55 protein-coding genes (1 of these 55 running past the window's edge) are annotated in these 56,269 nt (G+C 70.5%); 35 read left to right on the top strand and 20 right to left on the bottom strand.

The genetic code is table 11. The annotated features are described in order from the left end of the window. From BMW88_RS26350 to BMW88_RS26330, 5 genes are all read left to right on the top strand, one after another. Window positions 1–1,482: the 3' portion of an HAL/PAL/TAL family ammonia-lyase gene (locus tag BMW88_RS26350; RefSeq protein WP_089955183.1), read on the top strand. It extends 30 nt beyond the left edge of the window; only the last 1,482 of its 1,512 coding nucleotides appear in the window; the start codon falls outside the window, past its left edge; its stop codon occupies window positions 1,480–1,482. 155 nt (window positions 1,483–1,637) lie between these two features. Further along, a complete protein-coding gene (locus BMW88_RS26345; RefSeq protein ID WP_143116249.1) occupies window positions 1,638–2,237 on the top strand; it encodes a hypothetical protein in 600 nt (199 codons plus the stop codon). Between the two features lie 13 nt (window positions 2,238–2,250). Continuing rightward, entirely contained in the window at window positions 2,251–2,907 is a 657-nt protein-coding gene (locus BMW88_RS26340) for an O-methyltransferase (RefSeq protein WP_245778059.1), read from the top strand. 77 nt (window positions 2,908–2,984) lie between these two features. Next, window positions 2,985–3,938, top strand: coding sequence for an LLM class F420-dependent oxidoreductase (locus BMW88_RS26335; RefSeq protein ID WP_089955179.1), 954 nt, complete (start codon window positions 2,985–2,987; stop codon window positions 3,936–3,938). 2 nt (window positions 3,939–3,940) lie between these two features. Then, window positions 3,941–4,510 (top strand): TetR/AcrR family transcriptional regulator, encoded by a 570-nt coding sequence (locus BMW88_RS26330; RefSeq protein WP_218148216.1) that lies wholly within the window; start codon window positions 3,941–3,943, stop codon window positions 4,508–4,510. Between the two features lie 31 nt (window positions 4,511–4,541). Here the strand turns inward: BMW88_RS26330 and BMW88_RS26325 are convergent, their stop codons facing one another. Next, the gene (locus tag BMW88_RS26325) at window positions 4,542–4,991 is read right to left on the bottom strand and encodes a peroxiredoxin (RefSeq protein ID WP_089955174.1); all 450 of its coding nucleotides are present in this window, start codon (window positions 4,989–4,991) and stop codon (window positions 4,542–4,544) included. Window positions 4,992–5,022: 31 nt separating this feature from the next. Between BMW88_RS26325 and BMW88_RS26320 the strand changes: the two genes are divergently transcribed. The 7 genes from BMW88_RS26320 to treZ all read left to right on the top strand — a co-directional run bounded on the left by BMW88_RS26320 (window position 5,023) and on the right by treZ (window position 14,832). After that, window positions 5,023–5,943 carry a LacI family DNA-binding transcriptional regulator gene (locus tag BMW88_RS26320; protein WP_089955329.1) on the top strand — a complete coding sequence of 307 codons (921 nt, stop codon included), beginning with the start codon at window positions 5,023–5,025 and terminating at the stop codon, window positions 5,941–5,943. Between the two features lie 40 nt (window positions 5,944–5,983). Beyond that, window positions 5,984–6,289 (top strand): RidA family protein, encoded by a 306-nt coding sequence (locus BMW88_RS26315; RefSeq protein ID WP_177221331.1) that lies wholly within the window; start codon window positions 5,984–5,986, stop codon window positions 6,287–6,289. A gap of 133 nt (window positions 6,290–6,422) precedes the next feature. Beyond that, a complete protein-coding gene (locus BMW88_RS26310) occupies window positions 6,423–8,234 on the top strand; it encodes a 4-alpha-glucanotransferase (protein WP_089955171.1) in 1,812 nt (603 codons plus the stop codon). A gap of 93 nt (window positions 8,235–8,327) precedes the next feature. Further along, window positions 8,328–8,630: a hypothetical protein gene (locus tag BMW88_RS26305; protein ID WP_089955327.1), complete on the top strand. Its 303-nt coding sequence runs from the start codon at window positions 8,328–8,330 to the stop codon at window positions 8,628–8,630. Window positions 8,631–8,936: 306 nt separating this feature from the next. Then, window positions 8,937–11,042 carry a glycogen debranching protein GlgX gene (gene glgX / locus BMW88_RS26300; RefSeq protein WP_089955168.1) on the top strand — a complete coding sequence of 702 codons (2,106 nt, stop codon included), beginning with the start codon at window positions 8,937–8,939 and terminating at the stop codon, window positions 11,040–11,042. Further along, window positions 11,042–13,138, top strand: coding sequence for a malto-oligosyltrehalose synthase (gene treY, locus BMW88_RS26295; RefSeq protein ID WP_089955165.1), 2,097 nt, complete (start codon window positions 11,042–11,044; stop codon window positions 13,136–13,138). The genes glgX and treY overlap by 1 nt, the downstream gene beginning before the upstream one ends. Next, a complete protein-coding gene (treZ, locus tag BMW88_RS26290) occupies window positions 13,135–14,832 on the top strand; it encodes a malto-oligosyltrehalose trehalohydrolase (protein ID WP_089955162.1) in 1,698 nt (565 codons plus the stop codon). Before treY ends, treZ begins: the two co-directional genes overlap by 4 nt. Here treZ and BMW88_RS26285 read toward each other — a convergent pair. After that, the gene (locus tag BMW88_RS26285; protein WP_089955159.1) at window positions 14,751–15,095 is read right to left on the bottom strand and encodes an ANTAR domain-containing protein; all 345 of its coding nucleotides are present in this window, start codon (window positions 15,093–15,095) and stop codon (window positions 14,751–14,753) included. The two genes, treZ and BMW88_RS26285, sit on opposite strands and share 82 nt — an antisense overlap. Window positions 15,096–15,312: 217 nt before the next feature. On the opposite strand from BMW88_RS26285, the gene BMW88_RS26280 reads away from it, so the two are divergent. The 4 genes from BMW88_RS26280 to BMW88_RS26265 all read left to right on the top strand — a co-directional run bounded on the left by BMW88_RS26280 (window position 15,313) and on the right by BMW88_RS26265 (window position 17,367). Beyond that, window positions 15,313–15,492 (top strand): CsbD family protein, encoded by a 180-nt coding sequence (locus BMW88_RS26280; protein WP_089955157.1) that lies wholly within the window; start codon window positions 15,313–15,315, stop codon window positions 15,490–15,492. Continuing rightward, window positions 15,470–16,093 (top strand): UdgX family uracil-DNA binding protein, encoded by a 624-nt coding sequence (locus tag BMW88_RS26275; RefSeq protein WP_089955154.1) that lies wholly within the window; start codon window positions 15,470–15,472, stop codon window positions 16,091–16,093. The genes BMW88_RS26280 and BMW88_RS26275 overlap by 23 nt, the downstream gene beginning before the upstream one ends. A 317-nt stretch (window positions 16,094–16,410) precedes the next feature. Continuing rightward, entirely contained in the window at window positions 16,411–16,668 is a 258-nt protein-coding gene (locus BMW88_RS26270; RefSeq protein ID WP_089955152.1) for a helix-turn-helix domain-containing protein, read from the top strand. Window positions 16,669–16,851: 183 nt separating this feature from the next. Next, the gene (locus BMW88_RS26265; protein ID WP_089955149.1) at window positions 16,852–17,367 is read left to right on the top strand and encodes an NlpC/P60 family protein; all 516 of its coding nucleotides are present in this window, start codon (window positions 16,852–16,854) and stop codon (window positions 17,365–17,367) included. Window positions 17,368–17,382: 15 nt separating this feature from the next. Here the strand turns inward: BMW88_RS26265 and BMW88_RS26260 are convergent, their stop codons facing one another. Further along, a complete protein-coding gene (locus BMW88_RS26260) occupies window positions 17,383–18,678 on the bottom strand; it encodes an amino acid permease (protein WP_245778058.1) in 1,296 nt (431 codons plus the stop codon). A gap of 183 nt (window positions 18,679–18,861) precedes the next feature. Here BMW88_RS26260 and BMW88_RS26255 point away from each other — a divergent pair, with 183 nt between their 5' ends. Next, on the top strand, window positions 18,862–19,326 hold the full coding sequence (locus BMW88_RS26255; protein WP_143116248.1) for a hypothetical protein: 465 nt from the start codon (window positions 18,862–18,864) through the stop codon (window positions 19,324–19,326). Window positions 19,327–19,812: 486 nt separating this feature from the next. On the opposite strand, the gene BMW88_RS26250 is transcribed toward BMW88_RS26255, so the two are convergent. Both BMW88_RS26250 and gabT read right to left on the bottom strand, forming a co-directional pair. Next, window positions 19,813–21,123 (bottom strand): aldehyde dehydrogenase family protein, encoded by a 1,311-nt coding sequence (locus BMW88_RS26250; protein ID WP_089955143.1) that lies wholly within the window; start codon window positions 21,121–21,123, stop codon window positions 19,813–19,815. Next, entirely contained in the window at window positions 21,120–22,421 is a 1,302-nt protein-coding gene (gene gabT, locus BMW88_RS26245) for a 4-aminobutyrate--2-oxoglutarate transaminase (RefSeq protein WP_089955141.1), read from the bottom strand. Before gabT ends, BMW88_RS26250 begins: the two co-directional genes overlap by 4 nt. An 81-nt stretch (window positions 22,422–22,502) precedes the next feature. On the opposite strand from gabT, the gene BMW88_RS26240 reads away from it, so the two are divergent. Beyond that, window positions 22,503–23,774: a PucR family transcriptional regulator gene (locus BMW88_RS26240; protein WP_089955139.1), complete on the top strand. Its 1,272-nt coding sequence runs from the start codon at window positions 22,503–22,505 to the stop codon at window positions 23,772–23,774. Here the strand turns inward: BMW88_RS26240 and BMW88_RS26235 are convergent. Both BMW88_RS26235 and BMW88_RS26230 read right to left on the bottom strand, forming a co-directional pair. Further along, window positions 23,748–24,554: a dioxygenase family protein gene (locus tag BMW88_RS26235; RefSeq protein ID WP_089955136.1), complete on the bottom strand. Its 807-nt coding sequence runs from the start codon at window positions 24,552–24,554 to the stop codon at window positions 23,748–23,750. The two genes, BMW88_RS26240 and BMW88_RS26235, sit on opposite strands and share 27 nt — an antisense overlap. Before the next feature lie 219 nt (window positions 24,555–24,773). Then, window positions 24,774–25,091, bottom strand: coding sequence for a helix-turn-helix domain-containing protein (locus tag BMW88_RS26230; RefSeq protein WP_089955133.1), 318 nt, complete (start codon window positions 25,089–25,091; stop codon window positions 24,774–24,776). 252 nt (window positions 25,092–25,343) lie between these two features. Here BMW88_RS26230 and BMW88_RS26225 point away from each other — a divergent pair, with 252 nt between their 5' ends. From BMW88_RS26225 to BMW88_RS26210, 4 genes are all read left to right on the top strand, one after another. Then, on the top strand, window positions 25,344–25,754 hold the full coding sequence (locus BMW88_RS26225) for a nuclear transport factor 2 family protein (RefSeq protein WP_143116247.1): 411 nt from the start codon (window positions 25,344–25,346) through the stop codon (window positions 25,752–25,754). Beyond that, window positions 25,751–26,368 carry a ScbR family autoregulator-binding transcription factor gene (locus BMW88_RS26220; protein ID WP_089955129.1) on the top strand — a complete coding sequence of 206 codons (618 nt, stop codon included), beginning with the start codon at window positions 25,751–25,753 and terminating at the stop codon, window positions 26,366–26,368. Before BMW88_RS26225 ends, BMW88_RS26220 begins: the two co-directional genes overlap by 4 nt. Before the next feature lie 94 nt (window positions 26,369–26,462). Beyond that, entirely contained in the window at window positions 26,463–27,680 is a 1,218-nt protein-coding gene (locus BMW88_RS26215) for an ATP-grasp domain-containing protein (RefSeq protein ID WP_177221329.1), read from the top strand. Between the two features lie 71 nt (window positions 27,681–27,751). Beyond that, entirely contained in the window at window positions 27,752–29,047 is a 1,296-nt protein-coding gene (locus BMW88_RS26210) for a serine/threonine-protein kinase (RefSeq protein WP_089955126.1), read from the top strand. A 49-nt stretch (window positions 29,048–29,096) separates the two neighbouring features. Here BMW88_RS26210 and BMW88_RS26205 read toward each other — a convergent pair whose 3' ends face one another. The 3 genes from BMW88_RS26205 to BMW88_RS26195 form a co-directional block, all read right to left on the bottom strand. After that, window positions 29,097–29,762, bottom strand: a complete 666-nt coding sequence (locus tag BMW88_RS26205) for an HAD family hydrolase (RefSeq protein WP_089955124.1) — start codon at window positions 29,760–29,762, stop codon at window positions 29,097–29,099. Between the two features lie 21 nt (window positions 29,763–29,783). Next, window positions 29,784–31,073 (bottom strand): wax ester/triacylglycerol synthase family O-acyltransferase, encoded by a 1,290-nt coding sequence (locus BMW88_RS26200; RefSeq protein WP_089955122.1) that lies wholly within the window; start codon window positions 31,071–31,073, stop codon window positions 29,784–29,786. A gap of 61 nt (window positions 31,074–31,134) precedes the next feature. Then, window positions 31,135–32,031 carry an anti-sigma factor RsbA family regulatory protein gene (locus BMW88_RS26195; protein WP_089955119.1) on the bottom strand — a complete coding sequence of 299 codons (897 nt, stop codon included), beginning with the start codon at window positions 32,029–32,031 and terminating at the stop codon, window positions 31,135–31,137. A gap of 223 nt (window positions 32,032–32,254) precedes the next feature. Here BMW88_RS26195 and BMW88_RS26190 point away from each other — a divergent pair, with 223 nt between their 5' ends. Next, complete coding sequence (locus BMW88_RS26190; RefSeq protein ID WP_089955118.1) at window positions 32,255–32,992, top strand: alpha/beta fold hydrolase; 738 nt, start codon at window positions 32,255–32,257, stop codon at window positions 32,990–32,992. Here BMW88_RS26190 and BMW88_RS26185 read toward each other — a convergent pair. Continuing rightward, window positions 32,989–33,528 carry an MOSC domain-containing protein gene (locus tag BMW88_RS26185; RefSeq protein WP_089955116.1) on the bottom strand — a complete coding sequence of 180 codons (540 nt, stop codon included), beginning with the start codon at window positions 33,526–33,528 and terminating at the stop codon, window positions 32,989–32,991. The two genes, BMW88_RS26190 and BMW88_RS26185, sit on opposite strands and share 4 nt — an antisense overlap. Window positions 33,529–33,801: 273 nt before the next feature. Here BMW88_RS26185 and BMW88_RS26180 point away from each other — a divergent pair, with 273 nt between their 5' ends. From BMW88_RS26180 to BMW88_RS26145, 9 genes are all read left to right on the top strand, one after another. Continuing rightward, window positions 33,802–34,797 carry a LacI family DNA-binding transcriptional regulator gene (locus BMW88_RS26180; protein WP_089955113.1) on the top strand — a complete coding sequence of 332 codons (996 nt, stop codon included), beginning with the start codon at window positions 33,802–33,804 and terminating at the stop codon, window positions 34,795–34,797. A gap of 104 nt (window positions 34,798–34,901) precedes the next feature. Beyond that, complete coding sequence (locus BMW88_RS42130; RefSeq protein WP_177221327.1) at window positions 34,902–36,545, top strand: ABC transporter substrate-binding protein; 1,644 nt, start codon at window positions 34,902–34,904, stop codon at window positions 36,543–36,545. Then, the gene (locus BMW88_RS44500; RefSeq protein WP_177221325.1) at window positions 36,546–37,448 is read left to right on the top strand and encodes an ABC transporter ATP-binding protein; all 903 of its coding nucleotides are present in this window, start codon (window positions 36,546–36,548) and stop codon (window positions 37,446–37,448) included. Next, entirely contained in the window at window positions 37,445–38,425 is a 981-nt protein-coding gene (locus BMW88_RS26170) for an ABC transporter permease (RefSeq protein ID WP_089955112.1), read from the top strand. Before BMW88_RS44500 ends, BMW88_RS26170 begins: the two co-directional genes overlap by 4 nt. A gap of 7 nt (window positions 38,426–38,432) precedes the next feature. Beyond that, complete coding sequence (locus tag BMW88_RS26165; RefSeq protein ID WP_218148215.1) at window positions 38,433–39,251, top strand: ABC transporter permease; 819 nt, start codon at window positions 38,433–38,435, stop codon at window positions 39,249–39,251. After that, on the top strand, window positions 39,248–40,204 hold the full coding sequence (locus BMW88_RS26160) for an ABC transporter ATP-binding protein (RefSeq protein WP_089955110.1): 957 nt from the start codon (window positions 39,248–39,250) through the stop codon (window positions 40,202–40,204). Before BMW88_RS26165 ends, BMW88_RS26160 begins: the two co-directional genes overlap by 4 nt. Further along, complete coding sequence (locus BMW88_RS26155; protein ID WP_089955107.1) at window positions 40,197–41,531, top strand: GH1 family beta-glucosidase; 1,335 nt, start codon at window positions 40,197–40,199, stop codon at window positions 41,529–41,531. Before BMW88_RS26160 ends, BMW88_RS26155 begins: the two co-directional genes overlap by 8 nt. A 386-nt stretch (window positions 41,532–41,917) precedes the next feature. Further along, complete coding sequence (locus BMW88_RS26150) at window positions 41,918–43,171, top strand: lysine N(6)-hydroxylase/L-ornithine N(5)-oxygenase family protein (protein WP_089955104.1); 1,254 nt, start codon at window positions 41,918–41,920, stop codon at window positions 43,169–43,171. A gap of 21 nt (window positions 43,172–43,192) precedes the next feature. Then, entirely contained in the window at window positions 43,193–43,387 is a 195-nt protein-coding gene (locus tag BMW88_RS26145; protein WP_089955102.1) for an MbtH family protein, read from the top strand. Between the two features lie 127 nt (window positions 43,388–43,514). Here the strand turns inward: BMW88_RS26145 and BMW88_RS26140 are convergent, their stop codons facing one another. Then, window positions 43,515–44,333 carry a DMT family protein gene (locus BMW88_RS26140; RefSeq protein ID WP_089955100.1) on the bottom strand — a complete coding sequence of 273 codons (819 nt, stop codon included), beginning with the start codon at window positions 44,331–44,333 and terminating at the stop codon, window positions 43,515–43,517. Between the two features lie 64 nt (window positions 44,334–44,397). Between BMW88_RS26140 and BMW88_RS26135 the strand changes: the two genes are divergently transcribed. After that, window positions 44,398–44,763 (top strand): GntR family transcriptional regulator, encoded by a 366-nt coding sequence (locus BMW88_RS26135; RefSeq protein WP_089955099.1) that lies wholly within the window; start codon window positions 44,398–44,400, stop codon window positions 44,761–44,763. 50 nt (window positions 44,764–44,813) lie between these two features. On the opposite strand, the gene BMW88_RS26130 is transcribed toward BMW88_RS26135, so the two are convergent. The 3 genes from BMW88_RS26130 to BMW88_RS26120 form a co-directional block, all read right to left on the bottom strand. Continuing rightward, entirely contained in the window at window positions 44,814–45,785 is a 972-nt protein-coding gene (locus tag BMW88_RS26130) for a LacI family DNA-binding transcriptional regulator (protein WP_245778057.1), read from the bottom strand. A gap of 5 nt (window positions 45,786–45,790) precedes the next feature. Then, entirely contained in the window at window positions 45,791–46,138 is a 348-nt protein-coding gene (locus tag BMW88_RS26125) for a hypothetical protein (RefSeq protein ID WP_089955093.1), read from the bottom strand. Between the two features lie 128 nt (window positions 46,139–46,266). Next, a complete protein-coding gene (locus BMW88_RS26120) occupies window positions 46,267–47,103 on the bottom strand; it encodes a DUF1996 domain-containing protein (RefSeq protein ID WP_089955092.1) in 837 nt (278 codons plus the stop codon). 213 nt (window positions 47,104–47,316) lie between these two features. Between BMW88_RS26120 and BMW88_RS26115 the strand changes: the two genes are divergently transcribed. Continuing rightward, window positions 47,317–49,020, top strand: a complete 1,704-nt coding sequence (locus BMW88_RS26115) for a discoidin domain-containing protein (protein WP_089955088.1) — start codon at window positions 47,317–47,319, stop codon at window positions 49,018–49,020. On the opposite strand, the gene BMW88_RS26110 is transcribed toward BMW88_RS26115, so the two are convergent. Next, window positions 49,004–50,926, bottom strand: coding sequence for an endo-beta-N-acetylglucosaminidase (locus tag BMW88_RS26110; RefSeq protein WP_177221323.1), 1,923 nt, complete (start codon window positions 50,924–50,926; stop codon window positions 49,004–49,006). The genes BMW88_RS26115 and BMW88_RS26110 overlap by 17 nt on opposite strands. 241 nt (window positions 50,927–51,167) lie before the next feature. Here BMW88_RS26110 and BMW88_RS26105 point away from each other — a divergent pair, with 241 nt between their 5' ends. Further along, window positions 51,168–52,007, top strand: coding sequence for a dienelactone hydrolase family protein (locus BMW88_RS26105; RefSeq protein ID WP_089955083.1), 840 nt, complete (start codon window positions 51,168–51,170; stop codon window positions 52,005–52,007). Between the two features lie 52 nt (window positions 52,008–52,059). Here BMW88_RS26105 and BMW88_RS41130 read toward each other — a convergent pair whose 3' ends face one another. The 4 genes from BMW88_RS41130 to BMW88_RS26090 form a co-directional block, all read right to left on the bottom strand. Next, the gene (locus BMW88_RS41130; protein WP_143116245.1) at window positions 52,060–52,254 is read right to left on the bottom strand and encodes a hypothetical protein; all 195 of its coding nucleotides are present in this window, start codon (window positions 52,252–52,254) and stop codon (window positions 52,060–52,062) included. Next, complete coding sequence (locus tag BMW88_RS26100; RefSeq protein WP_089955323.1) at window positions 52,251–54,770, bottom strand: ABC transporter permease; 2,520 nt, start codon at window positions 54,768–54,770, stop codon at window positions 52,251–52,253. Before BMW88_RS26100 ends, BMW88_RS41130 begins: the two co-directional genes overlap by 4 nt. After that, window positions 54,763–55,518 carry an ABC transporter ATP-binding protein gene (locus BMW88_RS26095; protein ID WP_089955080.1) on the bottom strand — a complete coding sequence of 252 codons (756 nt, stop codon included), beginning with the start codon at window positions 55,516–55,518 and terminating at the stop codon, window positions 54,763–54,765. The genes BMW88_RS26100 and BMW88_RS26095 overlap by 8 nt, the downstream gene beginning before the upstream one ends. Window positions 55,519–55,780: 262 nt before the next feature. Further along, on the bottom strand, window positions 55,781–56,227 hold the full coding sequence (locus BMW88_RS26090) for a hypothetical protein (RefSeq protein ID WP_089955078.1): 447 nt from the start codon (window positions 56,225–56,227) through the stop codon (window positions 55,781–55,783). Window positions 56,228–56,269: the final 42 nt, after the last annotated feature.

Below are 56,269 nucleotides of genomic sequence, written 5' to 3'. Positions count from 1 at the left end.
AACCTGGCCTCTGCTCTCGATCCCGCGGACCTCGAGCTGGCCAGAAGTCCACTCCGCGTGGAACTGCCGGACGACGTGCGGGAGCGGGTGGCGCGCTGCCGCCGGTTCGTGCTCGGCTTCAACGGCACCGGCCGCGCGATCTACGGCGTCACAACGGGTTTCGGCCCGATGGTCGAGTTCGCGGGCCGTGCGGACAGCGCTGCCCAGAACGACAACACGATCTTCCACCTCATCGTCGGGCACGGTGAGCTGCTGCCGCCCGCCGTCGCCCGCGCGGCCGTGCTGGCGCGGTTGTTCTCCTTGGCCCAGGGGCGTTCCGGTGTCTCGGAAGAGGTCGTGACGTCCCTGATCGCCATGCTGGGCACCGAGTTCGCGCCCGCGGTGCCCCGGCTGGGCTCGCTCGGTGCGAGCGGTGACCTCCAGCCGCTGGCCTACGTCGCGCACGCGTTGCGCGGCAACGGCGACGCGTTCTTCCGCGGGCAGCTCATGCCCGCGGGCGAGGCCCTGGACAAGGCGGGCCTGACGACGCTGCGGCTCGACGGGCGCGATGCGCTCGCGGTGGTCAACGGCACCTCGGTGACGTCCGCGGCGCTCGGACTCGCTGTCGCGCAGGCGATCCGGGCGCGCCACATCGCGGAGCTGCTGTCCGCTCTGCTGACCGACGTGCTCGGCTGCGGCCAGGAGTTCACGTCCGTCGGGCTGCTGGCCGCGTTCGGGCACCCGGACGTCGCGGACACCGGTGCCTCCCTGCGCACCTGGCTCGCGGGCAGCACGCCGTCCGGCGCGCGCCCGTTGCAGGAGTCCTACAGCATCCGGTGCACGCCACAGCTGATCGGCGCGGCCGGCACCAGCGTGCGGCACGCGGAGGAGGTCGTGCGCCGCGACCTCAACGGGGTGAGCGACAACCCGTTGTTCTTCCCGGAGACCGGGGAGGTCGTCCACGGCGGCAACTTCTTCGGCCAGCCCAGCGCCTTCGCGGCCGATCAGCTCAACGTCGCCCTGGTGCAGCTCGGCAACCTGGCCGAACGCCAGCTCGACCTGCTGGTCGACCCCCACCGCACCAACGGTCTGCCGCCGATGCTCAGCCCGCAGCCCGGCCAGCACCACGCGATCCAGGGCGTGCAGCTCGGCGCGACCGCGACGCTCGCCTCGATGCGCCGCGCCGCCACGCCCGCCTCGATGCAGAGCCTGCCGACGAACCTGCACAACCAGGACGTCGTCCCGCTGGGTACGCAGGCCGCGCTGACGGCGCTGGACCAGGCGCGGTTGCTGCGCTACCTGCACGCCGCGGTCGCGCTCGGCCTGCGCCAGGCCGTGCACGTCGGCGCGCGCCGCCCGCAGGCGCCGTTGCTCGCGGAGGTGTTCGACCGCATCGCCGCCGAGGTACCGCCGATCGTGGAGGACCGGCCGCTCGACACCGCGCTCGGCACGATCGCGGACCTCCTCGACGTCATCGGGTCCGAAGTGGAGGGTGCGCGGTGAGCGCTCCGGTCTGCCCGCCCGCGTGGGGGCACACCCGAGTCGGTCTGCCCGTTCTGCGCATGCCGTCACCCGGCGCGGACCTCATTCCGTGCGCGAACGGTTGTCATGACATCCCGATCGACATCAGCACCCCCGAGGACCCAGTGGAGCGCGCCGTGCACCGGTGGTTTCTCGGCCACCACGGCGCATTCCTGGTGTGGAGGTTCATCGCCTCTTCACTCGACCGGGTAATACGCGAGCGCAATTCGCAATCGACGCATCTCGCTGCGCTGGGATATGACGCGTACACGGTGATGCTCGCTTATTCGGGCAGTTGTTCGCGCGAGGTGTACGAGGACGTCATCAGGCCGATGATGGCGGCTTTCGACCCGGCGTTCAGCGGGCGGTGGGCACGTGACTACGAACCACTGCCCGACCTGCTGCGCCGGGCCCGCGCGGCGCTGGGGCCGGTGGCGGCCGCGCCGCTCACCGCCGCGAGCAAGGCGAACCTGGCCGCCCACGTGGAGGTCATGCGCCGGCTCGTGCCCGGCGGCGCCTCGCTGCTGCGCGAGTCGGGACGGGCCCGCGTGCCCACCACCGACGCCGAGCGCGCGCGGTTCGACGAGTTCTTCCTCGTCAGCCGGGAGAACGCGTGCGTCAGCCGCTATCGCGCCCACCGCGCCGCCGTTCTGTCCGCGATCGGTCATGACCTCGCGAAACACCCGCTGCGACCCGAGTACCGCGACACACTCAGGAGGTTGCTCACCCGACTATGAGAGAGGACCGCGCGTGAACGACTTCAAGACCGTGGTCATGACCCCGCAGATCTACCGCTACGTGCGCAGACAGGCGGGCAGACCCACCGCCGCGCAGGAGAAGCTGATCGCCCGCACCGCCGGGCTCGGCGCCTCGGCGGAGATGCAGATCCCGCACGAGCAGGCCGTGCTGCTGTCCCTGCTGGCCAAGCTGATCGGCGCGCGGACCGTGGTCGAGGTGGGCACCTACACCGGGTACTCCACGCTCGCGTTCGCGCTGGCGCTCCCGCCGCACGGCAAGGTCATCACCTGCGACGTCTCCGCCGAGTGGACGACGATCGCCGAGGAGGCGTGGCAGGCGGCCGGGGTGCGGGACCGGATCGACCTGCGCCTCGGCGCGGCCGCGCAGACGCTCGCGGACCTGCCGGAGGAACCGGTCGTCGACCTGGTCTTCATCGACGCGGACAAGGCCGGGTACGCCCGCTATTGGGACCTGCTCGTGCCGCGGGTCCGCCAAGGCGGCCTGCTGCTCGCCGACAACACCCTTTACGGCGGGGAAGCCGCAGCCGAGGAGCCGGAGGGCAACGCCGCCGCCATCGACGCGTTCAACACCTTCGTGCTGAACGACCCGCGGGTGGAGTCGGTGCTGGTGCCGATCGCGGACGGCATGACCGTGGCGCGGAAGAAGTAGGTCCGCCCAGGAGTGCGGTTGTGGGCATACCGACCGGTCGGTAGGGTGTCCTCCAAGTCGCTGACCTGGAGGCGTTCATGGCTCGATGGGGAATCACGCTGCCGCTGATCGGCGTGCCGGTGCTGGAGCACCGCGCGCTGGTGTCCGAGCTCGCCGGGCTCGGCTACACGGACGTGTGGTCGGCCGAGACGACCGGCACGGACGCGTTCACGCCGCTGGCGCTCGCCGCCCAGTGGTCCGGCGAACTGCGCTTCGGCCCGGCCATCGCGCCCGTCTACACGCGCGGGCCCGCCACGCTGGCGATGACCGCGGCGACGCTCGCCGAGGTGACCGGCGGCCGGTTCGTGCTGGGCATCGGCTCGTCCTCGCCCGCGATCGTCGAGCGCTGGAACGCGATCCCGTTCACCGAGCCGTTCAAGCGGACCCGCGACACGCTGCGCTTCCTGAAGGCCGCGCTGGCCGGCGAGAAGGTCAGCGCCGACTACGACACGTTCTCCGTCAAGGGCTTCAAGCTGGAGCGCCCGCCCGCCGCGAAGGTGCCGATCATGCTCGCGGCGCTGCGACCGAACATGCTGCGCCTGGCCGGTCGCGAGGCCGACGGAGCGATCACCAACTGGCTCGCCGCCTCCGACGTGCCGAAGGTGCGCGAGGAGCTCGGCGCGGAGTCCGAGCTGGCCGCGCGGATCTTCGTCTGCCCGACCGAGGACGCCGACGCGGCGCGGGCACTGGGGCGCATGCTCATCAGCACCTACCTGACCGTTCCCGCGTACGCGGCGTTCCACGACTGGCTGGGCCGCGGCGAGGCGCTGCGCCCGATGCACGAGGCGTGGGCGGCCGGCGACCGCAAGGCCGCGTCGAAGTCCATCCCGGACGAGGTCGTGGACGCGCTCGTCGTGCACGGACCGGTCGACGAGTGCCGTGCGCGCGTTGCCGAGTACCAGGCGCAGGGCGTGGACACGCCCATCATCGCCCTGCTTCCGACCGGCGGTGACCAGGTCGAGCAGGTGCGCGCGCTGGCGCCGAAGGGCTGACCGTGCCCGGCGCGACCGAGCAGAAGATCATCGACGCGGCCGTGCGCCTGTTCGCGGCGCAGGGCTACGACGCGACGTCGGTGCAGGAGATCGTCGCGGCCGCCGAGGTGACCAAGGGCGCGCTGTACCACTACTTCCGCTCGAAGGACGACCTGCTCTTCGAGATCTACCGGCTGCTCATCACCGCCCAGTCCGCCGACATGGACCGGATCATCGGCCTCGGCCTGCCCGTGGCCGAGACGGTGCGCGAGATCCTGGTGTCGCTCGTCGTCTCGACCGCCGAACGGGTCGACGAGACGGCCGTCTTCGTCCGCGAGCTGCACCGGCTCGGCGAGGAGCGGATGACCGACTTCCGCGCCGAGCGCCGCCGCTACCACGAGACGTTCCTCGCGGTGATCGAGAAGGGCCAGGCGGACGGTGACTTCAGCTCGGCCGTGCCCGCGGACACGGTCGTGCGGATCGCGTTCGGCGTCGTGAACCAGCTACCCATGTGGTACCGGCCCGACGGGGAGAAGACCCCTGCCCGGCTCGCGGGGGAGATCGCGGACTTCGTGCTGGCCGGCCTGCGGTAGCGGGGAGGACGGCCAGCCGGGGGTGCCGAGGTCACGGGCGCCGCAGCGCCGCCAGGGCCTTGTCCGCGTGCGCGGTCATGGAGAACTCGCTCTTGATCACCTCGATGACCTCGCGGCCGGTGCCGATCACGAACGTGTGCCGCTTGAGCGGGGTCGGCCCGAACCGCCGCCGCACGCCGTACCGCTGCGCGACCTCGCCCCCGGCGTCGGAGAGCAGCGGGTAGTCGAAGCCGTTCACCTCGGCGAACTGCTTCTGCTTCGCCACGTCGTCCATCGAGATGCCGACCCGCTGCGCCCCCGCCTGCGCGAACTCGGCGGCGAGGTCGCGGAAGTGGCAGCTCTCGGCCGTGCAGCCGGACGTCATCGCGCCGGGGTAGAAGAACAGCACGACCGGTCCGCTCTCGAGCAGCGTGGAGAGTGTGCGGTCGGTGCCGTCCTGGTCGGGCAGCGTGAAGTCGGGGGCGAGGTCGCCTGGCTTCATGGATCTCCAATACGCTCGGGCCGTGACCAGCATGTCCGATGTGGCGAAGGCCGCGGGGGTGTCCGCCGCGACCGTATCGCGTGCCCTGCGCGGCGAACCGGGCGTGTCCGAGGCCACCAGGCAGCACGTCAGCGAGGTCGCGCGGCGGATGAAGTACGCCATCGCGCGCGACGCCTCCTCTTTGGCCGGTGGCCGCCGGTACGCGATCGCGGTGCTGACGTCCGAGGTCAGCCCGGTGCTGGCCGGCGCGGAGGGCGCGCTGCGGCAGGCGGGCTACGACGTGCTGCTCTACGTCCTCGCCGAGCCCGGCGCACGCGCGAAGTTCTTCGACGAGCTGCCGCTGGGCCGCCGCGTCGACGGCGTGCTGCTGCTGTCGATGTCCCTCAGCGGCGCTGAGCAGGCGGCGCTCGAGTCGCTGGAGGTCCCGCACATCGCGGTCGACGACACCGACCTGCGGCGTGCGCTGCGGACCGCCGTCGCGCACCTGCTGGAGCTGGGGCACCGCGACGTGGCGCTGGTGCTGTCCGACGGGGTGGACGAGTCCTACGACGAGATCCTGGCCTCGGCCGGGCTGGACGTGCGTCCCGAGTGGACGGTGTGGTGCTCGCCCACCGTCGACGGCGGCGAGCAGGTGGTCGACGTGCTGCTCGACGGCGAACGGCTGCCCACCGCCGTGATCAGCTCGAACGGCGCCGCCGCGCTGGGCATCTACCTGCGCGTGCAGCGCGACGGGCGCGCGGTGCCCGACGAGGTGTCGATCGTGTCGCTCGACGGGCAGGAGCTCACCCGCGTGGTCGGGCTGACCGCGGTCGAGGGAGCGGCCAAGGAACAGGGGGAGCGGGCGGTCGCCGACCTGCTGACGCTGATCAGGGGCGGGCAGATCGAGCCGGTCGAGCACCCGCTGCGGCTGGTCGTGAGGAACTCGAGCGGACCGGTCCGCACAGCGGGGTGACCGCGTGCTCACCTGAAAGCGCCTGACCGAGCCGTCCGCGGTGGCGGTCACCGGGCAGGTGGCCGCCACCGCCGGATGCGTTGTCGGCGTGGACGATTCGGCCGCGCAGACGCGGCACGTGATGAGCAAGATTCATCACGTCATCCGGAGGTTTGGCGCGAACTGGTCGGATGTCGTGGAGTTCACCTGGTTCGTGCTCGACGCCTCGAAGGTGCGAACCATTCGGGATGTGCGGGACGAGGTCCAGCGCCCCGCACTCGGCGAACTGCACAACCCCGTCGCGCACTCGTTCAGGTCGCGGCGTTGTTCGGGCCCGGCTTGCTGGTCGAGCTCGAAGCGGTGGTGACCATTCCCGGCTAGGCATCGGATGTTTGATGGAATGCATCCGGTTTTCGTGTCCCAACTGGCCTGCACCCTTCGGGTGACCAGGGACCATTTGCTCTGGTAATGCCGCCCGAGCTGTGACATAGCTTGTAGTCGTGGAGCAATTGGCGAGGTTGGCGGACGCCTGGGGTGTCGCCACTCGGTACGAGAACGCGGACCAGCAGGAAGTCGTCGTCGACACCGAGGTCGTCGTCAAGGTGCTCGCCCAGTTCGGCGTCGACGCGTCCACAGAGGACTCCGTCGCCCGCGCGCTCGCCGAGGTCGAGCAGCGCCGTGCCGCCAGGACGCTGCCGCCCACGATCGTCGTCCGCGAGTACGAGACGTACGACCTGCGCGGCCCCGCCACGATCGAGCTGGAAGACGGCACGAGCGTCGAGACCGAACGGCACCTGCCGGACTCGCTGCCGCTCGGCTGGCACCGGATCGTGACGGCGGACCAGACCGTCACCCTGGCCGTCGCGCCCAGGACGCTGCCGGACGTCCCGCGGACCTGGGGCTGGATGCTGCAGCTCTACGCCGCGCGCTCGAAGGAGTCGTGGGGGATGGGCGACTTCGCCGACCTCGCGACGATCGCCCGGCGCAGCAGCCTCGAGCTCGACGCCGGCGTGGTTCTGGTCAACCCGGTGCAGGCGCCCAGCCTGACCCACCCGGTCGAGCGCTCGCCCTACTCGCCGACGAGCCGGCGCTTCGCGAACCCCCTCTACCTGCGGATCACCGACACGGCCGAGTTCCTGCAGGCCTGCCCGCGCACCCGGCAGATCATCCGCGACCTGCGCCCGCAGAACCAGGACCTGATCGACTACGACGCCGTCTGGGACGCCAAGAAGCAGGCGCTGGAGCTGCTCTTCCCCGGCGGCGACGTCGAGATGGACGCCGAGCTGGAGAGGTTCGCCACCTACTGCGCGCTGGCGGAGGTCCACGGCGCGGACTGGCGGGAGTGGCCGGCCGAGCGCGCGGAGCCGCCGCGGGAGCGGGTCGCGTTCCACGCCTGGCTTCAGCACCTGTGCACCCGCCAGTTGCAGGACGTCCGGCTCGCCGCGCACGAGGCGGGCATGGCCGTCGGCGTCATCCACGACCTGCCGGTCGGCGTCGCGCCTGGTGGTGCGGACACGTTCGCCGACCCCGAGGCGTTCGCCATCGACGTCACCGTCGGCGCACCGCCGGACGCGTTCAGCGCGGACGGCCAGGACTGGGGCCTGCCGCCGTGGCGCCCTGACACGCTCGCCGAGACCGGCTACCGGCCGTTCCGGCAGGTGCTGCGCAGCGTGCTCCAGCACGCCGACGGCATCCGGATCGATCACGTCGCCGGCCTGTGGCGGCTGTGGTGGATCCCGCCGGGCGAGCCGCCGTCGCGCGGCACCTACGTCTACTACGACGCCGACGCCATGCTGGGCGTGCTGGCGCTGGAGGCCTACCGGGCCGGCGCGGTCGTCGTTGGCGAGGACCTCGGCACGGTCGAGCCCGTCGTCACGAAGACGTTGCAGGAGAACGGCATGCTGACCAGTGCCGTGCTGTACTTCCAGCGCGACTACTACGCCGAGGGCCACCCGCTCATCCCGCCCGCGCAGTGGAACCCGAAGGCGATGGCCAGCATCTCCACGCACGACCTGCCCACCGCGGCCACGTTCTTCGCGGGCCCCGACGGCCCCGACTTCGACGAGCTGATGCGCCAGGAGGGCATCGACGCCGCCGACCGGGTCGCGGGCGCCCACGAACTGCTCGCGCAGGCACCCTGCGCGTTGGTCCTGACTTCACCCCAGGACGCTCTGCTGGACACCCGGCAGCCCAACGTGCCGGGCACGATCGACGAGCACCCGAACTGGCGGATCCCCCTGCCCGTGGCGCTGGACGACTTCTTCCCCCGGGTCCGGGACATCACGCGGCCGCTGCGCGCCCGCGGAAGATGAAACTTTTGCGCAACAGCAGGTCACGCGCGTGCGGAGTACTGTAAGGCCGGTCACCCGGCGGCGGACGACGAACCCTTGGAGGTGGCGTACCAGATGAGCTCAGCCGTGAGCACGCGGACACCAACCGACGTACTCGAACTGGCCGTCGAGCAGGCCCTCGCCTCGGTGAGACCGGCAGCGCTCGGCGACCCGGTGGCCGGGGCACGGCGCGCGGAGGAGGCGCTGCGCGACGCGCTGCGGGACGCAGGTCCCGCGGAGGACAACACCGCCCTCCAGCACGCGCTGGCGTGCGCGGAGGCCGCGTGCGAACACCTGAAGTACTGCGAGATCCAGGAAGCCCGCACGCTGCTCATGGCCGCGCGCGGACAGCTGGTGCTGGCGCACGAAGGAGTGTGACTGCAGGCGGTAGCTACCGGTCCGTGACGATCACACGTTCGATCTAAGCCGCTCCCACTCTCGTGAGAACCTCGCTGTAGCGGGCCCGGTTCTGTCGGTGTCCGCTCGTAGGGTTTCGGGTGTGATCGTCCACCAGACCACCGGTTTTCCGGGCACGACCTGGGTTCGGCGTTTGCCGGCGTACAAAACGCGGCGGCGGGGTAGTAATCAGATCGTGGCCCCGTCCCCCTGGTCCGCCGGTCCGATGCCGCACCGGTGCCAGTCGGATACGGTCATGTCGGTAGCTGCCAGCTTGTGAGGAGCATCGTGCGACCCTGGCCTGGAAGGCCCTATCCGCTGGGCGCTGGTTATGACGGCGTAGGCACGAATTTCGCCCTGTTCTCCGAAGTCGCCGAGTACGTGGAGCTCTGCCTCTTCGACGACGACGGCACCGAGACCCGCGTGCGGCTGCCCGAGGTGGACGGCTTCGTCCACCACGGTTACCTGCTGGGGGTGGGACCGGGCCAGCTGTACGGATATCGCGTGCACGGCCCGCACGACCCCTCGCGAGGGCTCAGGTGCAACCCCAACAAGCTGCTCATCGACCCGTACGCGAAGGCCATCTCGAACGGCCTGTCGTGGGACGAGGCGTTGTACGGGTACAAGTTCGGCTCGCCGGACGAGCGCAACGACGCCGACTCGGCGCCGTACGTGCCCAAGTCCGTCGTGGTCAACCCGTTCTTCGACTGGACGAACGACAGGTACCCGAGGACGCCGTACAACGAGACGGTGATCTACGAGGCCCACGTGCGCGGCCTCACGATCGACCACCCGGAGATCCCGCCGAAGCTGCGGGGCACCTACGCGGGCCTCGCGCACCCGGTGATGATCGACCACCTGACCAAGCTCGGCGTCACGGCGGTCGAGCTGATGCCGGTGCACCAGTTCGTCAGCGACCACACGCTGGCCGAGCGCAGGCTCAGCAACTACTGGGGCTACAACACGATCGGGTTCTTCGCCCCGCACGACGGCTACGCGGCGATGCCGCTGAACCAGGTGCAGGAGTTCAAGGGCATGGTCAGGGCCCTGCACCAGGCGGGCATCGAGGTCATCCTCGACGTCGTCTACAACCACACGGCGGAGGGCAACCACCTCGGCCCGACGCTGTCGATGCGCGGTATCGACAACGAGGCGTACTACCGCCTGGTCGAGGACGACCCGAAGTTCTACATGGACTACACGGGCACCGGCAACTCGCTGAACGTGCGCACGCCGCACACGCTGCAGCTCATCATGGACTCGTTGCGCTACTGGGTCACCGAGATGCGCGTCGACGGCTTCCGGTTCGACCTCGCGGCCACGCTGGCGCGCGAGTTCTACGACGTCGACAGGCTGTCGACCTTCTTCGAGGTCGTGCAGCAGGACCCGGTGGTGTCGCAGGTCAAGCTGATCGCGGAGCCGTGGGACGTCGGTCCCGGTGGCTACCAGGTCGGCAACTTCCCTCCGCTGTGGACGGAGTGGAACGGCAAGTTCCGCGACACGGTCCGCGACTTCTGGCGCGGTGAACCGGCGACGATGGGCGAGTTCGCCTCGCGCATCACCGGCTCGTCCGACCTCTACCAGGACGACGGGCGCCGGCCGTACGCGTCGATCAACTTCGTGACGGCGCACGACGGCTTCACGCTCAACGACCTGGTGTCGTACAACGAGAAGCACAACGAGGCCAACGGCGAGGACAACCAGGACGGCGAGAGCCACAACCGCTCCTGGAACTGCGGCGTCGAGGGGCCGACGGACGACGAGGAAGTGCTCGCGCTGCGGGCGCGGCAGCGGCGCAACCTGATGGCGACGTTGCTGTTGTCGCAGGGCGTGCCGATGATCCTGCACGGCGACGAGTTCGGCCGCACGCAGAACGGCAACAACAACGTCTACTGCCAGGACAACGAGGTCTCCTGGGTCGACTGGTCGCTGGTCGAGGCCAACGCCGAGCTCGTCGAGTTCACCTCCGCGCTGACGGCGTTCCGCAAGGCGCACCCGGTGTTCCGGCGCCGGCGGTTCTTCGCGGGCCGGCCGATCCGCAAGGGCGAGGAGCTGCGCGACATCGCCTGGTTCACCCCGTCCGGCGAGGAGATGACCGAGCAGAACTGGGAAGACGACTTCGGCAAGTGCATCGTCATCTTCCTCAACGGCGAGGGCATGCCCGACCTCGACTCGCGGGGCATGCGGGTGGTCGACGACTCGTTCCTGATGGCGTTCAACGCGCACCACGAGGACATCCAGGTGACTCTGCCCGACTCCGAGTACGGTCCCGAGTGGACCGTGGTGGTCGACACGGCGACCGGTGAGGTCGGCACCGGCTCGAAGCCGATCGCCGCGTCCGGGCAGCTCAACCTCACCGCGCGGTCGCTCGTCGTGCTGCAGAGGATGGGCTGATGGGCGCGCCGTCCTCGACCTACCGCGTGCAGTTCACCCCGTCCTTCACCTTCGCCGACGCGGCCGCCGTCGCCGACTACCTGGCGCGGCTGGGCGTCGGCGCGCTCTACGCCTCGCCGATGCTCGACGCGCGGGAGGGCTCGACGCACGGCTACGACGTCGTCGACCCGACCAGGGCGCGGCCCGAGCTGGGCGGCGACGAGGGCCGGGTCGCGCTGCAGGAACGGCTGACCGCGCTCGGCCTCGGCCTGGTCGTCGACATCGTGCCGAACCACATGGTCGTGCCCAACCCGTGGTGGGAGGACGTCCTCGAACGAGGCCGGGACTCGCCGTACGCCCGGTACTTCGACATCGACTGGTCGTCGGGCAAGGTGCTGCTGCCCGTGCTCGCCGAGGACGCCGATCCCGAGGTCCACGAGCACTACCAGCGGGTGAACTGGCGGCGCGGCAACACCGAGCTGAACTACCGGCGGTTCTTCGACATCACCGAGCTCGCGGCGGTGCGGGTCGAGGATCCGGAGGTGTTCGAGGCGACCCACCGCGAGGTGCTCTCCTGGGGCGTCACGGGGTTGCGCATCGACCACCCGGACGGCCTGGCCGACCCCGGCGGCTACTTCCGGCGGCTGCGCGAGCACTTCGACGGCTGGCTGGTCGTGGAGAAGATCCTCGGCCCGGACGAGTCGCTGCCGCAGAGCTGGCCGGTCGACGGCACGACGGGCTACGACGCGCTGCGCGAGATCTGCGGCGTCTTCATCGCGCCCACCGACGCGTTCACCGCGAGGACCGGCACGGAGAGCTTCCACGAGGTCGAGCAGGCGTCGCGCCGGCAGGTGGCCGACTCGATCCTGGTGGCCGAGGTGCGCCGGATCGCCCGGCTCGTACAGGGGGTGGACTTCGAGGACGCGTGCGCCGCCGTCGCCGAGGTCATGGTCAACTTCCCGGTGTACCGCTCGTACCTGCCGGAAGGCATGGCGCACTGGGAGGCCGCGGTCCGGCTGAGCAAGTCGCCCGCCGTGCGCGCGCTGGACGAGCAGGTCCGCGCCGACCCGCACGGCGAACTGGCGACGAGGATCCAGCAGACCTCCGGCATGGTCGTCGCGAAGGGCACCGAGGACACGGCGTTCTACCGGTACACGAACTTCGTGGCGCTCAACGAGGTCGGAGGCTCCCCGGACCGGTTCGGCCTTCCGGTCGAGGAGTTCCACCAGCGTGCGGCGGCCCGCGAGTCGGGCGAACCGGCCGCGATGACCGCGTTGTCGACGCACGACACCAAGCGCTCGGAGGACGTGCGCGCACGCCTCGCCGTGCTGGCGGAGATCCCGGACGAGTACCTGGCGTTCGAGTCCGCGATGAGCGAGCAGCACGGCATCTCCGAGCCGACGCTGAACCGGCTGGCGTGGCAGTCGCTGGTCGGAGCGTGGCCCATCACCGAGGACCGGCTCGGCCAGTACCTCGAGAAGGCGTCGCGCGAGGCCAAGATCAGGACGTCGTGGGTCGACCGCGACGAGGAGTTCGACGCCGAGGTGGCCGCGTGGCCAGCGAAGGCGCTGAACGCCCCGGAGGTCGCCGCGTTCGCCGAGCGGATCAAGGCCCCCGGCTGGTCGAACGCGCTGGGGCAGAAGCTGGTCCAGCTCACCGCGCCGGGCGTGCCGGACGTGTACCAGGGCACCGAGCTGTGGGACTTCTCGCTGGTCGACCCGGACAACCGCCGGCCGGTCGACTACGAGGTGCGCCGCGAGCTGCTGGCGCGCATCGAGTCCGGCTGGCTGCCGGAGGTCGACGACTCGGGCGCGGCGAAGCTGCTCGTCGTGCACAAGGCCCTGCACGTCCGCAAGCGCGGGCTGCACGGCTACCGGCCGTTGCGCGCCGAGGGCCCGGCCGCCGGGCACGTGCTCGCGTTCGAGCGGTCCGGCGTGATCACGGTGGCGACGAGGCTGCCGGTCGGGCTGGCGCGCAAGGGCTGGCAGGACACGGTTCTGCCGCTGCCGGCGGGTCCGGGGTGGACGGACGTGCTCACCGGGCGGCCGGCGGCCGAGGACCTGTCGTCGTTGCTCGACCGCTATCCGGTGGCACTGCTCGTGCGGGGGGACCAGTGATCTTTTCGGTGTGGGCGCCGACGCCCGAGTCGGTGCACGTGCGCGTCGACGGCGCCGACCACGAGATGAAGCGCGACGGCGACTGGTGGTACTCCGCCGAGATCGACCCGGCCGCCGGCTCGCCGGAGGGAACGGACTACGCCTTCGTCATCGAGGGTGAGGCGTACCCGGACCCGCGGTCGCTGTGGCAGCCGAACGGGGTGCACGAGGCGTCCCGCGTCTACCGGCACTCGTTCGAGTGGACCGACGGCGGGTGGACCGGGCGGGCGCTGCCGGGTGGCGTGATCTACGAGCTGCACATCGGCACGTTCACGCCGGAGGGCACGTTCGACGCGGCCATCGGCAAGCTCGACCACCTCGTCGACCTCGGCGTCACGTTCGTCGAGGTCATGCCGGTCAACAGCTTCGACGGCGTGGAGGGCTGGGGTTACGACGGAGTCCTGTGGGGCGCCGTGCACGAGCCCTACGGCGGGCCGGACGGGTTCAAGCGGTTCGTCGACGCCTGCCACGCGCGCGGTCTCGCCGTGCTGCTGGACGTCGTCTACAACCACCTCGGACCGTCCGGCGCGTACCTCGACAAGTTCGGGCCGTACTTCGCCGGTCGCAACGAGTGGGGTCCCGGCCTCAACCTCGACGGGCCGGGCTCCGACGAGGTGCGCCGGTACGTGATCGACAACGCGCTGCAGTGGCTGCGGGACTTCCACGTCGACGGGCTGCGGCTCGACGCCGTGCACGCGCTCGCGGACCAGCGCGCGGTGCACGTGCTCGAGGAGCTGGCGATCGAGGTGGACGCGCTGTCCGCGAGCGCGGGCCGCCCGCTCACGCTGATCGCCGAGTCCGACCTGAACGACGCCAGGCTGGTGACCGCGCGCGAAGGCGGCGGTTACGGCCTGCACGCCCAGTGGGCCGACGACCTGCACCACTGCCTGCACGTGGCGCTGACGGGCGAGACGTTCGGCTATTACGAGGACTTCGCGGCACCGGGCGCGGTGAAGAACACGCTGGAGAAGGTGTTCTTCCACGCGGGCACGTGGTCGTCGTTCCGGGAGAAGCACCACGGCAAGCCGGTCGACACGGCGCTGATCCCGGGCTACCGGTTCCTGGCCTACACGCAGAACCACGACCAGATCGGCAACCGCGCGGCCGGCGACCGGCTGACGGCGACGGTGTCGACGGGGAGGTTGCTGTGCGGGGCGGCGATCGTGCTCTGCTCGCCGTACACCCCCATGATCTTCATGGGGGAGGAGTGGGCGGCGAGCACGCCGTGGCAGTTCTTCGCGTCCTTCCCGGACCAGGGGCTGGCCGAGGCCGTGCGGACCGGCAGGCGGCGGGAGTTCGCGAAGCACGGCTGGGGGGAGTCGGAGGTTCCTGACCCGATGTCGCCGCAGACGGTGGAGAACTCGCGGTTGCGCTGGGACGAGGTGACCGAGGCCGGGCACGCGGAGGTGCTGGAGACCTACCGCGCGCTGATCGCGTTGCGGCGCTCCCGCCCTGAGCTGGCCGACCCGCGGCTGGACAGGTTCGTCGTGGAGCAGGACGGGGAGTGCTTCGTGCTGCACCGCGGGACTACCCGCGTGGTGGTGAACCTCGGCACGACCCCCGTCCCGCTGCCTCAGGGAGACGTGCTGCTGACCTCCTCTGCGAATCCGTCATCGCTCTCACCGGAGTCGTTCGCGGTCGTTGCGTCGACGTGATCCCACAGCATCTGGTCGGCCAGGTCGACGGGTCGACCCAGGTGCGCGTGCACGAACGCGGTGACCAGGCGGTCGGCCGCGACGTGCAGCTTGATGTTGTGGTGCTGGGAGATGTGCACCAGCAGCTGGAACGCCTGCTGGGGTGTGCAGGGTTTGCGTGCGGCGATCAGGCCAGAGGCCTGCCCGATGACAGTCCGGGATACCAGAGCTTTGCGCAGCCCTGCCACCTCGGCTTCGAGGGCGGTGATTCTCGCGGACGACACCGCCGGCTCCTTTCACGTCGTCATGTCACAGCGGCATGCCGGTGTGACGACGGTGCTCTGGAGCTGCATTGCGAAGGGCGGGCACACCCAGGGCAAGCCGTCACATCGGCTTGCGGCTGGGTTCTCAACCGCGAGTGATCACCTTATCAACTGTTTCAGGCGGTGCTCGCCGGGTAACCGATCCCTGTAGCTGACCACTAGTGAAGGAGCCTGATCCATGGGTGCCGACGACAAGTTCAGCAACAAGGCCGAGGAGCTCAAGGGCCGCGCGAAGGAAGCAGTCGGCGACGCCACGGACAACGAGCAGTGGCAGGCCGAGGGCCGCGCCGAGCGCGCCAAGGGTTCTTTGAAGCAGGCCGGCGAGAAGGTCAAGGATGCCTTCCGCTCGGACAAGTAAGAGTGCTTCCGCCGCCCAGTTCGTCCCTTCGGGGGAGGACTGGGCGGCGTTGCGTTCGGCGGCGGCCGGCTGTCGCGGCTGCGACCTCTTCCGCGACGCGACGCAGACCGTGTTCGGCGAGGGGCCGGTGCCCGCGCGGCTGATGCTGGTCGGGGAGTGCCCCGGCGACCGCGAGGACACCGAGGGGCACGTGTTCGTCGGCCCGGCCGGCCGGTTGCTGGACAAGGCGCTGGCGGAAGCCGGGATCGACCGGGACAAGACCTACCTGACCAACGCGGTGAAGCACTTCCGGTTCACCGAGCGCGGCAAGCGCAGGATCCACCAGCAGCCCCGGCGGTCCGAGGTCGTGGCGTGCTTCCCGTGGCTGCGGGAGGAGATCCGCCTCGTCAAGCCGCGGCTGGTCGTCTGCCTGGGGGCTGTGGCGGCCAAGGCGGTGCTGGGGCCGTCGTTCAAGCTCACCGGGCACCGCGGCGAGGTGCTGGAGCACGACGGGCTGCGCGTCGGGGTGACGGTGCACCCGTCGTCGGTGGTGCGGGCGGAGAACTACCGCGAGGCGTTCGCCGGGTTCGTGGCGGACCTCAAGGCCGTCCAGAAGGCCTGACGAGGCAGAAGGCCTGACGAGGCAGAAGGCCCGACGAGGCGGAAGTCCGGAAAAGGGACAACCCCCGGACGACTCCCGCGTGAACGGGCCGAGCGGGACCAGCGCTCGAAGTCCGGGGGTCGGGTGGCTGCCTGGGTTTGCGCTAGGCGTCACCGAGGGCTGGTCCTAGCGGACAGCCACCTCACGAGTCCCGTAGCTATACAACTTCGGACCACCTCCTCTCTTGTGTACTTCGAACCTATGTCGGGATCGGCCGGCGTCGCAACGGACTTTTCTCACGTCACCAGGGCCGCCTGGTTCGCGTAGAATCCGCAGGCATGGTGCGCATCCCTCTGACGTCCCTGGAACGGGAGCGCGGCAGGCGGCTCGGTCAGCTCCTGCGGGACGCCCGCGGTGACGAGAGCATGGTCGAGATCGCGGCCCGTGCCGGGTTGTCGGCGGAGACCGTGCGCAAGATCGAGACGGGACGCGCTCCCACGCCGTCGTTCTTCACCATCGCCGCGCTCGCGGGCGCGCTCGGCATCTCGCTCGACACCATCAACGAGGTGCTGGCCCCGCAGAGCCGGTCGGCCTAGGACATCGCGCTCGCCGAGGAGCGAAACCGCGCATTCCGCGGTGTCACCCGGCTGAGCGAAAAATGAGTCGATCTACCCCGCAGCGTGCCGGGTAAACCGTTGACTCCTCCTTCCGGCTCGTGTTCCGTCATATGCACGGGATTCGCTCTTCTCGGAACGGGGAAAATGATGAAAGTCATTTCGGTGGTGTTCTCGGCATTCCTCGCACTGGTGCTCGCCGGCGCGGCACCGGTGTCCGCGGCACCGGCAACAGAGCAGGTCAGCAGGGCGGAGCTGCTGCAGCGCGCGGAGACGTGGCTGACCGCGAACAACGGCACCCAGGTCCCGTACAGCATGGAGCTGTACTGGCACGACGGGTATCGCCAGGATTGCTCGGGTTTCGTCTCGATGGCCGCGAAACTGGAGAAGGAGAATCCGCTGGGAGGGCCGAACACCGAGGCCCTGGTGACGGAGGAGTACACGATTCCGCTGGCGATCGCCGACCTGCGGCCCGGTGACCTCCTCATCGACTCGGTGGACGAGCCCGGCGCGGACTTCCGGCACGTCGTGATCTTCGAGCGGTGGACCAAGGACGACCGCTCGGAGTACATGGCCTACGAGCAGCGCGGCGGCCACGGCACCGACCACCGCCCGCTCACGTACGGCCTGGAGCCGGACAGCAAGTACCGGGCCTACCGGCTCAAGAACGTCGTCGGTTGACCGCCGGTGAGGGCGTCAGGGGCGTTCGGGCACGCGTCGCCGGCGCAGGGCGGACCTCGCGAGTCCCAGCGCCGCGATTACGGCGACGAGCACGCCCGTGGACACGATCTGGGCGCGGGCCTGCTCGTCGCTGAGCATCAGCACCACGATTGCCGCGATCGCCGCCAGCGCCAGCCACGAGAGGTACGGGAAGCCCCACATCGGCACCGCCGGGGCGGGAGTGGTGCGGCGCAGCCTGATCTGGGAGACGGCGATGAACGCCCAGACGACGAGCAGCGCGGAGCCGACCGCGTTGAGCAGCAGCAGGAAGACCGTCTCCGGCCACAGGTAGTTGAGCAGCACGGAGAAGAACCCGAACGCCGTCGAGGCCAGCACGGCGTTGCGCGGAACCCCGTTGTTCTTCCTCAGCAGGGACTTCGGGGCTTCACCGCGTTCGGCGAGCGAGCTGAGCATGCGGGCGGCGCCGTAGAGGGTGGCGTTGATGGCGCTGAGCAGCGCCACGAAGATCACGACGTTCATGATCTGCCCGGCCGCGGGGATCCCGAGCCGGTTCAGCACCGCGACGTACGGGCTGGCGCCGACCTCGGAGTCGTTCCACGGCAACAGGGTCACGACCACGGCCAGCGAGCCGAGGTAGAACACGAGCAGCCGCGTCATCGAGGTGCGGACGGCGTTCTTGACGGCCTGCGCCGGGTTCTCGGCGTCGGCGGCGGCGATCGTGACGACCTCCAGTCCGCCGAACGCGAAGACCACCGCCATGAACCCGGCGACGACGCCGCCCCAGCCGTGGGGGAGGAAGTCGCGGAGGTGGGTGAGGCCGGGGGAGGCGACGCCCGGCAGGACGCCGAGGACCGCGGCCGCGCCGAGGAGCAGGAAGAGGACGATGGCCGCGATCTTGAGACCGGCGAACCAGAACTCGAACTCGCCGAAGTTGCGGACGTTCGCGAGGTTCACTGCGGTGAGCACCGCCATGAAGAGCAGGACCCAGGCCCACTGCGGCACGCCGGGGAGCCATCCCGCGGCGATCTTCGCGGCGCCGGTCGCCTCGACGGCCAGCACCACGCCCACGGTGCACCAGTACGTCCAGCCGACCGTGAAACCCGCCCACGGCCCGATCGCCTTTTCGGCGTGCACCGAGAAAGCGCCGCCACTGGGGTGTTCCGCGGTCATTTCACCGAGCATGCGCATGACGAGCAGCGCCAGTGTCCCGGCGAGGCCGAAGGAGATGAGCACCGCCGGGCCGGCCAGCGCGATGCCCGCGCCGGTCCCGACGAACAGACCCGCTCCGATCACGCCTCCCAGCGCGATCATGGTGACATGCCGTTCCCGCAGGTGAGTCACTCTCTCCAGCCCCGTTCGAGTGTGCCGATGGCGGCCCGATAGTGAGTTCATGGCGACGGAGAGTCAAATCGTGTGATCGGAGTTACACCGCTCGGAAAACAAGTGAGGGTGAGATCGATGAACTCGCCTAAGGGAGCTTCACCCCGGGGAGTTTTGCCTTCCGGGACATTGCCGCGGCTCGACACGTTCTCGAATGCGCTCGAGCGCTACTCGGACTGGGGGTGGCTGGTCCTCCGCTCGGAGAACCGGCTGCTGCTGACCACTGATCACCACGTCTCCGCCGTGGAGATGGCCGCGGGGATCGGCGGGGAGGTGCAGCACTACCTGTCCGTCCGGATGCTCGGCGGTCCGGTGGTGGTGCTGCCGGGGCCCTCGCGGCGGTGGCTCATCCTCACGGAGTCCGCGGACGAAGCCTCCCAGGTGAACCTGATCCGGTTGCGGGCCAGGGGAGCGCTCACGCACCGGCTGGGGACGCTGGTGCCGCTGCCGCCGTCGCGCATCGACCGCGGCCCGGTGGCGTGGCTGGGAGCGGCGCCCGCGGAGCGGCCGTTCCTGCCGCCGTTCTCGGCTGTCGTGGCCGCGCTGCGCGCCGTGACGGAGACCGCCGGACTGCGGTGAACACCCCTCACGGGAACGATTTCCGCTGCTTCGCGGCGTGCGCTGGGGTACCCCCTACGACCCCCTTGGGTTAGCGGCGAGTACCCCGGTTGCGCTGCAAATTCACTCCACAGGACGCCGGGAAGCCTCTACGTTTGTGACGTCAGCCACTACGGAAGGGAGCTTGACATGGACCGCTACGAGATTCTCGCCGACGAGGACGGCCACGTTCGCGGTTACGACTAGAGCACTCATCGGCCGCATGGGGGAGCCGTCAGAAGAGGCTCCCTCGCGGCTGGAGTGTCGTTTCCGAACGTGGTCAGTCAATCTGGGGTGAAGTTCTTCTCATCGGGTTTCCGGCGTGTCGTCGAGGTCCGTCCTACCTGAGCGCTCGGCGGGCAGGATCTCCGGCACGCCGGGTCGGGTACACCGGAGCTCGTCCGCGCGGTGGACGGGTCGGAGTTCCGAGCCGGCCAGAGTTCCAGGCCGGTCGGAGTTCCAGGCCGCTCAGAGTTCCAGGCCGGTCAGGACCAGCACGCGCGGCTCGGTGAGGTCTTCCATCGCCGCGCGCAGGCCCTCGCGGCCGACACCGGACTCCTTCACACCGCCGTAGGGCATCTGGTCCGCGCGGTAGCTCGGCACGTCGCCGACGATCACGCCGCCCACCTGGAGCCGTTGCGCGGCACGGAAAGCCAGTCGCACGTCGGTGGTGAACAAGCCCGCCTGCAGGCCGTAGCGCGAGGCGTTGACGCGGTCGAACGCCTCTTCCACGCCCGCCACCCTGGTCAGCGTCACGACGGGGCCGAACACCTCCTCGGTGCTGACCTTCGCGTCCTCCGGCACGTCGGCCAGCACGGTGGGCGCGTAGACCAGGCCGTCGCGGGTGCCACCGGTGAGCACGGTCGCGGACGCCTCGCCGACCCACGCCTCCACGCGCTCGGCGGCGGCCTCGTTGATCAACGGGCCGACGTCGCCGGCCACGTCGAGCTCCCGCACGTGCCGCACCACGGCTTCCGCGAGCGCGTCGTAGACGTCGGTGTGCACGTAGAGGCGTTGCACCGAGATGCACGACTGGCCGGCCTGGTACATCGCGAACGTGGCGATGCGCTGCGCCGCGAACTCGAGGTCCGGCCAGTCGGGAGCGACGATCGCCGCCGCGTTGCCGCCGAGCTCGAGGGTGACGTGCTTGCGCGGCACGCGGTCCTTGATGCCCCAGCCGACCGGGCCGGAGCCGGTGAACGAGACCACCGGCAGGCGCGGGTCCTCGACCAGGCGCGCGGTGTCCTCGTTGGACAGGTGCAGCACGGACCACGCGCCGTCCGGCAGGTCGGTCTCCGCCAGCAGGTCGCCGAGCAGGAACGCGGCCTTCGGGGTGGCGGGAGCGGGCTTCAGCACGATCGGCGCGCCGACCGCGAGAGCCGGCGCCACCTTGTGCGCCACCAGGTTCAGCGGGAAGTTGAACGGCGCGATGCCCAGCACCGGGCCGCGGGGCACCCGGCGCAGCAGGGCGAGGCGGCCCTCCGCGGAGGGGTCGGTGTCGAGGCGCTGCAGCTCGCCGGAGAACCGGCGGGCCTCCTCGGCCGCCCAGCGGAACGTGGAGATCGCGCGGGTCACCTCGGCCCGCGCCCACTTGAGCGGCTTGCCGGAGTCGTCGTTGATGGCCTGCGCGAACTCCTCGGCGCGCTCGGCCAGGCGCCGCGACACGTGGTCCAAGGCGCTGGCACGGCGGTGCGCGGGCAGCGCGGCCAGATCGGGGGCGACCGCGGCCGCCTTGGCGACGGCGTTCTCGACGTCTTCCGGGGTGTGGAACGCGATCATGCGAGCAGGGCTCCTTCGAGCACGTCGAGGCCTTCGGCGAGCAGGCCGGCGGGGATGACCAACGGGGGAAGCAGACGGATCACGTTGCCGTAAGTGCCGCACGTCAGCACGACGACACCCTGTTCGTGGCACGCTTTCGCGACGCGAGACGCCACATCGGGCGTGCGTTCGGTGAACTCGATCGCCAGCATCGCGCCACGGCCGCGGATCTCGGCGATGAGGCCGGTCCTCCCGGCCACGGCCTTGAGCCGGCCGAGCACGGTCTCCTCGATGCGACGCGCGGCGGCGTTGAGGTCGCGCTCGCGCATGGTGCGGATGGCGCCGAGGGCTGCCGCACACGCCACGGGGTTGCCGCCATAAGTGCCGCCGAGCCCGCCGGTGTGCACGGCGTCCATGATCTCCGCGCGGCCCGTGACGGCGCCCAGCGGCAGTCCGCCCGCGATGCCCTTGGCCGTGGCGACCAGGTCCGGCACCACGGCCTCGTGGTCGGCGGCGAACCACGCGCCCGTGCGGCAGAAGCCGGTCTGGATCTCGTCGGCGACGAACAGCACACCGCGCTCGCGGCACCAGCCGGCCAGCGCGGGCAGGAAGCCCCCGGCCGGCACGACGAACCCGCCCTCGCCCTGGATCGGCTCGACCACGACCGCGGCGGTGTTGTCCGCGCCGACCTGCTTCTCGATCGCCTCGACGGCGCGCCGCGCGGCTTCGGCGCCGGTGAGGCCGTCGTGCAGCGGGTAGGAGCCGGGCACCCGGTAGACCTCGGGCGCGAACGGCCCGAACCTGTGCTTGTACGGCATGTTCTTGGCGGTCAGCGCCATCGTGAGGTTCGTGCGGCCGTGGTAGCCGTGGTCGAACACCACGACGGCCTGCCTGCCCGTGACGTGCCGGGCGATCTTGACCGCGTTCTCCACGGCCTCGGCGCCGGAGTTGACGAGGACCGACCGCTTCTCGTGCGGGCCGGGGGTGAGCCGGTTGAGCTCCTCGCAGACCTCCACGTAGCTCTCGTACGGCGTGACCATGAAGCAGGTGTGGCTGAACCTGTCGATCTGGGCGTGCACCGCCTCGGCCACCGCGGGCGCGGGGTTGCCGACGCCCGTGACGGCGATGCCGGAGCCGAGGTCGATGAGCTGGTTGCCGTCGACGTCGACGAGCAGGCCGTCGGCCGCGGAGTCGACGTGGACGGGCAGGACCGAGCCGACTCCCGCGGCGACGGCAGCCGTGCGCCGCGCCTGGAGCTCCAGTGATCTCGGGCCGGGGATCGCGGTCACCAGCCGGTTTCCGGGCAGCGGTCGGGTCATGTCCCCAGCATGGCCCTCATCGCGATCATGCGCAGTGGGCGAAGTGGCGATCCCGGAGCTGGAGGTTGTACAAACTGGCGGATGCCCATCACGCTGCACGACCTCGCCCGCTCGCTGGGACTGCCGGTGCTGGCCGGGGACGTGTCGAAGCCGGTCGCCTGGGTGCACGGCACGGAGCTGGCCGACCCCACCCCGTTCCTGGAGGGCGGCGAGCTGCTGCTCACGACCGGACTGGCCGGCACGGGGCCCGGCTACGTGCGGCGGCTCGTGCGGGCGGGGGTGGTCGGGCTCGGGTTCGGCACCGGGCTGGGGCACGACGTCGTGCCCGCGCGGCTGGTGGCGGCCGCCGCCGAGGCGGGGCTGGGGCTCGTCGAGGTGCCGCGCGAGGTGCCGTTCATCGCGATCAGCAAGGCGGTGTCGAAGGCGCTCGCCGCCGACGAGTACGCCGCGCTGACCAGGACCAGCGAGGCCCAGCGGGCGCTCACCGGCGCCGCGGTCCGCGCCGGTACCGCGGGCGTGGTCCGCCGGCTGGGCCGGTGGGTCGGCGGGTGGGTCGTCCTGCTCGACGCGGCGGGCGAGCCGGTGCACGCGCACAACCCCCGCCTCGTGCCGGACCTCACCGCCGGGGTGGCCAGGCTGCGGACGGCGGGCGGGCTCGCCAGCGCGGCGTTCGAGGCCGGGGGCGACCACGTGTTCCTGCAGGTGCTCGGCAGCCGGGCCAGGGGAGTGCTGGCGGTCGGCACGTCCACGCCCCTGGACGCCGCGGACGTCGGCATCGTCAACACCGCGGCCTCGCTGCTCACCCTCGCGCTCGCCCGCAACGACGCCGTCGACGCCGCCCGGCGCGAGCTGCGGTCGGGCCAGTTCCGCCTGCTGCTGGCCGGGCTCGGTGTCGACGGCCTGCCGGAGCGGTTCCGGGTGTTCCTCGCCGAGGAACCGCCCGCCACCGGCTTCTGGGCCGAGCACGACGGCCGGATCGTCGTGCTGGCGCAGGAGTCCGACGGGTTCGCTTCGTCCGAAGTGGACGCTTCGGAGGTGGCGCGCGGCTATCGCGAGGCCCGGCAGGCGCAGCAGGCCGGCGTCCGGCGGTTCGAGGACCTGGCCGGGAACGTGCGGCTCCCGGACGGGTTCGCCGAGGCCCTGCTCCGGCCGCTCGACGCGGAGACGCGCGAGACGGTGCGGGTCTGGCTCGCGCACCACGGCGCGTGGGACCCGGCGGCGGCCCGGCTCGGCGTGCACCGGCACACGGTGCGCAACCGGGTGCGCAAGGCCGAGGAGGCACTGGGCCGGTCGCTCGACTCGCCCGGCCTGCGCGCGGAGCTGTGGCTAGCCCTGCACCGCGAAGGTCAGTGAGGCGGTGTAGCCGGAGGCGGCGTCGCCCGACACGGTCGCCATCTGCCGGTCGACGCCGTCGCGGAACACCGCGTCCTGCTTGAGGGACGTCCGCGACATGTTCTGCACGCTGCGCGTGTAGCCGGCCGTGCCGTAGACCTCCTTGCACGTCGTCTCCGGCAGCGCGAGCTGCGAGGTCGTGATCTTGCTGCCCGCGGCGGTGGCCTCGGCGAGGCTCGGGTAGACCTCGAAGTGGACGTGCGGCCAGCGCCCCGCGTAGGCGCCGGGGAAGACGCTGACGAACCTCAGCTCCCCGGCCGGACCGGCCTCCTGCACGCCGCGCAGGAAGTTCTCGTCCTTCACGCGGTCGGAGTACATCGAGTAGTCGCCGTTGATGTCGCAGTGCCACAGGTACACGGCGGCTCCTGCGTAAGGCTTGCCGTCGAAGTGCTGGACCGTCAGCTCGATGGTCAGCGCCACGCCTTCGGCCGTGCGGGTCGAGGAGCCGAAGCTCGACCGGATGTCCGAGCGCACGATCCCGCTCTGCGTGAGCGCGTTCGGGCCGTTGGAGCCGTCACCGGGATAGGGGCCGGCGGTCTCCTCGGGAATCGCGTCCAGCGGTGCGCCGCCGGCCGGGCTCGTCGTGCCGGCCGGGTTTGTCGTGCTGTTCGGGCTCGTCGTGGTCGACGGGGCGCACGCCACGAGGGTGAGGCCCGCGCCGCCGATCAGCGACAACGCCCGCCTGCGGCCGATGAGCGTGGCGAGGTCGTACTGGAGGCCGCGGTCGTGGTTGTCCGTCATGGCAACCAGACTGCGGTCGTTCCCTGTGAGCAGCCTGTGCGGCAGCTGTCACCGCGGTAGCGGCACCGCGGTGCTCCCGCGACCGCGCGTTCCGGGCGGAAGCGCCCCGGCCGGTGAGGGGGTTCGGCCGGGACGCTTCCTGGCTGGTGATCGGCCCGCGAATTCCGGGACTCGTTTTCGCCGGGAGGCGGAATTGTTCCCCGAACACGCCGGTGGCTATCACGGAGTATTCACGGAGTGGTCCTCGCCACGTGTCCTGCGCGACTCGCGTTCGACTACGGCCGCCCGGTCGATCTCGGCGTGCGGCACATCGAGCGCGGCACTGATCCAGGCGCGCCAGTAGGGGCCGGGAATGCGTTTTCCGCGTTCCCACCTCGACACTTCTTCACGGGTGACGCTGTCGTTTTGTGAGATCTCGCACAACAGGTCCGCGAGGTCGCGCTGGGTGAGGCCCTGCTCTCGCCGTGCCTGGGGAATCAAGGTTGTGATCGGCGGGGTGTCCTGGTGCTCGTGGGCTTGGGGGGCTGCCTTGAGCACGGTTCTGCTCCGTTTCGGTGAGATGGCTGGTGTGCCTTCCACCTTGCCGCAGAACCGCGTGGTTCGGTCCGTGCATTGCGGTGATACCGGCGGTCGTTGAAACTTCGCGTACTACCGGAATCGGCCGATCGGATGTTCGGGTGAAACGCAACTGGGCCAATGGGGTGTGCGCACTCGCAATGGGTGCGGCTGGTTAGTGTGAGCAAGACCTGATCTTGCGAAGGCAATGACCGGGATGTGAAGGTGGAGGAAATGCTCTCGACGGTCGAAGTGGTGCAGGTGTTCCTGGCGAGGTTGGCGGCCCAGGACGCATCGGGCATCGCGCGGTTGTGCGCACCGACCGTGGAATGGGAGGCGCCCGACCCGAACGGCGTCCGCTGGTCGTCCGGCCCGCGCACCCGGCGCGAGGTCGAGTCGCAGTTCCTGACCCTGTTCGCGACGTTCGGGCTGGAGCGGCTCTCGGTGCGGCAGGTCATCGTCGACGGGGCGGACGCGGCGGTGGTCGGCGCGGCCCGCTGGCGGGTCCTCGCCACGGACGCGCAGGTGGAGATGCGCTTCGCCGGGGTGTTCTCGGTGCACCTGGGGGAGATCGAGCAGTACTGGCAGATGCCGGACACGCTGGCCGCGGCCGTCGCGACCGGCGCGGCGCGGACCGGGGCATGAGCGTCCAACGCGAGAGGGCGACGCACACGCGGGCCAGGCTCCTGCGGGCGGCCGCCGAGGTGTTCGACCGCGACGGGTTCGCCGGCTCCAGCCTCACCGCCGTGTGTGCGCGGGCCGATGTGTCGAAAGGAGCGCTGTACTGCCACTTCCGCTCGAAGGAGGCGCTCGGGGTCGCGATCATCGAGGAGCAGTCGCTGCTGTGGCACCGGTTGCGCGACGAACAGCTCGCCGTCGAGACGTCACCGATCCAGGCGTTGATCGCGATGTCGTTCGAGTTCGTCAGCAGGCTCGAGACCGACCTCACCGTGCGGGTGAGCGCGAAGCTGTTGCGCGAGGCCGTGTTCTTCGACGTCGCGGCGGCGGCGCAGGTGATCGGCTGGGTCGCGGTGGTGCGCGACCTGCTGTCGCTGGCGCGCGAGCGCGGTGAGCTGAGGCCCGAGGTGAACGTGCGGCACACGGCCGAGCAGTTCGTGGCGGAGCTGCTCGGGTTGCAGTTCGTGGCGCAGGCCCTGAGCGGCGGCACCGACCTGCGCACCCGGCTCTCGCGGGTGTGGCGGGCGTCGGCCGGCTGCCTGGTGACCGCGCCCGTCTACGCCAGGCTGCGCTTCGAGTGACGGTCGTCTCGACCCAATCGAGACAGGAATGACCGGTCGCACCCGCGCGGTTGTGCCCCTCGTCCGGCAGGGACCTGCATCTTCGGGAGCGGTTGTGGAACGCAGCATCGTCGTCGTGGACCCGTACGCGGCGGGCAGGGGCATCGCGCCCGCGTTCGCCCGGCGTGGTGTCGAGGCGATCGCGGTGCTGACCAGCCCGCAGCCACCCGCGGGGCCGTCGAGGACGTGGAACCCGGCCGGCTACCGCGAGGTCCACGTCCTGACCGACCTCGACGAGCTCGCCGGGAAGCTGGCTGCGCACGACCCGATCGCCGTCGTGCCGGGCACCGAGACCGGCGTCGAGGCCGCGGAGACGTTGTCGGAGCTGATCGTGCCGGGCCGGTCGAACGTCCTGGCGCTGTCGTCCGCGCGCCGCGACAAGTGGCAGACGGCCGTGGCCCTGCGCACCGCCGGCGTGCCGCACCTGCGCCGGATCAGCTCGGACTCGGCCGACGAGGTGGCGGCCTGGCTGCGCCGCGAGGGGCTGGAGGGCACGCCGATCGCGCTGGAACCGCGGGCGGGCGGCACCGGCGACGTGGTCGTGGTGCAGCCGGGCGGCGACTGGCGGGCCGAGTTCCTCCGGTCTCTCAGGCGCGTCCGGGGGTCGAGGAACCGCAAGGTGCTCGTCCGGGAGATCGCGGTGGGCACCGGGTACGAGGTCGACACCTACTCGGTGGACGGCCGGCACGGCCTGGCCGCGGTCTGGCGCCGCGCCAAGGGAGGCCAGACCGACGTCCACCTGTCGAACACGCTCGTCAGCGCGGACGACCGGGTCGTCGACGTGCTCCTCGCCTTCGTGCGCCAGGTGCTCGACGCGACCGGCGTGCGCAACGGTCCCGCGCACGCCGAGGTCGTGATCACCGCCGACGGGCCGCTCTTGGTCGAGGTCAGCGCCGGGCTGGCGGGCGCGGAGCGGCAGGAGCTGGCGTTGCTCGGCACGCGGGAGAGCCAGATCACCCGGATGGTGCGTCACCGCGTGGACGGTGACACCTCCGTGGGCCGCTACTCGCGGCACCTGCACGTGAAGACCGTGTACCTCTCATCACCCGCCGCCGGCGAGCTGTGCAACGCGATCCGCTTCGACGAGCTGGCCTCGCTCCTGCCGACCTGGCACCGCGCCGTGCTGCCGTACCGCGAGGGGTCGACGGTTCCGCGCACCCAGGACCTGCGGACCTCGCTGGGCCGCGTGGTGCTCGCGACGACCGACGCCGAGCAGCTCGAGCGGGACGAGGCGGTGCTCCGGAAGATCGAAGCCGAGCTCATCGTGGTGTGATACCGGGGGTGTCCTGGGTAGCCGGGATTCCACGCGAACAGTTAGGTTTGCCGCGCTACGAGTGGAGGCCCATGAGCGCACCTTGGGACGGCGACCTGACCGGGGCGGTGGTCGACGACCGCTACGTGATCGGCTCGCTGCTCGGATCCGGTGGCATGTCCGAGGTCTACCGCGCCTACGACCGCTCCACGACGTCCTCGGTGGCGATCAAGATCTTCACCGGCCCCGGCCTGCCCGACGACGAACTGCGCCTGCAGCGCGAGGCCTCGATGCTGACGGCGCTGGACTGCCCCGGCATCATCCCGGTGTACGCGACCGGGTCGCTGTCGCGCCGCCCGTACTTCGTGATGCGTGAGATCACCGGCGGCACGCTGCGCCAGCGCATGCGCGAGCCGCTGCCGCCCCGGTTCGTCGCGCGGATCGGCGGCCAGATCGCCTCGGTGCTCGACCACGTGCACGGCCTGGGCGTCGTGCACCGCGACATCAAGCCGTCGAACATCCTCCTCGACGACGAGGAGAAGCAAGCCTACCTGGCCGACTTCGGCCTCGCGCTGGTGGCCGACGTGACGCGGGTGACCACGTCCGGCATCCTGGTCGGCACCGCCGGCTACCTGTCACCGGAACAGGTGCGCGGCACGGACGTCGGCCCGGCGGCGGACATCTACTCGCTCGGCCTGGTGCTGCTCGAGTGCCTGACCGGCCGGACCGAGTACCCCGGCGGCGACGCCGAGGCCGCCCTGGCCCGCCTCGCCCGCCCGCCGCGGATGCCGGTCGGCCTGCCGCAGGCCTGGCTCTCGCTGCTGGCCGCGATGACGGACATGGACCCGGCTCGCCGCCCGACGGCCGCGCAGTGCGCCCGGTCGCTGATCGCGGCCCACGAGGCGAGCCGCGGGCTGCCCGCGTTGCTGCCCGACGCGGCCGCGGCGCCGGAAGCGGAGGTGCCGCGCCCGCGACGCGGCAAGCGCCTGGCGATCACGGCGGCGGCCGCGGTGGCCGTGACGGCGCTGGCGGCGGCGGTGGCGAACCTCGGCCGGGACGAGGCTCCCGCCGCGGACCAGCCGGTGACGCCGGACGCGCGGACGCAGGTGGTCACGGTGACGCCGTCGACGGTGACCGTGGTCCACACGCCGGGTGCCCCGGACGTGTCCTCGGCACCGGACGCACCGGTGCCGGACGGTCAGGTGCCCCAGGGGCAGGCGCCGGACGCGCCGGGGGCGCCGCAGCCGGGGGCAGACCTCTCCGGCTCGGCGGCGACCGCCCCGTCCGCTGACGGTGGCACGCCGCCTGCCGCCACGGCTCGGCCCGGCAAGGAGGACAAGGGGAAGGCCTCGGAGGCGCCGGGCCAGACGCGGGTTCCCAAGCCGTAGGCGCGCACCGTCCGGGGAAGGGCCGTCACGCGGTACGGGCCGGGAGCCCTCAGGCGCCGGACTCGGTCACGTCGGCGAACGGCAGGTCCGACAGCTCCGCCCGCAGCGAGTCCAGGTCCGGGTACACCGCGGACGCCCCGCGGTCGATCAGCTCGTCCTCGCTCACCCCGCCGGTCAGCAGTCCGATCGACGGCAGCCCGGCCCGTCCGGCGGCCTCGCAGTCCCACACCGAGTCGCCCACCACGACCGCGCGCGTGCTGTCGACCTGGCTCAGCGCCACCTGGATGAGGTCCGGCGCCGGCTTGCTGGACTCGACGTCGTCGGAGGAGGTCCAGGCGACGTCGCCGGGGTCGATGAGCTTCAGGTAGTGCTCGATGTGCTTGCGCTTGCCCGAGCTCGCGAGCACCACGGTGAGACCGAGGCCGGTCGCGGCGCGGACCAGGCGGTGGGCGCCCTCGAAGGGCTGGATCTCGTCCAGCACCTCGTCGAAGTGGCGCTCCCACGCGGCGCGCAGCTCGTCGCCGTGGTCCTGCTCGACCTTGTCGCCCGCCACCGCGGCCACCAGCCTGTCGCCGCCCATGCCGATGGCGCGGTGCACGCGCCAGGCGGGCACGGTGACGTCGATGCCGCGGAAGGCGCGCAGCCACGCGACCGTGTGGTGGTAGTTGGTGTCGACCAGGGTGCCGTCCACGTCGAGGACCAGGGTGTTGCTCATGGAGCAGGTTTGCCCGCGCCCCTACCTCGGCAAACCCACCAGCTCGCGAGTGTCCTGGAGGGACGCCACCTCGCGTCGCAGCACGCCGTCGAGCCAGTGCGCGTCCGACATCCACGTCTGGTTGGTGTTCAGGCAGACGTGCACGGACGAGCGGTAGACCGACAGCGCGATGCCCACGGCGTGTCCTGGGGCGACGGGAGCCACCGGGTACATCTCGCACAGCGCGGCGCCGTCGAGGGACAGCGGCACGGACGGCAGCGGCACCGACGTCACCAGCGTGTCGAACAGCAGCGGGGCGCAGCGGCCCATCACCGGCGCGGCCAGGCGGTGCACGAGCGGTGGCACCTTGTCGGCGAGCAGGGGCAGCGCGCCGGCACCGCGGTCGGGACCCGCGGCCTTCGCCGCCTCCATCTGCGCGCGGATCTTCCGCAGCCGGTCGGCCGGGTCCGCCGAGCCGACCGGCAGCGAGACCAGGAAACCGGAGATCTGGTTGCCCCGTGCCGCGTCGCCGGAGCGCGAGCGCTGGTTGACCGGGATCAGGGCGCGCACGACCGAGGAGGAGCCCGCGCTGTCGTGCGCGGAGAGCCAGTGCCGCAACGCACCCGTCACCAGGGCGAGCAGCACGTCGTTCACCGTGCCGCCGTGGGTGCGCCGGATCCGGTGCACGTCCGCGAGGTCCAGCCGCGACATCACCACGCGGCGCGGCCGGGTGGACGCCGTCAGCACCGGCGAGTGCAACGTCGGCGGACGGGTGTTCAGCAGCACCGACGAGGCGATGCCGATCGTGTCCCTGATCCCGCGCAGGGACGGGACCACGGACCTCTGCACCGGCTTCGGCGAGTCCGGAATGGACAGTCGTGAGTCGTCGAAGAGCCGCAGCCCCAACGCGACCGCCTTCATGCCGTCGCACAACGAGTGGTGCAGCTTCGCCACGACCGCGAACCGTCCACCCGCGAGCCCCGTGACCACGTGCAGCTCCCACGGCGGCCGCGCGAGGTCCAGCGGCTGCGCCATGAGGTGGGACACCAGGGTGGTGAACCGCTCCCTGCCGCGCACGTGGTGCGTGAAGACGTGGTCCTCCGGTGCGAAGCCGGGATCCTCCACCCAGCGCGCGCCGCCCAGCAACGAGGTGCGCGCCCGCTGGCGCAGGCGCGGGATCTCCTGCGCCCGTTCGCACAGCACGGAGGCGATGCGAGCCGGGTGCACCGCGGTGGCGGGCGCGAAGGTCGCGACGGCGCCGAGGTGCAACGGGTTCGCGTTGCCCTCCATGGCGAGGAAGGCGATGTCGAGGGGGGAGAGGTGGTCTGTCATAGGGGTGCCAGGCAACCAGGTCCGCGTGTCGCCCGCATTGCGGTGAGATGGCGGCGACTCCCTACCGCCCCAAGTACACTCGAACGGTGGTACCGGTGTGACTCGTGTGAGTGCGAACCAGGTCACACAGCAGGTTCACCATCACGATCCCGAAGCCGGACAGGCCGGTGAACGAGGGCGGGAAGCCCTTGCCGGAGTCGCTCACCTCGGCCACGACGGTGTTCCCCTCGCGCCACAACCGCAGCACCCCGCGGCCCGACGCGTGCAGGATGCTGTTCGTCGCCAGCTCGTTCACCGCGAGCACGAGGTCCTCGACCTGTTCGCGGCGCAGCCAGTGCGCGTACGCCGCCACGACCCTGCGCATGTGCGCGAGCGTGCTGACGGAGAACGAGTGCTCCTCCGCGGTGGCGGGCGGGGGCGGTAGCGGGACGTTGTAGATGTGCGCGAGGCCGGACGGGTCGGTGTAGCGCTCGCTCGGCAACCGCCGGCCGCCCTCGATCACGACCGGGTGGGTGCGCCGCGCGTTCTCCAGCACGTGACCGGGCAAGGTCCCCGCGTCGTACGGGCAGAGGACGACGCCCCGCCGTCCCTCGAACGCCGTGTTGATCAGCGCCTCGTGCTGGACGCACGCCGGGTACTCGAGCTCGGTGCGGCCGGGCCACACCGGCTCGCCGACCACGCGGAACCGGTGCTCGGTGCTCGCGCTGAACGCCATCAGCACGCCGGGGATGATCCGGCCGGGGTTGCGGCCCGCCTCGGTCATGTCGATGAAGTGCACCTGGTCGGCGTGCGCGCCCAGGCGTGCGCGGAGCAGGCCGATGCTCCTCTCCCTGACCGCCACCAGCACGGGCTCGCCGTTCTGCACGCCCTCCGCGACGAACTCGGCCGTACCGGTGAGGAACTCGTCCTCGTCCCGGTAGAACAGGGCTTCGTGTGCGAACGGCGCGGCGGAGTTCATCGGCTTCCCGGTGGGTCGGTGGCTCAGGGCAACTCCTCATTCTGCTCCTGGCAACAGTGTTTCAGCGGGGGCCAGCCCGGTGGTTCCGAGCTCCTCCAGGCCGGTGCGCCGTCACCCGACCGGGTGAGCCCGTCGGAGTGCGCCCCGCCGCGGCCCCGGCGTGCGGGCGGGGGAAACCCCGGGCAGACTCGCCGTTGTCGGGGCAGAGCGAGGAGGTGACGCCGTGATCGGCCACTACACGCTGACCGGGCCGCAGGACGCGCCGGTGCTGGTGCTCGGCAACGCGCTCGGCACGACCACCGAGCTGTGGCGCGAGTTCTCGCTGCCCTTCCGCCTGCTGCGCTTCGACCACCGCGGGCACGGCGCCAGCGCGCCCGTTCCCGGCCCCTTCGCCATCGAGGACCTGGCGGCCGATGTCCTGGAGTTGTTGGACCACTTGGAATTGCGGCACGTGTACTACTGCGGCGTGTCCCTCGGCGGCATGGTCGGCATGTGGCTCGCCGCGCACACCGACCGGATCTCACGCCTCGCGCTGATGTGCACGACCGCGTGGTACCCGGACAAGTCGCTCTGGGACGAGCGGATCGAGGTGCTGAGCACGCGCGGGATGGAACCCCTCGCGGACTCGATCGTCTCGCGCTGGTTCACCCCGGCGTTCTCCCCGGCCGTGGCCGCGCGCTTCCGCGCCCGGCTGCTGGAGGTCGACGTGCCGTCCTACATCGGGTGCGCCGGGGCGATCCGGGACATGGACCTGCGGCCGGACCTCGCGAAGATCGAAGCGCCCACCGTGGTGATCGCGGCGGCGCAGGACCAGGCGGCACCGCCGGAGTTCGCCCGGCAGCTCGCGGACGAGCTGCCGTCCTCTGAGCTCTACGTCGTCGGCGACGCGGCGCACCTGGCGGTCGTCGAGGCGCCCCGCACGATCTCGGTCATCCTCGACGACCACTTCGGCAACGGTTAGACGGGAGCCAGGGGCCGGTGCGGTCCGGCCGGCGGCTCGACCCGGATCTCGTCGCCGGGACGCACGACGCCACCGGTGAGCACGATCGACATGATCCCCGCGCGCCGGACGAGCTCGCCGCCGGGACCCCGGCCGGCGACCTCCTTCAACAGACCTCGGGAGAACCGGTTGATCTGCACGCACGGGTTGCGCAGCCCGGTCACCTCGACGACGGCGTCGGGACCCAGGTGCAACAACGTTCCCGTGGGCAGGCCGAGCAGGTCGACGCCCCGCGTGGTGATGTTCTCGCCGATGGCGCCCGGCTCGACGTCGTGACCTTTGCCGCGCAGCTCGTCGAGGAGCTCGGCGTGGATCAGGTGCACCTGGCGCAGGTTCGGCGCTGTCGGGTCCTTCGCGACGCGCGACCGGTGCTTCACGGTGACGCCCTGGTGGACGTCGCCGTCGACACCGAGACCGGCGAGCAGGGTGATGCTCTCGCGCACCGGTTTGGTGAACGTGTACTCCTCATTGCGGCTGACCGCTGTGACAACCCCCATGACAGCGATTGTGCAGGATCAATCGAGACGGGATCGATGCTCTGTTCGGCCTAGCCGGAACCATGTCCGGGAGATCGCTCGAACTGTGCCCCCACGGCGCTTCCGCGCTCGTCCGGCGGGCTCTAGCTGCGGCGATGTGAGCAGCCGTGGAAACGCTCCCACGAAGTTCCGGCAGGAGTCTTGACTAATGCTCACGTCAGGCTGTTGACTCCGTCACACCTCAGCGGAACCGGTTACGGAACCGGTTCCAGAGGCGGCGGAAGGAAGTTCGGCATGCGTGTCACGATCGCAGAGGTCGCCCAACGCGCCCAGGTGTCCAAAGCGACCGTGTCACGTGTGCTGAACGGAAAGCCGGACGTGGACGCCTCCACGGCGCAACGCGTCCGGAAGGTCATCGACGAGATCGGCTACGTGCCCAGCGCCCGTGCCGTCGGTCTCGCGCGGGGTCGCACCCGCACGGTCGCCATGCTCGCGCCGTCTCTCACGTGGCCGTGGATGGGCGAGGTCCTGCAGGGCATCGTCGACACGCTCGAAGCCGACGGCTACGGACTGCTGCTCCACACGCTGAACCGCGGGCCGGAGTCGCTCAACCAGTTCGCGAACCACGTGTCCGCCAACGCTTTCGACGGGCTGCTGGTGGTCGAGCCACCGGACGCCCTGCACTACATCTCCACGCTCTACCGGGCGGGGCTGCCGGTCGTCATGATCGACGACCGCGGCTCGCACCCGGAGTTCCCCTCGGTGACGACGACGAACCGGCAGGGAGGCGCGGACGTCGCGAGGCACCTCGTCGCGGCGGGCCGCCGCAGGTTCGCCGTCGTCACCGGCCCACCGCACTTCGGGTGCACCCAGGCGCGGCTGGACGGGTTCCGGCTCGCCCTGGCCGAAGCGGGCCTGACGCTGCACCCGGATCTGGTCGTCGACGGCGACTTCACCCAGGAAGGCGGTGAAGTGGCCGTGGACAAGCTCGTCGCCAGTGGCATCCCGTTCGACGCCGTGTTCGCGCAGAACGACCTCTCGGCGGTCGGTGTGCTGCGGGCGCTGCGTGAATCCGGCAGGACCGTCCCCGGTGACGTGTCCGTGGTCGGTTTCGACGACGTCCCGCTCGCGGGACACACCGAACCCCGGCTGACGACGATCCGCCAGCCGCTGCAGGAGATGGGCGCCGCCGCCGCGCGGATGCTGCTCTCCACGCTCGAGGGACAGCCGATGCCCGACCACCCGCTGGTGCTGCCGACCTCGTTGATCGTGCGCGAATCCGCGCCCTGACCCACCACAACTGAACGAACCGGCCGGACCGCACGCGGTCTGGCTAGTTCGCCGTACGCATGAGAGAGCGCTCTCATGCGACCGTCGTATCGGGAGACTCCCCCATGCGCAGAACAGTCATCGTCGCGTTGGCACTGGCGCTCGCGGCGACCGGTTGCTCCTCTGGTGGCGCCACCAAGGCTTCCGGGGTGCTGACCGTGGGCATGCCCAACGGGCCGCTGACCGAGAACCACAACCCGTTCCTGCCCACGTCGGCGGCGGGTTCCCTCGGTTACCGCTACCAGATCTACGAGCCGCTCGCGTTCGTCAACAACACCCGCCCGGCGCAGGACCCCGTGCCGTGGCTCGCGACGAAGTGGGACTGGACCGACAACTACAAGAAGGTCACCTTCACGCTCCGGGAGAACGTGAAGTGGTCCGACGGCAAGCCGCTGACGGCCGCCGACGTCGCCTTCTCGTACGAGATCCTCAAGAAGTGGCCCGCGCTCAACAACCGCGACTCGCTCAAGGTCGAGGCCGCGACGGCGACGCCGGACGGCAAGGTCGAGGTCACGTTCCCCTCGCCGCAGTTCGTGAACCGCAACAAGGTCATCAGCGCGATGGTCGTGCCCCAGCACATCTGGGGCACCGTGCCGGACCCGACGACCTACACGAACCCGAACCCGGTCGGCACCGGTCCGTACCAGCTCAAGTCGTTCACCTCGCAGACCGTCACGATCGCGCGGCGCGCCGAGTACTGGCAGGAGCTGCCCAAGGTCCCGGAGATCCAGTACACCTCGTACAACGACAACACGGCGCAGACCACCGCGCTGGCGTCGGGTGCGAGCCAGTGGTCCTACGTCTTCATCCCGGACTACCAGAAGCTGTACGTGGACAAGGACCCGGCGCACCACAAGATCTGGTTCCCGGCCGGCCTCGGCATCCACGGCCTGTGGCTGAACACCACGATCGCGCCGTTCGACAACGCGGCGCTGCGCTCGGCGATGAGCGACGTGATCGACCGCGAGGCGATCTTCGTCCGCGGCGAGGCGCGCCTGTTCCCGAAGCTCGAGTCGCCGACCGGCATGCCGCTTCCCGCCGGTGAGAGCTTCCTCGCGCCGGAGTACAGGGACGCGCGCTTCAAGATCGACGTCGACGGGGCGAAGCAGAAGCTCACCGCGGCCGGCTTCACCTTCGAGGGCGACGTGCTCAAGGCGCCCGGCGGCAAGCCCGTCACGATCGAGCTGACCAACCCGTCCGGCTGGTCGGACTACCTGACGGTGCTCGACATCATCAAGAGCGACCTGAAGAAGATCGGCATCGAGGCGACCGTGCGCACGCAGACCGCGGACGCGTGGACCACCGACTTCGCGAACGGCGTGTTCCAGGGCTCGCTGCGCTGGACCAACACCGGCGCGACGCCGTACGAGATGTACCAGAACATCATGGACGCGGCCGAGATCAAGCCGGTCGGGCAGACCGCGGCGGTGAACTTCGGCCGCTACAACAACCCGGAGGCCACCGCGGCGCTGGCGGAGTACGCCAACGCCGCCGACGACGCCACGCGCGCCAAGAACCTCGCCGTGCTGCAGAAGATCATGGTCGAGCAGGTGCCGATGATCCCGACCTCCGCGGGTCCGATCGGCGCGGAGTACAGCACGAAGCACTGGGTCGGCTGGCCGTCGGAGGAGGACCCGTACGGTCCGCCGCAGGCGACCCTGCCCAACGCCCTGCAGATCGTCATGAAGCTGAAGCCCGCGGGGTCGTAGATGAACGAGGTCGCGCTGGAAGCGAAAGGTCTGGTCAAGACCTACAAGCGCGTGCGCGCGGTGCAGGACGTCTCCATCGTCCTGCGCCGTGGGCGCGTGACCGCCCTCGTCGGCGAGTCGGGATCGGGCAAGTCGACGGTGGCGAAGCTGCTGGCGCGGCTGGTCGAGCCCACCTCGGGTGAGATCCTGCTCGACGGCGAGAAGGTGCGGCGGGTCCGGGAGTACCGGCGCAAGGTCCAGATGGTGTTCCAGGACCCGTTCGCGTCGCTCAACCCGGTCCACACCATCCGCTACCACCTGACCCGGCCGCTGAAGATCCACAAGCGGCCGGAGACGGTGGAGCAGCTGCTGGAGCGGGTGAACCTTCCCGCCGACTTCGCCTCGCGGTACCCGTACGAGCTGTCGGGCGGCCAGCGGCAGCGCGTCGCCATCGCGCGGGCGCTGGCCGCCCACCCCGAGGTGCTGCTCGCCGACGAGCCGGTGTCCATGCTGGACGTCTCCATCCGGCTCGGTGTGCTGAACCTCCTGCTGGACCTCAAGGAACGGCTCAAGCTCGCGGTCCTCTACATCACCCACGACATCGCGTCGGCGCGCTACTTCGCGGACGAGACGTTCGTGATGTACGGCGGGCAGATCGTCGAGGGCGGCGACAGCGAGACCGTGACGCAGCGGCCGGCGCACCCGTACACGCAGTTGCTGATCGAGTCCGCGCCCGACCCGGAGCGGTCGGTGATCGCGCTGGACGCGCCGCCGGAGGAGACCGGCGAGGTCTCCGCGGGCTGCCGGTTCGCGCCGCGGTGCCCGAAGGTGCAGTCCCGGTGCTGGACCGACGCGCCACCGCGCACCGAGATCGACTCCTCGGGGCACTGGGCGGCGTGCTGGCTCTACGTGGAGGCGGTATGACGTTCCTGCTGCGCCGTGCGCTGTTCTACCTGGTCACCCTGTGGGCGGCGATCACGATGAACTTCCTGCTGCCGCGCCTGCTGCCGGGCGACCCGGTGCAGGCGATGATCACCAAGCTGGGCGGCAGGCTGAACAGCGACGCCATGGCCTCGCTGTACGTCCTGTTCGGACTCGACGAGCAGAAGTCGATCTGGGCCCAGTACGTGGACTACTGGGCCGCGCTGCTGCGCGGTGACCTCGGGCTGTCGTTCACGTTCTTCCCGACGCCGGTCGCCGACGTGCTCTCGCAGTCGCTGCCGTGGACGCTCGGCCTGGTCGGCGTCACGACGGTCATCGCGTTCCTGCTCGGCACCCTGCTGGGCGTCTACGCGGGGTGGCGCCGTGGTTCGTGGCTGGACTCGCTGATCCCGGTGACGACGTTCCTGTCGTCGATCCCGTACTTCTGGCTCGGGCTGATCGCGATCTCGGTGTTCTCCGTGACGTGGCCGCTGCTGCCGGCGTCCGGCGGGTACGCGGCCGGGCTCGTGCCGGAGTTCTCCGGCGAGTTCATCGGCAGCGTCCTGGAGCACGCCGTCCTGCCCGGCGTCACGATCGTCGTGAGCTCGGTGGCGGGCTGGATCCTGGGCATGCGCAACATGATGGTGACCGTGACGGCGGAGGACTACGTGCTCGTCGCGAAGGCCAAGGGCCTCTCGCAGCGGCGGATCATGTTCGCCTACGCCGCGCGCAACGCCGTGCTGCCGTCGATCTCCGGTTTCGCGCTGTCGCTCGGGTTCATCGTCGGCGGCGCGCTGCTGGTGGAGATGGTCTTCTCCTACCCGGGCCTGGGGTACGTGCTGTTCCAGGGCATCGGGGCGAAGGACTACCCGCTGATGCAGGGCGTGTTCCTGGTGATCACCCTGGCCGTGCTGGTGGCGAACCTGCTCGCGGACATCGGCTACCTGCTGCTCGACCCGCGCACGCGACGGGAGGGGTGATCCGCTCGTGAACTTCAAGACGAAGCTGGGCCTCGGGGTGCTGGCCTTCTTCACGCTGATCGCGGTGATCGGCGAGTGGATAGCGCCGTACGACCCGTCCGCGATGGGCGACGACCTGCTGTCGCCGCCCTCGGGCGCGCACTGGTTCGGCACGACCATGACCGGGCAGGACATCTTCTCCCAGGTGCTCGTCGGCACCAGGGGGGTGATGGTCGTCGGGCTGGTCTGCGGTGTGCTCGCGACCTTCCTGTCGATCCTGGTCGGGGTGACCGCCGGGTTCCTCGGTGGCGCCGCCGACGAGGCGTTGTCCATGCTGTCCAACGTCTTCCTGGTCATCCCGGCGCTGCCGCTGATCATCATCGTGGCGTCGATGCTGCCGTCGGCGGACACCGTGCTGATCGCGGCGGTGATCTCGCTGACCGCGTGGGCGTGGGGTGCGCGGGTCCTGCGGGCGCAGACGATGTCGTTGCGGCGGCGCGACTTCGTGGAGGCCGCGCGGGCGTCCGGTGAGCGGACCTGGCGCATCATCGTGTTCGAGGTGCTGCCCAACCTGACGGCGGTGATCGCGTCCGGCTTCGTCGGCACGGTGATCTTCGCGGTCATGCTGCAGATCACCCTGTCGTTCGTCGGCGTCGTGTCGCTGTCAACCTGGAACTGGGGAACGATCCTGTTCTGGGCGCAGAGCAACCAGGCGCTCGGCCAGGGCGCATGGTGGTGGTTCGTCCCCGCCGGCCTGTGCATCGCCCTGCTCGGCACGGCACTGGCCCTGATCAACTTCGGGATCGACGAGTACGCGAATCCACGGCTGCGGAAGGTGCGCGCATGAGCCCGGTGCTGGAGATCCGCGATCTCTCGGTGGACTACGGAACGCTGCGGGCCGTGCACGACGTCACGCTGTCCCTCAACGCGGGCGAGGTGCTCGGCCTCGCGGGGGAGAGCGGCAGCGGCAAGTCGACGCTGGCCTACGCCGCGACCCGCCTGCTGCAACCGCCGGGGCACGTGCCGTCCGGCCAGGTGCTGTTCAAGGGGCAGGACCTGCTCTCGCTCACCGAACGGCAGTTGCGGGGGCTGCGCTGGAACGAGATCGCGATCGTGTTCCAGGGCGCGATGAACGCCCTGAACCCGGTGATCTCGGTCGGCACGCAGATCGACGACGTGCTGCGCACCCACCGGCCGGCGATGGCCAGGGCCGCTCGCACCGCCCGCGGCCGCGAGCTGCTGTCGCTGGTCGGCATCCCGGTCGACCGGCTGGGGGCCTACCCGCACCAGCTCTCCGGCGGCATGCGGCAGCGCGTGATGATCGCGATGGCGCTCGCGCTGGAGCCCGAGATCGTCATCATGGACGAGCCGACCACGGCGCTGGACGTGGTGGTGCAGCGGCAGATCCTCGGCCAGATGATGAGGCTGCGCGAGACGCTGGGATTCTCGGTCATCTTCATCACGCACGACATCTCGCTGCTGGTCGAGTTCTCCGACCGCATCGCGATCATGTACGGCGGCCGGGTGGTCGAGGAGGCGCCGGCGGCGGAGATCTACCGCGCCGCCAAGCACCCGTACAGCCAGGGCCTGCTGTCGTCGTTCCCGGCGCTGCGCGGCCCGCGCAGGGAGCTGCGCGGCATCCCCGGCTCACCGCCGGACCTGCGCTCGATGCCGACCGGCTGTCCGTTCCACCCGCGGTGCCCGCACGCGATGGACGTCTGCGGCGAGCGGATGCCGCCCCTCGACTCCGTCGAGGCGAGCCGCCGCGTGGCGTGCTGGTTGGAGGGAGCGCGTGTCTGAGGTGACCGAGGGCCTGCCCCCGGACTTCTTCTGGGGCGTCGCCACGTCGGCGTACCAGATCGAGGGTGCCCACGACGAGGACGGCCGGACACCGTCCATCTGGGACACGTTCTGCCGCCGTCCCGGCGCTGTCGCCAACGGCGAGAACGGCGACGTGGCCTGCGACCACTACCACCGCATGCCCGCGGACGTGGCGATGATCGCCCGCCTGGGCGTGGACAAGTACCGCTTCTCCGTGTCGTGGCCGCGGGTCCAGCCCGGTGGGCGCGGGCCGGTGAACCGCAAGGGGATCGACTTCTACTCCCGGCTCGTGGACGCGTTGCTGGAGAAGGGGATCGACCCCTGGCTGACGCTGTACCACTGGGACCTGCCGCAGGAGCTGGAGGACGCCGGCGGGTGGCCGCACCGCGACACCGCCCACCGGTTCGCCGAGTACGCGGAGCTGGTGCACGACGCGCTGGGTGACCGCGTGCCGACGTGGACGACGCTGAACGAGCCGTGGTGCTCGGCGATGCTCGGGTACGACACCGGCCGCCACGCGCCAGGCCGCAAGAACTTCGGCGAGGCCGTGCGGGCCGTGCACCACCTGCTCCTGGCCCACGGGCTGGCCGGGCAGGTGCTGCGCTCCCTCGGCGTGGCGTCCCTGGGCATCACGCTGAACATGGGCGTCCACACGCCCGCCTCCGACGACCCGCGCGATGTCGACGCGGCACGCCGCGCCGACGGCCTGGGCACCCGGATCTACCTCGACCCGCTGGTGCACGGCCGCTACCCGGAGGACGTGCTCGCCGACATCGCCGAGCGCGGCGCCGAGATCCCCGTCCGCTCCGGCGACCTGGCGGTCATCTCGACGCCGCTGGACGTGGTGGGCGTCAACTACTACACCTCGCACGTCCTGAAGGCCTCCGACGACCCGGCCGTGCCCGAGGTGGTGCCGCAGGGACGCCCGGCGACCGCGATGGGCTGGGAGATCGTGCCGGAGGGGTTCACCCGGCTGCTGGTCCGGCTCCAGCAGGACTACGGCGTGCCGATGGTGATCACCGAGAACGGTGCCGCCTTCGACGACCTGTCCGTCGAGGACGGGTACGTGGCCGACACCGATCGCGTGGACTACCTGTCCTCGCACATCGCCGCTGTCGCGGCCGCGGTGCGGGCCGGGGCCGATGTGCGGGGGTACCTGGCCTGGTCGTTGATGGACAACTTCGAGTGGGGGTACGGGTACGCCAAGCGGTTCGGGCTCGTCCGGGTCGATTACGAGACCCAGGTGCGGACTTTGAAGCGTAGTGCGCAGTGGTACCGGGAGTTGATCAGTCGGTTCCGGGGGTAGGGGTTCTGTTGCGGGGCGTTTTCGGGGCTCCGCCCCGGACCCCGCCAATCCGATCCAGGACCGGCCGGCGTCGCTCTCAGGCTGATGGCACGCCTGTTGGTGTGGGCGGCTTGCTGTTGCGTGGGTTTTTGGGCCACCCGCCCCGTGTGGGAAAGACGGCTCGCCTTCGGCCTCGCGTGAGATGAGGGGGCCGTGGGGGTCCGTCCTGGTGGTTGTTGAGCGGTCATGGGGGGTGTGGGTGACCTGAGCGGTGCTCGTGAAGGGCTCGCGTACGGGCGTTCTCCCGCTTCAGCGGCGTAGATCACGTCCGAATGCACTAGCTAAGGCATGCCTTAGTTAAGTTAGGGTTACTTTACGCTGCTCGGGAGTGCCAGGAGAGGATCGCGATGGAACCGGTGTTAGACCTGGCCGGAGTCGGCTTCGGGCCGTCCAACCTCGCTCTCGCGATCGCCGTGGAGGAGCATCCGCTGCCCGTGCGGGCGCGGTTCTTCGAGAGGCAGCCCCGGTTCGGGTGGCATCGGGGGATGTTGCTCGAGGACGCGACCATGCAGGTGTCGTTCCTCAAGGATCTCGTCACGCTGCGCAACCCCACCAGTTCGTTCAGCTTCCTGTGCTACCTGCGGGATCGTGGGCGGCTCGTCGACTTCGTCAACCACAAGAACCTCTTCCCGCTGCGCAGGGAGTTCCACGACTACTTCGAGTGGGCGGCGGAGCGGGTCGCGCACCACGTGTCGTACGGGGCCGAGGTGTCGGAGGTCCGTGCCGACGAGGACGGGTTCGAGTTCACCGCCGGTGAGGGGAAGGTCCGGGCTCGCAACCTCGTGCTGGCCACCGGGCTGGAGGCGAACCTGCCGGTGGGGATCGAGCCCGGGGAGCGGATCTGGCACAACAAGGACCTGCTGCACCGCGTGGAGGGGTTGTGCAACCCCCGGCACGTCGTCGTGGTCGGGGCCGGGCAGAGTGCGGCCGAGGCGGTGGCCTTCTTCCACGACCGGTTCCCCGAGGTCGAGGTGCACGGGGTCTTCGCGCGGTACGGGTACAGCCCCGCCGACGACAGCGCGTTCGCCAACCGGATCTTCGACCCCGCGGCGGTGGACGACTTCTACGGTGCGCCGGAGGAGGTCAAGCGGCGGTTGATGGGGTACCACGCCAACACCAACTACGGTGTGGTCGACCAGGACCTCATCGAGGAGCTGTACCGGCGGGTGTACCGGGAGAAGGTCCTCGGCAGGCAGCGGTTGTCGTTGCACAACACGTCCCGGCTCGTCGACGTGAACGCCGACGGGAAGTGCGTGATCGAGTCGCTCGCGGACGGTGGGCGGGTGCCCGTCGACGCCGACGTGATCGTGTACGCGACCGGGTACCGGCCGGCCAACCCGCTGCGGGTGCTCGGTGATCTCGCCGAGCGCTGCGAGCGCGACGAGCTGGGGCGGTTGCGGGTGACGCGGGACTACCGCGTGGTCACCGACGACTCGGTTCGCGGCGGGATCTACCTCCAGGGCGGTACCGAGCACACGCACGGCATCACGTCGTCGCTGCTGTCGAACACGGCGGTGCGCGTCGGCGAGATCCTCGACTCGGTCCTGCGGCGGCCGGTGGTGGCGGCCGAGCCGGTGTCGAAGCTTCAGGCAGTCAAGTAGTTCCGTGAGGAAGGACCCGTCATGACCAACCCGTTCGAGGACCCGCAGGGCCGGTTCTTCGTGCTCGTCAACGAAGAGCAGCAGCACTCGCTGTGGCCGACGTTCGCGGAGGTGCCCGCGGGGTGGACCAAGGTCTTCGGCGAGGACAGCCGCGAGGCGTGCCTGGCGTACGTGGAGGAGAACTGGACGGATCTGCGTCCGGCCTCCATCCGGTGAGGTAGTCCTCGAACGTGCGCCCGCCCACCGCGCGGCCGGGAGTCGGGTTCCCGCCCGCGCGGTAGGCGCGGTACGTGGCTCCCGGCACGTTCAACGGGCGAGCTTCTGCCGGTAGTGACGACGAAGGTCATGCGCTCACCCTCGCGCGGTAGTAGTGCGCCAGCACGACTGTTCCCGTGACGGCGGCGATCGCGCTGACCACGAGGGCCGCCCGGGTCAGCGCGCTCATCGCGGTGCCCTCGCCGAGCAGCTCGATGCCGATCCAGGCCGCGACGATCGGGTTGACGACGGTCTGGCCCGCCACGACCAGGTCGGGCGGGCCCGCGGCGTAGCCGAGCTGGATGAACCACGCCCCCGCGAGGAACGCCACGACCAGCCCGCCGAGGGACACCCACTCGACCGACGGCAGCGCCGTCGTGACGTCCCTGACCAGCACGGCGACCAAGCCGTAGGCGATACCCGCGCCCACGGCCAGCGCCAGCGCCCGCGGCACGCCCGTGCTGAACGTCGCGAACACCGTGCACACCAGGACGCCCGCGGCGACCAGCTGGCCCGCCTGCAGCGCGTCTTTCGGGGAGACCTGGGTCGGCACCGCCTCGCCCGCGGTGATGGACACGAAGGCCACGATCCCGGCCGTCGCGACCAGCACCGCCACCGCGAGCAGGCCGGTCGGCCGGCGTGCCCTGGCCACCGCGATGATCGGGATGGCCAGCGCGTTCAGCGGCGCGACCACCGAGACCGGGGCCAGCGCCAGCGCGACGACCTGGAGAACCGCGCACGCGAACAGCACCAGGAAGCCGTGCACCCAGCGGCGTGACGAGACCAGGCGGTGCGCCGAGGAGAGCTTCAGCTCCGGGATCTCCCGCACGCCGGCGTGCTGCCACAGCGCGCCGAGTGCGCTGCACCCGGCGGCGAGCACCGCGCACAGGATCGCGACCCCGACCACGTGCCGATCGTACTCCGCCGCTGCTATGGTTCATTACATCAGTAACGAACCGAGGAAGTGTGCCGTGTTCGACGACCGGAGCCCGATCTACCGGCAGATCGCGGAGCGGATCAAGGCGGACGTGCTCAGCGGGGCGTTGAAGGCGGACGAGCGGGTCATGTCGACGAACCAGTGCGCCGCCCGCTACCGGATCAACCCGGCCACGGCGGCGAAGGCCTTCCAGCAGCTCGTGGACGAGCAGGTGCTCTACAAGAAGAGGGGCATCGGGATGTTCGTGAGCACGCGGGCGCGCGACGTGCTGAGGGCACGGGGCAGGAAGACCTTCTTCGGCGAGGTCGTCGACCCGATGGTCGCGGAGGCGCGTGCCATCGGCATCCCGCTCGCCGACGTCATCCGCCGCATCGAGCAGCACGAGAACGGAGAAGTGTGAGGTTCTCGTTGTCCGGCAACGGGATCACGGTCCGCTCGGCGTGAGCCGCGTCAGCCGCTGTCGCGCACCACGAGGGACGGCTCGAAGATCACGGACGTCACCGGCGCCCTGGGCTGGGTGATCTGCCGCAGGAGCTGACGCGCCATCTCCGCGGCCATGTCGGCGATCGGCTGCCGGACGGTGGTCAGCTCGGGCTCGCACGTCAGGGCGGCGCTGCTGTCGTCGAACCCGACGATCGCCACGTCGTCGGGGACCTTGCGGCCGTGCCGGTGCAGCACGGGAATCGCGCCGTTGGCCATGAGGTCCGAGGCGATGAAGACCCCGTCGACGTCCGGGCAGAGCGCGATGAGCTGCTCCATCGCGGCCACGCCGGACTGCCGGGTGAAGTCGCCGTGCACGACCCACGCGTCCGGCACCTCGGCGAGGAAGCCCCGGAGCCGGTCCTGGCCCGCGGGGGTGTCCTGCGGACCGGTGATCGTGGCGATGCGCCGCCGGCCGAGCTCCTTCAGTCGGCGCCCGGCGAGCGCGGCGCCCGCCGTCTGGTTCACGTCGACGTACGTGATCGGCATCGGCTCCAGCGGGCGGCCGGCCAGCACGACCGGCGAGCCGGCCGCGATCAGCCGTCCCGGCACCGGGTCCGCCGGGTCGGTGTGCACGAGGATCACGCCGTCCAGCCGCCCGCACCGCAGGTCGCTCAGCGCCTGCTCGCGCGTGCCGGGCCCGGTCATCATCAGCACGAGCTGGATGCCCAGCGGCCGGACCACGCGGGTCACACCGCTGACCACGCTCGCGAGGTGCGGGTCGCCGAGCATGCGCCGCTCGTCCGGCAGCACGAGCCCGATCGCGTCCGCCCTGCGCGTGACGAGCGACCGCGCGGCGATGTTCGGCAGGTATCCCGTGCTGGAGATGGCTTTCTCGACGGCGTGCCGGAGCGACTCGTCGACGGTCGACGCGCCGTTGACGACCCTCGACGCCGTCGCCCGCGACACGCCGGCCACGCGGGCCACCTCCTCCAGTGTCACGCGCTTCACCCGGCCGCCAGTTCCGCCGTGCGGTGGCGTTCCATCAGCCGCACCACCTCCGCGGTGGGCGGGTGGGTGATCGCCGTCCGCGCCGAGCGGACGACCTCGAGGGACTCGGTGAGGTGTGCGCGCACGAACTGGCGCAACGCGTCCTGGCTGGTCGACGCGAGCTGGATCTCCGCATCCGTCGGCATGCCCGGCATGTCGTGCCCGGCGTGCTGGTTCACGTACGGCGCGTCGAGCAACGCCCTGAGCGCGGCCAGTTCCGCGTTCCGGTTCTCCACGAGCTCGGCGGAACCGGTGAGCCGCAGCAGCTTGAGCGCCTGCTCGTCGGTGGCGATGGCCAGCTCCACGAAAGCTCGTTCCGTTGCGCCGTAACCGTTCTGGGCGGACGACTGCGTCGTCGGCGGTGGCGTGGGTGGTGGCGGGTGTGGTGGTGCCTGCTGGCAGGCCGCGAGAAGGCCTGCCAGCAGGAGCGTTGTCATCCGTGGTTGCCGGCGTGATCGCACTTGATCACCACGTTGATGCAGTTGCGGACGCGGCGCTCCATCTCGGCGCGCGGCCACACGTTGAAGAAGTCGCCGTGCATCGTCTGCCCGGTGCCCGACGCCAGCCTGAGCCCGGCCGTGGAACCGTTGACCGGGTAGCGGAGCACCATGCGCAGCTTCGGCACGGGGACGGGGTGGGTCGACGGGCAGCCACCCGCGACGGGGTAGGACATGTGGGACTTGTGGTCGGCCGAGTCGAGGTCGCGGCCGTTCCAGCACTGCGGGAAGTCCAGGTAGGTCTCCAGCATCGTGCCGGCCGGGCACTGCACGAAGTTCTTGGAGGCGCCGACGTGCCCGGCGTGCAGGCAGGACCACCGCGCGATGCTGTCGGCGTCACCGGTCGCCTTCGCGTTGCCCGCCACGATCTTCAGCCCGTACGGCGTCGGCTGGATCGCCGCCGGGTTGTTCACTCCCTCACCGAGGTAGTAGAACGTGACCCCGGTCGGGGCGATCGCCGTGTTGTCCCGGTACAGGGTCGGCACCCAGTACGACGAGATGTCCGCGGCCGGGTTGCAGTTGCCCCGCTGTCCCTCCAGCGTCTGCTGGGTCGAGCGGGCGTTCGTCGAGTGGTTGCCGAAGAAGTCGTGCGAGTGGGAGGCACCGGGCAGGTTCGGCAGGACGATCGGGTCGTCCGGCAGCCGGTGGCTGATCGGGCACTCCGCGAGGAACTCGGCAACGCGTACCGGTTCTGCTTGCGCCGCAACGGGAATGCTCAGCACTCCAGCGGCCAGTGCGAGGATTGTCGCCAGGTGGAACAGGGGCTTCTTCATTGAAGCATTCCTCTCCGCAGCAGGATTGGGAGAGCGCTCTCACGCCCTTCGAGCATGGCGCAGGTCGTAATCGGGCGTCAATCCGCAAGAAACGTTCAGAAGTCCCGGTTTTCTTGACACCGCCGCCCGGTGCCCCGACTCTCGGCTCTGAACTCCTGTCGCAGAGAGCGCTCTCTCGCATCGTCGCCCTGTTCTCCAGCCCCAGGAGCACCCATGTCAGGAAGGCTTCAACGCGGAAGACTCCCACTCGTCGTCGCGGCGGCCCTCGTCGCTGCCACGATCACGCCGGCGCAGGCCGCCGGCCCGTTGCTCTCCCAGAACCGCCCGGTCACCGCGTCCAGCAGTGAGAACGCCGCGTTCGCCGCGGCCGCCGCGGTGGACGGTGACCTGGGCACCCGCTGGTCCAGCGAGTTCCGCGACCCCCAGTGGATCCAGATCGACCTGGGCTCGTCGGCCAGGGTCGACCAGGTGACGCTCGCCTGGGAGGCCGCGAGCGCCAGGGCGTACACGCTCAGCATCTCCCAGGACGGCAACACCTGGCAGGAGCTGCGCCGCACGACCTCCGGCCCCGGCGGGACCGAGACGCTCGCGGTCGCGGGCACCGGCCGGTACGTCCGGCTCGACCTGACCCAGCGCGCCACGCAGTACGGCTACTCGCTGTGGGAGTTCCAGGTGTTCGGCACCAGGGACTCCGGTGGCGCGGAAACCCTGCTCTCGTACGGCAAGACCGGCTCGGCGTCGACGTTCCAGGACGACGCGAACTGCGGTCAGTGCACACCGGCCAAAGCGTTCGACCGCGATCCCGCGACCCGCTGGGCGACCAGCCCGACGAACGGCTGGGTCGACCCCGGCTGGATCTCGGTCGACCTCGGCGCGCCGGCCACGATCTCGAAGGTCGTCCTGCAGTGGGACCCGGCCTTCGCGACCGCCTACCGGCTGGAGGTCTCCGACGACAACGCGAACTGGCGGCAGATCTACTCGACCACGAGCGGCCGCGGGTTCAAGGAGACGCTGACCGTCAGCGGGACCGGCCGGTACGTGCGGATGTTCGGCACGGCCAGGTCCAACGGCTACGGCTACTCGCTGTGGGAGTTCCAGGTCTACGGCACCGGTGGCAACCCGACGCCCGCGCCGCCGCTGCCGCCGAACCCGTCGTTCCCCGGCAGGCTGGTGTGGTCCGACGAGTTCAACGCCCCCGCCGGCACCGGGCCGGACGGCTCGAAGTGGCAGGCGGAGACCGGGCCGGGCGTGAACAACGAGCTGCAGTACTACACGAACAACAACAACGCGCGGCACGACGGCAACGGCAACCTCGTCCTGCAGGCACGCCGGGAGGTCACGCCCGGCAGCGCGTGCCCGGTCGACCCGGTCAGCGGCAGCACCACCTGCCAGTACACGTCGGCACGGCTGAACACGTACGGGAAGTTCACCTTCACCTACGGCCGGGTCGAGGCGCGGATCAAGGTGTCGTCGACGCAGGGGTTGTGGCCGGCGTTCTGGATGCTGGGCGCGGACTTCTTCGACCAGCGCAGGCCGTGGCCCTACACCGGCGAGATCGACATCATGGAGCACGTCGGCAAGGAGCCGAACCGGGTCTACTCGACGCTGCACGCGCCCCAGTACTTCGGCGCGGGCGGCTACGGGTCGCCGCTCGACCTCGGCCAGCCGGCGGCGTCGGCGTTCCGGACCTTCGCGGTCGAGTGGGACTCGAACCACATGACGTTCAGCGTGGACGGCAACAGGTTCTTCACCGTCGACCGGAACGTGCTGGAGACCACCCGCGGGCCCTGGGTCTTCGACCACCCGTTCTTCATCATCATCAACAACGCGGTGGGCGGTGACTGGCCCGGCCCGCCGGGGGCCGGGACGCAGCTTCCGCAGGACATGGTGCTGGACTACGTCAGGGTGTACCAGTGATCGAGACCCGGGCCGGGGGCGAGACGTCGAACGCCTCGCTGACGGCCTCGACCTCGATCTGCGCGGTCTCGCCGTTCGCCAGCGGGATCGCGGGCACGAAGTACGCGTCGTTCGCCGTGCCACCGAGGAAGATCCGCTCGGTGCCCGCTTTGTAGACGCGGTACTGCCGGACCTCTCCCGGCGCACGGGTCCAGGTGAGCCGTGCCGACACCGTCGCGGTGCCGGTGCGGCTCACCTGCTCCACCCGGACGTCCGCCGGTGCCACGGGTGCGGTCAGGACCGGGTTCGTGACGCCGATCCGGCCGATCAGCGCGGTGACGGCCCCGCCGGGCAGCACCCGCAGGGAGATCTCGGTGAGCGTCTGGCCGGAGTGCTCGGCGAGCGGGAACGCGCTGCGCCGCCACCCACCGCTGACGCCGCCGAGGTCCAGCACCGCCTCGGTGGTGCCGAACCGCAGCACCGCCTGCAACCGCGACGGACCGGTGCCGGTGCGGTGCACGATCTCGAACTGGCTCGCGCCGGTGATCTTCAGCGATGTCGCGAACAGCCGGACGTCATTGGCGGACTGGGGAGTGCCGGTGATCTTCAACGCCGTGCCGCCGTCGTACGGGTCGTCCCAGTCGAGCGAGGGCGTGACCTTCGTGCCGGAGCCGGTGACGCTCCACCGCCACGTCGGCAGCACGTCCTGCAACGACAGGTTGTTCCACGCCAGGGCCGACCGGACGGTGCCGCCGACCGCGAACTTCTTGCCGTGACCGGTGTTGAAGTTCGTGACGAAGGGCAGCGACGTGATCGGCGTCAGCTCGGTGATGTAGTGCGCGACGCCCTTCCAGCTCGCCGTCGTCGTGGTGTCGGCCGGGTCGCCGTTCTGGCCGACCCAGAACCTGTTGTCCCTGGCGTAGAAGTCGGCGGGGCCCGCCGACGACTTGAACGTCCACTCGGGACGGTAGAAGCCGAGTGAGGTCGTGTGCGGCGCGCCCTCGGGGAACACCGACGCCCACCCGACGCTCGTGTTGTAGCCGTTGGACTCGACGTCCACACCGGACGCCAGGTCGTACGGGCTGCGACCCATCTGCCGCGCCAGGGCGGCCGAGCTCGCGAGCCCCTGCGCGCTCCACCAGAAGTTCAGGAACATCTCGTCGGACTGCTCGAAGAACATCCGGTTCCGCGCGGTCAGCGCGTTCTGCCACGAGACGCTGCCGGTGTCGGTCATCGCGTCGTACCAGATGACCCGCAGTCCGCTCTTCTTCAGGTACACGACGAAGTCGCGCATGTCGTTCGCGAGCCGGGCGTCGCCGCCGGCGGTCTCCTGGTTGAGGAACCAGCCGTCGAAGCCGTGGTGCCGGGCGACCTGGACCATCTTGTCCGCCACGGGGAACCTGTCGCCCTCGCGCCGCACGAAGTCGCGGACCCACTGAAGCCGGCCGCCGTACGCCGTGGGCGGGAGGAAGACGTTGCCGATCACGCGCACGCCGTTGCGGTGAGCGGCGTCGGTGACGGTCGGGTTCGGCGCGAGGATCAGGCCCTCGGAGGCGGAACCGCCCCAGAACACCAGTTCATCGATGTACTGCCAGTAGTTCGTGGCGTAGTAGTGCATGTCGAGCGAGCCCTGTGCCGGGTTGCCGCTCGTCGGGGCGTACGCCACCAGCGCCTGCACCCGCGCCTCGCCGGAACGCGCGTGCCCGTTGGCCGGCCGGGCCGGCACGACGCGTCTCGCCAACGGCACGGTGCTGCGGTTGTACCTGGCGTCCCGGTCCGTCGACGGGTCCCAGTCGAGGATCGTGGCCGGGTGCCAGTAGGACGCGTACGGCTGAGCGATGTCGGCCGCGGACGCCGGAGTCTCGGACAGCAGGCCGGTGAGGGCCGCCGTGGAGCTCAGGAGGAGGAACTGTCTCCGAGTGGGCACGTGATCACCCTTGTGCGCCATCCGAGTCGCCGCATACCGCCGCTGCGGTGACCGACCGGACGACAAAGTCCCGGACTGCTGCGCTGGGTAACCGGTCGAATTCGATGACGCCCAGTCGAACAACGTCGAAACGTCTCGGCAACCATCCGAGTGGCCGAACCCGCACCTGGCTACCGAACGGTAGCGTGAGGTCGCCGTCGCAATTGGTAACCCCCTGCAACCAATTGAGGTGTCACTCGTCGTGCGCGTCAAAACAGTGCTTGCGGCGCTCATCCTGGCGCTGATCCCTGCCACCGCCCCGGCCGTCGCCACCGCGGCGGCCAACCCCCACGAACGCGGCCCCGCACCCACGGCCGCCTCCGTCGAAGCCTCCCGCGGCACCTTCGCCGTCACGTCCGCGGCCGTCGCCCGCCAGTCGAACTTCGGCGGCGGCACGGTCTACACCCCGACCAGCGACCTCACCTTCGGCGCGGTCGCCGTCTCACCCGGCTTCACCGCCACCCAGACGTCCGTCGCGCACTTCGGCCCGCGGCTCGCGTCCTACGGGTTCGTGGTGATCACCATCAACACCCTGTCCGGCCTCGACGACCCGGACAGCCGAGGCCGTCAGCTCCTGGCCGCGCTGGACTACGTGGTGCGCACGAACCCGCGCGTCGACGCCTCGCGGCTCGCCGTGATGGGCCATTCCATGGGTGGCGGTGGGGCGTTGCGCGCCTCCGCGTCCCGGCCCGCCCTGCAGGCCTCGATCCCGATGGCCGGCTGGCACACCACCAAGAACTGGTCCACCGTCCAGGTCCCGACCCTGGTGCTCGGCGGCCAGAACGACCCCACCGCCCCCAACTCGCAGCACTCCACGCCGTTCTACAACTCGATCACGGCGGCGCCCGACAAGGCGTTCCTGGAGCTGCGCGGAGGCGACCACTCGGACCCGCGCAGCGACAACGTGACCGTGCGCAAGTACACGCTGTCGTGGCTCAAGCGGTTCGTGGACGACGACCTGCGCTACGACCAGTTCCTGTGTCCGCCTCCCGCACCGAACACGCTCATCTCGGCGTACCGGGACACCTGCCCGCACGCCTGACGACCTGAGGGTGCTGTGCCAGCGCGCGACGGCCTGGCACAGCACCTGGTGGTCACCCGAGGACCTCGCGCACCTCCTCCGGTGTGGCGCCGAGCGCTCCGGCGTCGAACGTCGTCGCTGACGTGGGGGAGGTGAGGCGCTCGAAGAAATACGCGCCGTACTCGCGAAGCGGGGCCGCCAACCGCCCGGGAGGCGGTCGGCGGCCCCGCTTGCTCAGCGTGGTCCAGTTCCCCTCGGGGAACCTCATTCGTAGGCGATCGCGTCCAGCACGTTGAGGCGCGCGGCGCGGATCGCGGGCAGGATCGCCGCGACCACGCCGACGAACGCGGCCACCACCAGGTACTGGGCCATGGTGACCCAGGGGAACCCGAGCTCCGAGATGCCCTGGTCCTTGAGCGCCTGCACGGTGGCGACGCCCAGCGCGAGGCCGACCGCGAGACCGAGCACCGCGCCGAACACCGAGATCACCACCGACTCGACGGTGATCATCCGCATCACCTGGCTGCGCCGCATGCCGATGGCCCGCAGCAGGCCCAGCTCCCGGGTCCGCTCGATCACCGACAGCGCCAGGGTGTTGATGACGCCGAGGACCGCGATCAGGATGGCCAGCGCCAGCAGGATCTGGATCATCAGCAGGACCGTGTCGAACTGCGAGGTCGTCTGCTTCACGAACGCGCTGCGGTCCTGCACGGTGATCTCCGGGTTGTCCGCGAACAGCGGTTCGACGCGCTTCTGCACGTCCGCCACCGGCACGCCCGGCCGCACCTGCGCGAAGGCCTGGCCGATCCGGTCGGAGCGGAAGCCGCTGCTCGCGGACTCCGGCAGCACGAGCGCGCCCTGCAGCACCTGCGTCTTGGCCCAGATGAACCTGACCGTGAACGTGCGGGGCTCGCCCTTGGCGAGCTGCAGGGTCAGCGTGCTGCCGACCGACCAGCCCTTCTCGGCCGCGAGGTCCTCCGGCAGCGCCACCTGGTCGTCCCGCAGCGGCGCGATGTCGCCGGACTTCGGCTTGAGGGCGAACATCGTCCTCATCGCCGGCACGTCGGTGACGGCGACCGCGAACATCTGGTCGTCGCCCTGCAGCACGCCGTCGGAGGCCCAGCCGAACGCCGAGCTGACGCCGTCGGTCTTCTCGACCTCGGCGAGCACCTCCCGCTTGAACGTCGCGGGCGAGCCCTCCACCTGGCCTTCGCCGGAGATGATCAGGTCGGTCTGCAGCTGACCGGCGGCCAGCTTCTCGATCGACTTGGTCGCCGACGTCAGCACCACGCTCACGCCGGTGATCAGTGAGATGCCGACCATCAGCGCGGCCGCGGTGATCGCGGTCCTGCGCGGGTTGCGGGCGGAGTTCCTGCGGCCCAGCAGGCCCGGCATCGACCACGACAGCAACCGGCCGATCAGCGACACCATCGGCTTGGACAGCACCGGGGTCAGCAGCGCGACACCGACGAACGCCACGAGGATGCCGCCGAAGACCAGCGGCAGCGAGGCGGAGTTGAAGCCGAAGCCCAGTGCGGTGCCGCCGGCGGCGGCCACCAGGGCGCCGATGATCGTGATCTTCGTCAGCGGCCGGTCCGGCGTGGCCGCCTCGCGCATCGCCGCGACCGGCGCGATCCGCGACGCCCGCAGGGCCGGCATGACGGCCGCGACCACGGTGACGACCATGCCGACCGCGAACGACGAGATCACCGCCGACATCGGCACGCCGATGCCCGCGAGCTGCAGGCTCGTGCCGCCGACCGAGCTGAAGATCGTCGCCAGCAGCGCGCCGACGCCGATCCCCGCGCCGAGACCGACGACCGACGCGATCAGGCCGATCACCAGCGCCTCCAGCACCACGGACCCGATGACCTGGCCGCGGGAGGCGCCCATCGACCGCAGCAGCGCGAGCTCACGCGTGCGCTGGGCGACGATGATGGAGAACGTGTTGAGGATGATGAAGATGCCGACGAACAACGCGATGCCGGCGAACCCGAGCAGCACGTAGTTGAAGAACTTCAGGCCCTCGTTGATCTGGTCGGCCTGCTCCTTCGCGAGCGTCTCGCCGGTCTTCACCTCGTAACCGGAACCCAGCGCGGCCGCGACGGAATCGCGCAGGGCTTCGTCCGACTGACCGTTCGCCGCCGTCACAGTGATGGACGAGTAGACGTCCTTCTTGCCCAGCAGCAACTGCTGCGCCACCGGCTCGGTGAACGCCACCGACAGCTCGCCGCCGAGCGAGTCGCGGCCGCCCGCGTACTCGTAGACACCGGTGATCTTGAAGGTCTTCTTCGGCTCCAGCGTGAGCAGCGCGATGTCGTCGCCCACCCGGAAACCGCCGGTGGACGCGAGGTAGCCGCCGACGACCACCTCGTCCTCGGCCTGCGGAGCCCTGCCCTCCCGGATCTTCTCCTGGCCGCCGCCCGTCCAGTTGAAGCCGAACCGCGGCGAGCCCGAGGTGGTGATGACCTTGCCGTTCTTGCCGATCGGTCGCGCGGAGCCCTCCACCTCGCCGACGGCCGACGCCACGCCCGGCACCGCCTTCACCTCGGAGATGTCCGCAGGCGTCAGGGGTTCGGGCTGCTTGCCCTTCTCCTTCTTCGGCGACACCGAGACGTCCACGTTGGCGAAGGCCGACGAGAACAGGTCGGTGAACGACCGCTGGAGCGTGTCGGTCAGCACGAACGAACCGGACACGAACATCACGCCCAGCACCACCGCCAGAGCGGACAGCACCAGCCGGAGCTTGCGCGAGAGCAGGCTCTTGAGGGTCGCCTTAAGCATGCGGCACCGCGACATCGTCGAGGTGCTTCATCGTCTCGAGGACCTCCTCCGCGGACGGCGACAGCAGTTCGCGGACGATGTGACCGTCCTTGAGGAAGATGACGCGGTCGGCGTACGACGCGGCGTTGGGGTCGTGCGTGACCATCACGATCGTCTGCCCGAACTCACGGGCGGACCGCTGCAGGAACCCCAGCACCTCGGCGCCGGACTGCGAGTCCAGGTTGCCGGTCGGCTCGTCCGCGAACACGACGTCGGGCCGGGACACCAGAGCACGCGCGCACGCCACGCGCTGCTGCTGGCCGCCCGAGAGCTGCGTGGGCCGGTGGGTCAGCCTGTCCCGCAGGCCCACCGTGTCGATGACGACGTCGAACCACGCCTTGTCGACCTTCTTGCCGCCGATGGCGAGCGGCAGCGTGATGTTCTCCTCCGCCGTCAGCGTCGGCAACAGGTTGAACTGCTGGAAGATGAACCCCACCTTGTCGCGCCGCAGCTCGGTGAGACCGCGGTCCTTCAACCCGGTGACCAGCGTGTCACCGATCCACACCTCGCCCCGCGTGACGTCGTCGAGACCCGCGAGGCAGTGCATCAACGTCGACTTGCCGGACCCCGACGGGCCCATGATCGCCGTGAACCTGGACCGCTCCAGCTCGACGCTCACCCCCGCGAGCGCGGTCACGGCGGCATCGCCGGACCCGTAGGACTTCCACACGTCGACGGCTCTGGCCGCGACACCTTCGGACGCGCTCACCTGTCAGTTCCCCTCTGTGGTCCGTTGTGCGCACCATCTTCCGCGACGCCGCCGCACCGCCGGGTCAGGTTCTCCCCTGAGAGAACCCTGAAACCAGTGTGCCCCCACCCCAGGCCGGACACGCTGAGAGAACTCTCAGCTCCGGTGCGTGCGCATCAGCGGATGGCCGCGGGAGAACCGTAAAACACCGCTGCGGCAGTGTCTTCGGCATTCGGAGAACAAAGCGCGCCGACTTTCGTCGCGTTCGGAGGAAGATCAGTCCTCAATGGATTCCAGGGCAGGCGGGCTGCACGACGCGCAGCCCCGCCTTCGCGGCGTTGCCGGTGAGCCACGTGTCGAGTCCGTCGCCGTAGGCGCTCGCCGGGCGTGGCCAGGCGCACATGCGCCCGGCGAAGGACGCGTTGAACGCGATGAGGCGGGGGGAGTCGAGGACGAGCACCGGGTCCTCCTCGGTGGCGAGGTCCGGAGCGCCATCCCGGAAGTCGCCGAAGAGGACCCGGCTCGCACCCAACTCGAGGGCTTTGTCCGCCACCGCGAAGAACGCCGACCCGCGCCCGTGTGCGCGCACCACGAGCTGGTGCGCCCGGAAGTCGGTGTCGAGGAACTCGTCGGCGTGCGTTCCGTCATCGGCCAGCACCAGCACGGTCGTCCCGCCGGGGAGCGCCCCGGCGTGACCGGGGTGCGTGATGCCGATGACGGTGATGCCCACGACGACGATTCTCGCGGACCTGTGTTAACCCCCGGCGGCCAC

The organism is Lentzea xinjiangensis (assembly GCF_900110955.1).
GTDB lineage: Bacteria > Actinomycetota > Actinomycetes > Mycobacteriales > Pseudonocardiaceae > Lentzea > Lentzea xinjiangensis.
This window is presented reverse-complemented; position numbering and strand designations above follow the sequence as displayed.

What these genes read in the sequence shown, in the direction of transcription:
- BMW88_RS26250 (WP_089955143.1), bottom strand. Translation starts at nt 21,123, where the DNA reads ATGATCGCGTTCCACACCCCGGAAGACGTCGAGAACGCCGTCGCCAAG.
- BMW88_RS26260 (WP_245778058.1), bottom strand. Translation starts at nt 18,678, where the DNA reads ATGATCGCGCTGGGAGGCGTGATCGGAGCGGGTCTGTTCGTCGGGACC.
- BMW88_RS26115 (WP_089955088.1), top strand. Translation starts at nt 47,317, where the DNA reads ATGTCAGGAAGGCTTCAACGCGGAAGACTCCCACTCGTCGTCGCGGCG.
- BMW88_RS26195 (WP_089955119.1), bottom strand. Translation starts at nt 32,031, where the DNA reads ATGAACTCCGCCGCGCCGTTCGCACACGAAGCCCTGTTCTACCGGGAC.
- BMW88_RS26185 (WP_089955116.1), bottom strand. Translation starts at nt 33,528, where the DNA reads ATGGGGGTTGTCACAGCGGTCAGCCGCAATGAGGAGTACACGTTCACC.
- BMW88_RS41130 (WP_143116245.1), bottom strand. Translation starts at nt 52,254, where the DNA reads ATGAGGTTCCCCGAGGGGAACTGGACCACGCTGAGCAAGCGGGGCCGC.
- BMW88_RS26225 (WP_143116247.1), top strand. Translation starts at nt 25,344, where the DNA reads ATGCTCTCGACGGTCGAAGTGGTGCAGGTGTTCCTGGCGAGGTTGGCG.
- BMW88_RS26160 (WP_089955110.1), top strand. Translation starts at nt 39,248, where the DNA reads ATGAGCCCGGTGCTGGAGATCCGCGATCTCTCGGTGGACTACGGAACG.
- BMW88_RS26180 (WP_089955113.1), top strand. Translation starts at nt 33,802, where the DNA reads ATGCGTGTCACGATCGCAGAGGTCGCCCAACGCGCCCAGGTGTCCAAA.
- BMW88_RS26325 (WP_089955174.1), bottom strand. Translation starts at nt 4,991, where the DNA reads ATGAAGCCAGGCGACCTCGCCCCCGACTTCACGCTGCCCGACCAGGAC.
- BMW88_RS26335 (WP_089955179.1), top strand. Translation starts at nt 2,985, where the DNA reads ATGGCTCGATGGGGAATCACGCTGCCGCTGATCGGCGTGCCGGTGCTG.
- BMW88_RS42130 (WP_177221327.1), top strand. Translation starts at nt 34,902, where the DNA reads ATGCGCAGAACAGTCATCGTCGCGTTGGCACTGGCGCTCGCGGCGACC.
- BMW88_RS26240 (WP_089955139.1), top strand. Translation starts at nt 22,503, where the DNA reads ATGCCCATCACGCTGCACGACCTCGCCCGCTCGCTGGGACTGCCGGTG.
- BMW88_RS26150 (WP_089955104.1), top strand. Translation starts at nt 41,918, where the DNA reads ATGGAACCGGTGTTAGACCTGGCCGGAGTCGGCTTCGGGCCGTCCAAC.
- BMW88_RS44500 (WP_177221325.1), top strand. Translation starts at nt 36,546, where the DNA reads ATGAACGAGGTCGCGCTGGAAGCGAAAGGTCTGGTCAAGACCTACAAG.
- BMW88_RS26120 (WP_089955092.1), bottom strand. Translation starts at nt 47,103, where the DNA reads ATGAAGAAGCCCCTGTTCCACCTGGCGACAATCCTCGCACTGGCCGCT.
- gabT (WP_089955141.1), bottom strand. Translation starts at nt 22,421, where the DNA reads ATGACCCGACCGCTGCCCGGAAACCGGCTGGTGACCGCGATCCCCGGC.
- BMW88_RS26200 (WP_089955122.1), bottom strand. Translation starts at nt 31,073, where the DNA reads ATGACAGACCACCTCTCCCCCCTCGACATCGCCTTCCTCGCCATGGAG.
- BMW88_RS26100 (WP_089955323.1), bottom strand. Translation starts at nt 54,770, where the DNA reads ATGCTTAAGGCGACCCTCAAGAGCCTGCTCTCGCGCAAGCTCCGGCTG.
- BMW88_RS26210 (WP_089955126.1), top strand. Translation starts at nt 27,752, where the DNA reads ATGAGCGCACCTTGGGACGGCGACCTGACCGGGGCGGTGGTCGACGAC.
- BMW88_RS26320 (WP_089955329.1), top strand. Translation starts at nt 5,023, where the DNA reads ATGTCCGATGTGGCGAAGGCCGCGGGGGTGTCCGCCGCGACCGTATCG.
- BMW88_RS26235 (WP_089955136.1), bottom strand. Translation starts at nt 24,554, where the DNA reads ATGACGGACAACCACGACCGCGGCCTCCAGTACGACCTCGCCACGCTC.
- treY (WP_089955165.1), top strand. Translation starts at nt 11,042, where the DNA reads ATGGGCGCGCCGTCCTCGACCTACCGCGTGCAGTTCACCCCGTCCTTC.
- BMW88_RS26275 (WP_089955154.1), top strand. Translation starts at nt 15,470, where the DNA reads ATGCCTTCCGCTCGGACAAGTAAGAGTGCTTCCGCCGCCCAGTTCGTC.
- BMW88_RS26205 (WP_089955124.1), bottom strand. Translation starts at nt 29,762, where the DNA reads ATGAGCAACACCCTGGTCCTCGACGTGGACGGCACCCTGGTCGACACC.
- BMW88_RS26305 (WP_089955327.1), top strand. Translation starts at nt 8,328, where the DNA reads ATGAGCTCAGCCGTGAGCACGCGGACACCAACCGACGTACTCGAACTG.
- BMW88_RS26220 (WP_089955129.1), top strand. Translation starts at nt 25,751, where the DNA reads ATGAGCGTCCAACGCGAGAGGGCGACGCACACGCGGGCCAGGCTCCTG.
- BMW88_RS26170 (WP_089955112.1), top strand. Translation starts at nt 37,445, where the DNA reads ATGACGTTCCTGCTGCGCCGTGCGCTGTTCTACCTGGTCACCCTGTGG.
- BMW88_RS26280 (WP_089955157.1), top strand. Translation starts at nt 15,313, where the DNA reads ATGGGTGCCGACGACAAGTTCAGCAACAAGGCCGAGGAGCTCAAGGGC.
- BMW88_RS26145 (WP_089955102.1), top strand. Translation starts at nt 43,193, where the DNA reads ATGACCAACCCGTTCGAGGACCCGCAGGGCCGGTTCTTCGTGCTCGTC.
- BMW88_RS26270 (WP_089955152.1), top strand. Translation starts at nt 16,411, where the DNA reads ATGGTGCGCATCCCTCTGACGTCCCTGGAACGGGAGCGCGGCAGGCGG.